This is a genomic window from Streptomyces sp. NPDC015532, assembly GCF_043078065.1.
GTDB lineage: Bacteria > Actinomycetota > Actinomycetes > Streptomycetales > Streptomycetaceae > Streptomyces.
This window is the reverse complement of record NZ_JBIBSY010000001.1, coordinates 1,277,187-1,319,784: the sequence shown is the minus strand read 5'-3', so window position 1 is coordinate 1,319,784 and position 42,598 is coordinate 1,277,187. Positions and strand designations below refer to the sequence as shown.

The following is a 42,598-nucleotide window of genomic DNA, read 5'->3' as shown; positions in this document are numbered from 1 at the left end:
GGGGGGGGGGGGGGGGGGCTGGTGGCGGGGGGGGGGGCCCCCCGCGCCCCCCGCGCGGGGGGGGCCGGCGGGGGGGGGGGGGGGGGGGGGGGCCCCCCCCCCCCCCCCCCCCCCCCCCCGTCCGCGTTCTCTTGGTCCGGCTCCCGGTCTAGCGGAGGAAGGGGTCCACCGCGACGGCCACGAAGAGGATCGACACGTAGGTGATCGACCAGTGGAACAGCCGCATCTCCTTGAGCTTGCCGCCGGTCACCTCGGCCTTGGCCCGGTTCTGGAGACCGTGCGCCTCCCACAGCCAGAACCCGCCCGCGCCGAGCGCGACCACGGTGTAGAACCAGCCGGTGTAGCCGAGCGGGGTGAGCAGCAGCGAGACCGCGACCATCACCCAGCTGTAGATGACGATCTGGCGGGCGACCACCTTGTTGCTCGCCACGACCGGCAGCATCGGCACGCCCACGCGCGCGTAGTCCTCGCGCACCTTCATGGACAGCGGCCAGTAGTGCGGCGGCGTCCAGAAGAACATGACGAGGAAGAGGATGACCGGGGCCCACGACATGGAGTTCGTGACGGACGACCAGCCGATGAGCACCGGCAGACAGCCGGCGATGCCGCCCCACACGATGTTCTGCGAGGTACGCCGCTTGAGAATCATCGTGTAGACGACGACGTAGAAGAGGAGCGCGCCGAGCGACAGCCAGGCGGAGAGCCAGTTGACGGCGAGACCGAACAGCAGGGTCGACACGACCGCCAGCGTGATGCCGAAGGCGAGGCACTCCCGGGGGCTGACCATGCCGGTGACGAGCGGACGCTGCGAGGTGCGTTCCATCAGCGCGTCGATGTCGCGGTCGATGTACATGTTCAGCGCGTTGGCGCCGCCCGCGGACAGATAGCCGCCGAGGCAGGTGAGGAGCACCAGCTTCAGATCCGGCACACCCTGCTGGGCCAGGAACATCACCGGAACGGTGGTGATCAGGAGCAGCTCGATGATCCGCGGCTTGGTCAGCGCCACGAACGCCTTCAGACGGGCCCCGAACGGCCGCTGGCCCCGGCTGCTGCTCGTCCCGACAACACCCGCTGGACGGGATTCGACGGCCGTCACGCACACCCCTGACAGAGACATCCCAGCGAGCCCCCGGATGAATTCCCCGTAAAGGCCCGCGCGTACCACGCCACTGTAGACGTTGCCCAGACCCCGGCATTCGCGGGGGTGCGCCCGTGTTGAGGAGTGCGGCCGGAAGAGCTGATCGAGACTCGATTGAGCACTCGGACGAGCGGCTCCGTATTCACTTGCCGAACACGGAACGACCTAGTCGGGAGGCGGATCCCGATGAGTCCCGGCAGTCTGGAATGACTCGAAAAAACGCGCGTACTCACGGGGGTAGGCTCGACAACGGCCGGGGCGCCCAGTGCACCGGCAATTCGACATGTGTGACATGTGGAGAGGAGCCCTGACCCAGGGTGAGCACCAAGCCGACCACCACAGACCTCGAGTGGACCGAGCTGGACCAGCGGGCCGTGGACACCGCCCGCGTCCTGGCCGCCGATGCCGTACAGAAGGTCGGCAACGGCCATCCCGGTACGGCCATGAGCCTGGCGCCCGCCGCCTACACCCTCTTCCAGAAGGTGATGCGGCACGACCCGGCGGACACCGACTGGGTTGGACGCGACCGCTTCGTGCTGTCCGCCGGCCATTCGTCCCTGACCCTCTACACCCAGCTCTACCTGGCCGGTTTCGGCCTGGAGCTGGCGGACCTGGAGTCCTTCCGGACCTGGGGCAGCAGGACCCCCGGACACCCCGAGTACGGTCACACGCCGGGCGTGGAGACCACGACCGGTCCGCTCGGCCAGGGTGTCGCCAACGCGGTGGGCATGGCGATGGCCGCCCGCTACGAGCGTGGCCTGTTCGACCCCCAGGCGCCCCAGGGCGAGTCCCCGTTCGACCACTTCATCTACGCGATCGCCGGTGACGGCTGCCTCCAGGAGGGCATCTCCGCGGAGGCCTCCTCCATGGCCGGCCACCAGAAGCTCGGCAACCTCGTCCTGCTGTGGGACGACAACCACATCTCGATCGAGGGCGACACCGAGACCGCGGTCTCCGAGGACACCGTCAAGCGCTACGAGGCGTACGGCTGGCACGTGCAGCGCGTCGCCCCGAAGCCGGACGGCGACCTGGACCCGCACGCCATCTACGACGCGATCGAGGCCGCGAAGAAGGTGACGGACAAGCCGTCCTTCATCGCGATGCGCTCGATCATCGCCTGGCCCGCCCCCAACGCGCAGAACACCGAGGCCGCGCACGGCTCGGCGCTCGGCGACGACGAGGTCGCGGCCACCAAGCGCGTCCTCGGCTTCGACCCGGAGAAGTCCTTCGACGTCGCCGCCGAGGTGCTGGCCCACACCCGTCAGGCCCTGGACCGGGGTGCCCAGGCCAAGGCCGAGTGGGAGAAGGGCTACGCCGCCTGGCGTACCGCCAACCCGGAGCGCGCGGCGGAGTACGACCGCATCGCCGCGACCGAGCTGCCGAGCGGCTGGGAGGAGAAACTCCCCGTCTTCGAGGCGGGCACGGGTGTCGCCACCCGCGCCGCGTCCGGCAAGGTGCTCCAGGCCCTCGGCGCGGTCATCCCCGAGCTGTGGGGCGGCTCCGCCGACCTCGCCGGCTCGAACAACACCACGATCGACAAGAGCAGCTCGTTCCTCCCGGCGGACAACCCGCTGCCGGAGGCGGACCCGTACGGCCGCACGATCCACTTCGGCATCCGCGAGCACTCCATGGCCGCGGAGATGAACGGCATCGCGCTGCACGGCAACACGCGCATCTACGGCGGCACCTTCCTGGTGTTCTCCGACTACATGCGCAACGCCGTCCGGCTGTCGGCCCTGATGCACCTGCCGGTGACGTACGTGTGGACGCACGACTCGATCGGCCTCGGCGAGGACGGCCCCACCCACCAGCCGGTCGAGCACCTCGCCTCGCTGCGCGCCATCCCCGGCCTCAACATCGTCCGCCCCGCCGACGCCAACGAGACGGCCATCGCCTGGCGCGAGATCCTCAAGCGCTACACCAAGGTGTTCGGCAAGGGCGCCCCGCACGGTCTCGCGCTGACCCGTCAGGGTGTGCCGACGTACGAGGCCGACGAGAACGCCGCCAAGGGCGGGTACGTGCTGTTCGAGGCCGAGGGCGGCTCGCCCGAGGTCATCCTGATCGGCACCGGCTCCGAGGTGCACGTGGCCGTCGAGGCGCGTGAGCAGCTCCAGGCCGCGGGCATCCCCACGCGGGTGGTCTCCATGCCGTGTGTGGAGTGGTTCGACGAGCAGGACCAGGGGTACCGGGACAGCGTCCTGCCGCCTTCGGTGAAGGCCCGTGTCTCCGTCGAGGCCGGAATCGGTCTCACCTGGCACCGGTTCGTCGGGGACGCCGGACGCATTGTTTCGCTGGAGCACTTCGGTGCTTCGGCCGACGGCAAGGTGCTCTTCCGCGAATTCGGTTTCACTGCCGAGAACGTCGCGGAAGCCGCCCGGGAATCGATCGCCGCAGCCCAGCGCTGACGCCGACATACGACACGTAGGAGATGCAATTTCCATGACAGACGCACTCAAGCGCCTCTCCGAGGAAGGCGTCGCGATCTGGCTGGACGACCTGTCGCGCAAGCGGATCACGTCCGGCAATCTTGCCGAGCTGATCGACCAGCAGCACGTCGTGGGCGTCACCACCAACCCGTCGATCTTCCAGAAGGCGATCAGCAGCGGAGACGGCTACGAGCAGCAGGTTTCCGAGCTCGCGGCCCGCAAGGTCACCGTCGAAGAGGCCCTGCGCATGATCACCACGGCGGACGTGCGTGACGCCGCCGACATCCTGCGCCCCGTCTTCGACGCCACCGAGGGCCAGGACGGCCGCGTGTCGATCGAGGTCGACCCGCGTCTGGCGCACAACACCGCGGCGACCATCGCCGAGGCCAAGCAGCTCGCCTGGCTGGTGGACCGCCCCAACACCCTCATCAAGATCCCGGCCACCAAGGCGGGTCTGCCGGCGATCGCCGAGGTCATCGGCCTCGGCATCAGCGTCAACGTCACGCTGATCTTCTCGCTGGAGCGCTACCGCGAGGTCATGGAGGCGTTCCTCACGGGTCTGGAGAGGGCCAAGGAGCGCGGGCTGGACCTCTCGAAGATCCACTCCGTGGCGTCCTTCTTCGTGTCCCGCGTGGACACCGAGATCGACAAGCGGCTCGACGCCCTGGGCACCCCCGAGGCCAAGGCCGCGCGCGGCAAGGCGGGCGTCGCCAACGCCCGGCTCGCGTACGAGGCGTACGAGGCGGTCTTCTCCACCGACCGCTGGGCCGTTCTCGACCGGGCGCAGGCCAACAAGCAGCGCCCCCTGTGGGCCTCGACCGGCGTCAAGGACCCGGCGTACAAGGACACCCTGTACGTCGACGAGCTGGTCGCGCCGAACACCGTGAACACCATGCCGGAGGCCACCCTGGAGGCCACCGAGGACCACGGCCAGATCACCGGCAACACGATCGCGGGTACGTACGAGCAGTCCCGTGCCGAACTCGACGCCGTCGAGAAGCTCGGGATCTCGTACGACGACGTGGTCCAGCTCCTTGAGGACGAGGGCGTCGAGAAGTTCGAGTCCGCCTGGAACGACCTGCTCAAGTCGACCGAGGCGGAGCTCCAGCGCCTCGCCCCTTCGGAGGGCTGAAATCTTGTCGAGCAGCAACCCGCTGCGTGACCCCGCAGACCGACGGCTCCCGCGTATCGCGGGGCCGTCGGGCCTGGTCATCTTCGGCGTCACGGGCGATTTGTCACGTAAAAAGCTGATGCCCGCGGTGTACGACCTCGCCAACCGGGGTCTGCTGCCGCCGGGCTTCTCGCTCGTCGGGTTCGCCCGCCGCGAGTGGGCCCACGAGGACTTCGCCCAGGAGGTCCACGACGCGGTCAAGGAGCACGCCCGCACGCCCTTCCGCGAGGAGGTCTGGCAGCAGCTCGTCCAGGGCATGCGCTTCGTCCAGGGCACCTTCGACGACGACGACGCGTTCGACCGGCTGCGCTCCACCATCGAGGAGCTGGACAAGGCGCAGGGCACGGGCGGCAACTTCGCCTTCTACCTGTCCGTGCCGCCGTCCGCGTTCCCGGTGGTGATCCAGCAGCTGAAGAAGCACAAGCTGGCGGACCAGTCGGGCGGCTCCTGGCGCCGCGCGGTCATCGAGAAGCCCTTCGGCCACGACCTCAAGTCGGCCGAGGAGCTCAACGCGATCGTGCACGAGGTCTTCGCCCCGGACCAGGTCTTCCGCATCGACCACTACCTGGGCAAGGAGACCGTCCAGAACATCCTGGCGCTGCGCTTCGCCAACACGATGTTCGAGCCGATCTGGAACCGGTCGTTCGTCGACCACGTGCAGATCACCATGGCCGAGGACATCGGCATCGGCGGCCGGGCCGGCTACTACGACGGCATCGGCGCGGCCCGTGACGTCATCCAGAACCACCTGCTCCAGCTCATGGCGCTGACCGCGATGGAGGAGCCCTCCTCCTTCGACGCGGACGCGCTCGCCGCGGAGAAGACCAAGGTGCTCGGCGCGACCAGGCTGCCGAAGGACCTGGGCAAGAGCACGGTCCGCGGCCAGTACGCGGCGGGGTGGCAGGGCGGCGAGAAGGTCGTCGGCTACCTCCAGGAGGACGGTATCGACCCCAAGTCGAAGACCGACACCTTCGCCGCGATCAAGGTCGAGGTGGACAACCGCCGCTGGGCGGGAGTCCCGTTCTACCTGCGCACCGGCAAGCGTCTCGGCCGCCGCGTCACCGAGATCGCGGTCGTCTTCCAGCGCGCCCCGCACTCCCCCTTCGACCACACGGCGACGGAGGAGCTGGGGCAGAACGCGATCGTCTTCCGTGTCCAGCCCGACGAGGGCGTCACTGTCCGCTTCGGTTCCAAGGTGCCCGGCACCTCCATGGAGATCCGGGACGTCTCGATGGACTTCGCGTACGGCGAGTCCTTCACGGAGTCGAGCCCGGAGGCGTACGAGCGTCTGATCCTCGACGTGCTGCTCGGTGACTCGAACCTCTTCCCGCGCACGGAGGAGGTCGAGCTGTCCTGGAAGATCCTCGACCCGATCGAGCAGTACTGGGACGCGCACGGCAAGCCCGCACAGTACCCCTCGGGTACCTGGGGCCCCGTCGAGGCGGACGAAATGCTCGAACGAGACGGACGGAGCTGGCGTCGCCCATGAAGACCGACCTCACGGACACCACGGCCAGCAAGGTCAACAAGGCGCTCGTCCAGGGCCGCCGCGCCATCGGCACGCCCGCCGTCGGCATGGTGCTCACCCTCGTCATCGTCACGGACGAGGAGAACGCCTACGACGCCCTGAAGGCCGCCAACGAGGCCTCGCGCGAGCACCCCTCACGCACCCTCGTGGTCATCAAGCGGGTCTCCCGCTCGCCCCGCGACCGCACGACGTCGCGGCTCGACGCCGAGGTGCGGCTCGGGGCGGAGGCGGGCACCGGCGAGACGGTGGTGCTGCGCCTGTACGGCGAAGTGATCAACCACGCCCAGTCGGTCGTCCTGCCGCTCCTGCTGCCGGACGCCCCCGTCGTCGTCTGGTGGCCGGTCAACGCGCCGCTCGACCCGGCGAAGGACCCGCTCGGCGCCCTCGCGCAGCGCCGGGTGACCGACACCTACGCCGCCGAGGCCCCGGTACGGGAGCTCAACGCCCGCGCCGAGGCCTACACCCCGGGCGACACGGACCTGTCGTGGACCCGCATCACGCCCTGGCGTTCGATGCTGGCCGCGGCCCTGGACCAGGTCACCTGTGACGTGGACGCGGTCGAGGTGGAGGGCGAGGAGTTCAACCCGAGCTGCGAGCTGCTCGCGATGTGGCTCGCGGAGCGGCTGGAGGTCCCCGTCAAGCGGTCGCTTTCCTCGGGCCCCGGCCTGACCGCGGTCCGGCTGGAGACGAGCTGCGGCCCGATCGTCCTGGACCGCGCCGACGGCACCCTGGCGACGCTGTCCATCCAGGGGCAGCCCGACCGCGCGGTGGCGCTCAAGCGCCGCGACACGGCCGAGCTGATGGCGGAGGAACTGCGCCGCCTCGACCCGGACGACACCTACGCCGCGGCGCTGCGCTACGGGGTGGACCGGCTGAACTCGGCGGCGGACACCACCGGGTCCGCGGGCGGCGGGACCGCGACCGCCACGAAGGCGGCCGCGGTCGCCAAGGACTCCCCCGCCGGGGTGGCGGAGACGCTCGCCAAGAAGGCGGCGGACAAGGCGGCCGCCGAGTGAACACCCCGCAGCTCGTCGTCCACCGCGACAAGGAACTGATGGCCCAGGCCGCGGCGGCGCGGCTGATCACGAAGATCGTGGACGCGCAGGCCTCGCGCGGCTCCGCCTCGATCGTGCTCACCGGCGGGCGCAACGGCAACGGGCTCCTCGCGGCGCTCGCGGCGGCGCCCGCCCGGGACGCGGTCGACTGGGCGCGCCTGGACCTGTGGTGGGGCGACGAGCGCTACCTGCCCGAGGGCGACCCCGACCGCAATGACACCCAGGCCCGCGCGGCCCTGCTCGACGCGGTGCCGCTGGACCCGGAGCGGGTGCACACGATGCCCGCGTCCGACGGTCCGTTCGGCGCCGACGTGGAGGCGGCGGCGGAGTCGTACGCGGCGGAGCTCGCGAAGGCCGCCGGCCCGGAGAACCACGGTCCGGTCCCGGCGTTCGACGTCCTGATGCTGGGCGTCGGCCCGGACACCCACGTGGCCTCGCTCTTCCCGGAGCTGCCCGCGGTGCGGGAGACGGAGCGGACGGTGGTCGGCGTGCACGGCGCGCCCAAGCCGCCGCCGACCCGGATCTCGCTGACCCTGCCCGCGATCCGCTCCGCCCGCGAGGTGTGGCTGCTCGCGGCCGGCGAGGACAAGGCACAGGCGGCCGCCATCGCCCTGTCCGGCGCGGGCGAGATCCAGGCCCCGGCCGCCGGGGCGTACGGCCGCTCCCGCACCCTGTGGCTCCTGGACGCCCCGGCGGCGTCCCAGCTGCCACGCTCGCTGTATCCGCCGGCGTCCGCCTGAACGACCGCCGACGGAAACGCCTGAACACCGAGGGGGGCGGCAGGGTCACCGACCTTGCCGCCCCCTCGTGGGTTCACCGGGACCGCGGGCTCCCCATGATCGTCCGGGAGGCCCCGGGAAGCGGGCGGGCTCCTGCCGCCCGCTTCCCCTCATTCATGCTCAACGACCGCGCAGCGTCCGGTACTTGGCGACCAGGGCCTTGGTCGACTCGTCCAGTCCCGGCACGTCGGCGCCTTCGGTGAGGGCGGGCTCGACGCGCTTGGCGAGCACCTTGCCGAGTTCGACGCCCCACTGGTCGAAGGAGTCGATGTTCCAGATCGCGCCCTGGACGAACACCTTGTGCTCGTAGAGGGCGATCAACTGACCCAGGACCGAGGGGGTCAGCTCCTTCGCCAGGATCGTGGTCGTCGGGTGGTTGCCCTCGAACGTCTTGTGCGGCACCAGTTCCTCGGGCACACCCTCGGCGCGGACCTCGTCCGGGGTCTTGCCGAAGGCCAGCGCCTGCGTCTGCGCGAAGAAGTTCGCCATCAGCAGGTCGTGCTGGGCGACCAGGCCCGGCAGCAGGTCGGCCACGGGCTCGGCGAAGCCGATGAAGTCGGCGGGGATCAGCTTGGTGCCCTGGTGGATCAACTGGTAGTAGGCGTGCTGGCCGTTGGTGCCGGGCGTGCCCCACACCACCGGTCCCGTCTGCCACTCGACGCGCTGCCCATCACGGTCCACGGACTTGCCGTTCGACTCCATGTCGAGCTGCTGGAGATAGGCCGCGAACTTCGACAGGTAGTGCGAGTACGGCAGCACGGCGTGCGACTGCGCGTCGTGGAAGTTGCCGTACCAGACGCCCAGCAGGCCCAGCAGCAAAGGCACGTTGGCCTCCGCGGGAGCCGTGCGGAAGTGCTCGTCGACCAGGTGGAACCCGTCGAGCATCTCGCGGAAACGCTCCGGGCCGATCGCGATCATCAGCGACAGACCGATCGCCGAGTCGTAGGAGTAACGCCCGCCGACCCAGTCCCAGAACTCGAACATGTTCGCCGTGTCGATACCGAAGTCCGACACCTTCTCCGCGTTCGTCGACAGCGCCACGAAGTGCTTCGCCACCGCGTCCTGACCGGCCTTCAGGCCCGCCAGAAGCCAGTCACGCGCCGAGGTGGCGTTGGTGATCGTCTCGATCGTGGTGAACGTCTTCGAGGCGATGACGAACAGCGTCTCGGCCGGGTCCAGGTCCCGCACGGCCTCGTGCAGGTCCGCGCCGTCCACGTTCGACACGAACCGCACGTTCAGCGAGCGGTCGGTGAACGAGCGCAGCACCTCGTAGGCCATCGCCGGGCCGAGGTCGGAGCCGCCGATACCGATGTTGACGACGTTCCTGATGCGCCGGCCGGTGTGCCCGGTCCACTCGCCCGAGCGGACCCGCCCGGCGAAGTCCGCCATCTTGTCCAGGACCGCGTGCACGGCCGGCACGACGTTCTCCCCGTCGACCTCGACCACCGCGTCCCGCGGCGCCCGCAGCGCCGTGTGCAGCACCGCCCGGTCCTCGGTCACGTTGATCTTCTCGCCCCGGAACATCGCGTCCCGCAGCCCGAACACGTCCGTGGCCACGGCCAGCTCGCGCAGCAGTCGGAGCGTCTCGTCGGTGACCAGCTGCTTGGAGTAGTCGACGCGCAGATCGCCCACCTGGAGCGAGTAGCCGGAGCCGCGTCCGGGGTCAGCCGCGAACAGGTCGCGCAGATGGGTGCCGGCGAGCTCCTCGCGGTGCTTGGCCAGAGCGGTCCACTCGGGTGTCTGGTTGAGCCTGGTACGGCTGTCTGCGTTCATCTCGGACTTCCGCCTTCTTTCCTGCCTGTGCTGCTGCGTACCTTGCCCCGCTGCCGGTCCCAACCTAATTGATCAGGGCTGGACACGAGCTGTCGTCGTGCGTCCACCGGCTCAACAACAGATACGTCCCGCCGGCCCGCAGGTGTCAGCGGGATGACGGGGATAGGGACGCGGGGGCCGGGAGCGCGTCCCTGAAAAGACACCCGGCTGATTTCCGGCCCGCACTGCTGCATCGGCGTGACCCGACCACCACTCCCCCGGGCACGGCGCGCCCGTGCACGGCACCCAGGGCGCCGCACCGGGACACGGCAGCTCGCCGGGTACGAGGGCGCGGGCGGCGCGGTGCGAGGACGTGGCGCGCGGCGGACGAGTCGGCCTGCCGCGGCGGGCGTCCTGGTGACGCGATCGGGCCGCGGTGCGGGCATCCGGGCGCGGCGGACCCGGCGACGGGCCGGAACGCGGCCGCGGAGTCGCCGTGAAACGGTTCCGGCCAGACATCCATGGGACGTCCGGCCGGCTCTCAACTCCTAGATCTCGCCCCGCAGTTTGGCGAGCGCCTCGGCGAGGATCGCCTCGCCGTCCGCGTCGCTGCGCCGCTCCCGCACGTACGCGAGATGCGTCTTGTAGGGCTCGGTGCGCGGCGGGTCCGGCGGGTTGTCCCGGTCCTGTCCGGCGGGGAAGCCGCAGCGCGGACAGTCCCAGGTGTCGGGAACCTGCGCGTCGCTGGCGAAGCTGGGCTGCGTCTCGTGCCCGTTGGAGCACCAGAAGGAGATGCGCAGCCGCGGCGCGGACTCGCCGCGCTCGGCCTCGCCCATCGGCCCCGCCCCGACCCGGCTTCCTCGGATCGCGTTGCCACTTGCCACGGTGTAACTCCCTGCGTGATGGTGCCGCGAAGCGAGTCGGCGTTTCGCTTCGTTGCGAGCGCCTCAGTCTACGTAAGGCCCAACGCACGTCCAGTGATTGGAGTTACATCCCCACCCCTAGACGCAAGCCCCATGATAGGCGGCGCCTGGAGGCGCGTACCGGACATGGGGCCTTACGTGCGGAATGTGCTTGCGTGATGTGCAGTTGTGCTGTTTGCCGATGCCGGTCGTCGATCAGTTGTTGATCTTCATCAGGACACCGAGCACGACAATGCACGCGAACCAGAGCAGACCGATCATCAACGTGATGCGGTCGAGGTTGCGCTCGGCGACCGAGGAGCCGCCGACGGACGACTGCATGCCGCCACCGAACATGTCGGAGAGGCCGCCGCCCTTTCCCTTGTGCATCAGCACCAGCAGCATCAGCAGCAGGCTGAAGACGATCAGGGCGATCGAGAACCCCAAAACCACGGCTGGACCAACTTCCTCGGAACTGGATGGACGACGGGGGTCCGGCACCAGGGCACCAGACCCCCGCAAGAGTACGACGAATCGCCGCTACCGCATACTTACTGGTCGCGGAACCGGACGATCTTGACGAACTCGTCGGCGTCGAGCGACGCGCCGCCGATGAGAGCGCCGTCGATGTCGGGCTTCGCCATGATCTCGGCGACATTGCCGGACTTCACCGAGCCGCCGTACTGGATGCGGACCCGGTCGGCCAGCTCCTGGGAGTACAGCTCGGCGAGCTTGGCGCGGATCGCGGCGCAGACCTCCTGCGCGTCGTCGGCGCCGCAGACCTTGCCGGTGCCGATGGCCCAGACAGGCTCGTACGCGATCACGACGGACTCGGCCTGCTCGGCCGGGAGGTCCTTCAGACCGCCCTCGACCTGGGCGAGGGTGTGGGCGACGTGGTTGCCCGCCTCGCGGACGTCCAGCTCCTCGCCGACGCACAGGATCGGGGTCAGCCCGTGCTTGTAGGCGGCCTTGACCTTGGCGTTCACGAGCTCGTCGGTCTCGGCGTGGTACTGCCGGCGCTCCGAGTGGCCGATGGCCACGTAGGTGCACTTCAGCTTGGCCAGCATCGAGCCGGAGATCTCGCCGGTGTAGGCGCCGGAGTCCTGCGCGGAGAGGTCCTGGGCGCCGTACTTGATCTTGAGCTTGTCGCCGTCGACCAGCGTCTGCACGGAGCGCAGGTCGGTGAAGGGCGGCAGGACGGCGACCTCGCAGGCCTCGTAGTCCTTGTCCGCCAGGGCGAAGGCGAGCTTCTGGACGTGCGCGATGGCCTCGAGGTGGTTGAGGTTCATCTTCCAGTTGCCGGCCATCAGCGGCGTGCGCGTGCTCATCTAGGTCAGTCCTCCAGTGCGGCGAGGCCGGGGAGCGTCTTGCCCTCGAGGTATTCGAGGGAGGCGCCGCCACCGGTCGAGATGTGGCCGAATGCGGTCTCGTCGAAACCGAGGGTGCGCACCGCGGCGGCGGAGTCGCCACCGCCGACGACGGTGAAGCCCTTGGACTCGACCAGAGCCTGGGCGACCGCCTTGGTGCCCTCGGCGTAGTCGGGGTGCTCGAAGACGCCCATGGGACCGTTCCAGAACACGGTCGCGGCGTCGGCGAGCTTGGTCGCGTACAGGGCGCCGGTCTTCGGGCCGATGTCCAGGCCGAGCTGCCCCTCGGGCATCCGGTCGGCCTCGACGGCGGTGTGCTCGGTGGGCGCCTTGGCCTTCAGGTCCGGGAATCCCGGGGAGACCACGACGTCGACCGGGAGCACCAGCTCGACGCCCAGCTTCTCGGCGCGCTCCATGTACTCGGTGACGGCCGGGATCTGGTCCTCCTGCAACAGGGAGGTGCCGACCTCGTAGCCCTTCGCCTTGAGGAAGGTGAAGGCCATGCCGCCGCCGATCAGGATGCGGTCGGCCTTGCCGAGCAGCTGGTCGATGACCGCGAGCTTGTCGGAGACCTTGGAGCCGCCGAGCGCGACGACGTAGGGCCGCTTGACGTCCTCGGTGAGCTTCTTCAGGACGCCGACCTCGGTGGCGATGAGGTAGCCGGCGTAGTGCGGAAGACGGGCCGGGAGGTCGTACACGGAAGCGTGCTTGCGGTGCACGGCGCCGAAGCCGTCGCCCACGTAGACGTCGGCCAGGGCGGCGAGCCGGTCGGCGAACTCGCCGCGCCCGGTGTCGTCCTTGGACGTCTCGCCCGCGTTGAAGCGGAGGTTCTCGATGACGGCCACCTGGCCGGGCTCCAGGCCGTCCACCGCTTCGTGGGCGGCGGGGCCGACGGTGTCCTGCGCGAACGCGACCGGCGCGCCCAGCAGTTCACCGAGTCGCTCGGCGGGCTGGAGGAGGGAGAACGCCGGGTCCGGGGCGCCCTTGGGGCGGCCCAGGTGCGAGGCGACGATGACCTTGGCGCCCGCGTCGGCCAGCGCCTTGACGGTGGGCAGGACGGCGCGGATACGGCCGTCGTCGGTGATGAGGCCGTTCGCCAGCGGCACGTTGAGGTCGGCGCGGACGAATACCCGCTTGCCGGCCACTCCTTCGGCGAGAAGCTCGTCGATCGTCTTCATAAAGGGACTCCTAGGGAAGGCTCTTCAGATCCGCGAGGGCTGATCGATCTGCGCTGATCGATCACTACGTGGCGCAGGGCCCGGACAGCGCGGCGTCGCGCTGCCCGAGCCCTGGCTCACATCGAGGTGCCTGCTCCGGGAGTTAGAGCTGGCCGCCGACGAAGACCGTGAGGTCGACGAGGCGGTTGGAGTAGCCCCACTCGTTGTCGTACCAGCCGAGGATCTTCACCGTGTTGCCCTCCTGGACCATGGTCAGGGAGGAGTCGAAGGTGCAGGAGGCCGGGTCGCCGACGATGTCCGAGGACACGATCTGGTCCTCGGTGTAGGTCAGGAAGCCCTTGAGGTCGCCGTCGTCGGAGGCCTTCTTGAACGCGGCGTTGACCTCGTCCTTGGTGACCTCGCGCTGGAGCGTCACGACCAGGTCGGTGGCCGAACCGGTCGGGACCGGCACGCGCATGGCGATGCCGTCCAGCTTGCCCTTGAGCTGCGGGAGGACCAGGGCGGTGGCCTTGGCGGCACCGGTCGTGGTCGGGATGATGTTCTCGGCGGCGGCGCGGGCGCGGCGCAGGTCCGAGTGCGGGAAGTCCAGGATGCGCTGGTCGTTCGTGTACGCGTGAACCGTCGTCATCAGGCCCTTGACGATGCCGAAGTTCTCGTCGAGAACCTTGGCCATCGGCGCCACACAGTTGGTGGTGCAGGAGGCGTTGGAGATGATGTTGTGGTTCGCCGGGTCGTACTTGTCCTGGTTGACGCCCATCACGATGGTGATGTCCTCGTCCTTGGCCGGAGCCGAGATGAGGACCTTCTTGGCGCCGCCGGCGATGTGCTTCTCGGCGTCGGCCTTCTTCGTGAAGATGCCCGTCGACTCGATGACGATGTCGACGCCCAGCTCGCCCCACGGGATGTCGGAGGGGTTGCGCTCGGACAGGACCTTGATCGTGTGACCGTCGACGGTGATCGTGTCGGCGGTGTGCGACACCTCGGCCTTGAGGCGGCCCAGGATGGTGTCGTACTTGAGCAGGTGGGCGGTGGTCGCGGTGTCACCCAGGTCGTTGACAGCCACGATCTCGATGTCAGCACCCTGCTCCAGCAGCGCGCGGAAGTAGTTACGACCGATGCGGCCAAAGCCGTTGATGCCTACGCGGATCGTCACGAACCGATCTCCTCGTTAGGTACGCCGACTCAAGTGTCGGCGAGTTGTATGGGATGTCCCCGACCGCCTCCGACCCTACCTCTCTGGAGGCCCCGGAGTGACATCGAGTAGGGCCATACACGGCAGGGCGATCCGTACCCGTCAGTAGGGTACGGATCGCCCGTGTCGATCATGCGATTGTCACGGACAGTCAGCTCTCCAGCGCCGAGAGCGCCTTGCCGATGAGGGCCGCCCGGTCGGCCGCGGCGGCGACGTGCTCCAGGCCGAAGCCCAGCAGCACCGTGTCGTCCGTGGTGACCGCTCCGTACGTCTTGAAGAGTTCACCGGTGCGCGCCCAGTCCCGCAGGACGGCCGGGCTGCCCGCGGGCGGACCCGCGACGCTCCAGGGACCGAGGGAGGCCTCAAAGCCCTCCGTGTCCACGGCGTTGCCGCCGACCACGAGGGACGTGTTGTCGACGAGCAGGCCGTGGCCGCCCGTGCTCGGGTCGGTGATGTAGCTGACCGACACCTCGATGGACCTGCCCGCGTACGCGCTCAGGTCGAAGGCGACCGGCTGCCAGCCGCTGGACGCGCCGGTGAGGCTGTTCCACTGCCCGCTGGACCCGGTGGCGGTACAGCCCGCCGCGCTCACGGTCAGGTAGTGCTTGATCCAGGGATGTTCCCGGGCGAAGAAGCCGGCCTCGCACTCGGCCGGGACGGCGGCCGAGGTGGCACCGCCCGCCTCGGGGAGCGTGGTCCAGTCGTCGGCCCCGGTCGTGTGCACCTCGACGACCGCGTGGTCGTAGCCGGGCTCGGTGTCCCAGAGCATCTGGGAGCGCAGCGTCGGCTTGTCGGCGGCGGCGACCCCGGTGAGGTCGATGGTGCGGGTCAGACGCTTGTAGGCGTCGTCGGTGTGCACCGCGGCGGCCATGTACGAGCCCTCGTACGGCCCGTACGGGTTGACGGTCCCGCTGAACGCGCCCGCTCCCGCGGCGGAGGCGAACTGCGGGTACTGCGCCGCGGAGAGCGAGTCCGAGGTGACGCCGTAGGTGCCCGCCGCGTTCAGCGGGTTGCCGGGCGCGTCGCCGAGCGTTCCCGTGGTGCCGTCGAGCTCGCCGGAGCCGCTGAAGCCCTTGGCGCCGGGCGTGGACGTGCGCGAGTAGGCGCCCAGGTAGTACTGGCTGAAGTCGTTCGAGAGGGTGCCGCCGCCGAGGTCGACGCTGCCGCCGGCCAGCTCGCCCGCCTCGACCAGCTTGCCGCCCTCGTTGAGGAAGGCCCGCAGCTGGAGCTGGGTGGCGTTGCCGGGCCGCAGGGCGCCGGTGTAGTGGACGACGGTCCCGAAGTGATCGAGGACGCCGAGCGCGTCCGGCGCGCCCTGGGTGGCGACGTCCCAGACCAGGGCCCTCTTTCCGGCGGCCTTCAGCGCGTCGACGTAGGTCTGCGCCTGCGTGGCGGCCGCGCCCTCCTCGGCGACCACGAGCACGTCGGCCCGCGGCCGCTCGGCCACGGTGTAGGTGAAGCGGGTGCTGGAGGTGGGCTTCCGGTCGCGGGTCTCGCCGGTGAACCAGACCTCGACCTTGTCGCCGGGTGCGCCGTCCTCGATCCTGGCGCGGTACTCGTCGAAGTAGAGGTTGTCCCTGCCGCCGTAGGTCTCGCCGCCCCGCCAGTGCCTGAGCGCCGCCTCGTGCGTACGCCCGCCGTTGACGCGGTACTTGAGTTCCTTGTCGCGTACGGACTTGCGGACGACGACGGAGACTTCCTGGTCGGCGCCGCGGGAGTACGACGTCGTGAAGGCGGCCGGGGTGAAGTCGGGCGCGTCGAGGCCCACCGAGGAGGACGGCCGGTCGGGGTGGGCCGCGGTCTCGGCGACGGAGAGCGCGAACGGGACGTTCTTCTCGAACTCCTGCTCGATCAGCTTCTCGTCGTCCGGGAAGGTGAAGACCGAGGCGCAGTCCGCGGCGTTCCAGACGTCGTCCGGGTCGAGGTCCGAGGCGGTCTGGCAGGTCGACATCTCGGGGGTGAACATCGCCGTGCCGTTGACGTTGCCCGCGTGGCCGTCGGCCTCGCCGTTGGTGGTGTAGAGCTCCGAGGAGACCTGCGGGTGGTAGCCCGGGATCGCGGAGTTCTCGGGGGTTCCGGCGAGCGCCTTGTAGAGCACGTCGTCCGGCGTCGGCGTCGCCACCTGCCAGCCCACTCCGTAGAGCAGCAGCTCGGCGGCGGAGTGGTAGTTGATCCCGTACGTGAAGCCGACGCGCTTCTCGAAGGTGTCGAGCGCCTTGGTCTCGGGCTCGGACCCGGGACTCGCGCCGCGGTAGGTCTCGCTGGTGGGGTTGGGTGACGAACCCTCGTCGTCGTAGCCCCACTTATAGGCGAAGTTGCGGTTGAGGTCGACCCCGTCACCGGTGGAGACGACGCCGTCGCCGTTCACGTCCCGCAGGTTCTTGCGCCACTGGCGGGTGTCGGCGTCCTTGAAGGTGTAGTCGTAGCCGTCGGGATTGGCCGACAGGACGAACCACAGCTCGGTGGAGTCGACGATCTTCTTGACGCGCTTGTCCGTGGAGTAGTGGTCCAGGTAGTAGTGCATCAGCCGGCGCGTCATCTCTGGCGTGATCCACTCGCGCGCGTGCTGGTTGGACATGTAGAGCACCGACGGCTTGGAGCCGTCCTTGGTCTTCCGCGCGCCCTTGGTCAGTTTGACCGCGAGGATGTCCTGGCCGTTCAGGGTCTTGCCTATGGAGACGACCTTGGTCAGGCCGGGATTGGCCTGGCCCGTCCGGATGATCTCCTCCTGGAGGTTGCCCTTCCCGCTGTACGGGCGGAACACCCCCTGGGCGGCATCCGCGACCCGGTTCTCCGCCTTCGCGGAGAGCGTGTGCTCGGTGAGGTCGACGCCCTGCTTCTCCAGCTTCCTGGCCTGCTGGTCGGTGACGTAGACCTCGACCGTGCTCCTGCCGTTCTTCCAGGTCGTGTCGCCCAGCTCGTGACTGTCCTGACCGGCCGCGAGCAGCAGGGGTACCTGCTGCTTCGTGACCTCCGCGCGGAACACCTTCACGGCGTTCGCGTCGGGCTCGGGCGAACCGCCGTCCTGCGCCCGGGCGACCGGCGCCATGGCCGCACCGCCCAGCAGGAGCGCGCCGGTAGCGAGGATCGCGCTCGCTCTTCGTCTCATGAGTCCCCCTTGCACTGGTCCGCCACAGCAGCGAACGGATGCCAGGCTCATGACACTTCATGGTCAAGTCAAGGGTGCCTCGCAGGCCGACAGAAGCCGGTGCCGATCGCCCAAGTGGGCATCGGCACCGGCATAGTGAGCTTCTGTCAGATAATCCGGCCGGTCTTTCACACAGGCCCCGCTGATCCGGGTCAGCCCGCGAGGTTGTCCGCCATCTCCTCGGACAGACTCGACTCCGTCCCGGGGATCCCGAGGTCCTGCGCCCGCTTGTCGGCCATCGCCAGCAGTCGGCGGATACGGCCCGCGACGGCGTCCTTGGTCAGCGGCGGGTCGGCGAGCGCGCCCAGCTCCTCCAGGGAAGCCTGCTTGTGCTCCATGCGCAGCCGTCCGGCGGCGGCGAGGTGCTCCGGCACCTCGTCCGCGAGGATCTCCAGGGCGCGCTGGACGCGGGCCCCGGCGGCGACGGCGGCACGCGCCGAGCGGCGCAGGTTCGCGTCGTCGAAGTTGGCGAGCCGGTTCGCCGTGGCACGGACCTCGCGGCGCATCCGCCGCTCCTCCCAGGCCAGCACCGACTCGTGCGCGCCGAGTCGGGTCAGCAGCGCACCGATCGCGTCGCCGTCGCGGACGACCACCCGGTCCACACCGCGCACCTCGCGTGCCTTCGCCGCGATCGACAGCCGTCGGGCGGCGCCGACCAGCGCGAGCGCGGCCTCCGGCCCCGGGCAGGTCACCTCCAGGGACGAGGAACGGCCGGGCTCGGTGAGCGAGCCGTGGGCCAGGAAGGCCCCGCGCCAGGCCGCCTCGGCGTCGCAGGTGGCCCCCGAGACCACCTGCGGGGGCAGACCGCGGATCGGGCGTCCGCGCCCGTCCACGAGCCCGGTCTGGCGGGCCAGCTGGTCACCGCCCGCGACGACCCGCACCACATAGCGCGAGCCGCGGCGCAGTCCGCCGGGCGCCATCACGATCAGTTCGGAACTGTGGCCGAAGATCTCCAGAATGTCCCGCTTCAGCCGGCGCGCCGCCATCGCGGTGTCCAGCTCCGCCTCGATCACGATCCGGCCGCTCACCAGGTGAAGGCCGCCGGCGAACCGCAGGACGGCGGAGACCTCCGCCTTCCTGCAGCAGGTCCGGGTGACGGGGAGCCGGGAGATCTCATCCTTCACCGCTGCCGTCATCGCCATGGGCCGATCCTTCCATGCATCCGAAAAATACGGTCGTACGCGGCGGCCAACAGCTCCGGATCGTGCCGCGGAGATCCGTCGGTCCTGGCAACCGGCGCCAGCTCGACCGCGGCACCGAACCGCTGGGCGGCGTCGGCGAGTGATTCGCGGTCGGGCACGGCGGCCTCGTCGGCCAGCACCACGTCCAGGGCGAGTTTAGGGGCGTGTCGCCCCAAAACCTCCAAATGACGCTGCGGGGAGAAGCCTTCGGTTTCTCCCGGCTGCGGTGCGAGGTTCAGGGAGAGTACCCGGCGGGCCCGGGTCTGGCTCAGGGCGTCCAGGAGCTCGGGCACCAGAAGATGCGGAATGACCGACGAGAACCAGGAGCCGGGGCCGAGGACCACCCAGTCCGCGTCGAGGACCGCGGCCACGGCCTCGGGCACGGCCGGCGGATCGTGCGGTACGACGTGCACGGACTGGACCTCGCCCGGGGTGAGCGCCACGTTGGCCTGGCCCCGGATGGTGCGGATCTCGTCGGGCCGGTCGAGGTCGTGTCCCTTGACCAGGGCCTGGAGCTCCAGCGGCACGGCGGACATGGGCAGCACCCGGCCGTGCGCGCCGAGCAGCTTACCGACCAGGTCGAGTGCCTGGACATGGTCGCCGAGTTGCTCCCACAGCGCGACGATCAGCAGATTGCCGACCGCGTGTTCGTGCAGTTCGCCCTTGGACTGGAAGCGGTGCTGGATGACGCGGGCCCAGGTCTGGCCCCAGTCGTCGTCGCCGCACAGCGCCGCCAGCGCCTTGCGCAGATCACCGGGCGGCAGGACGCCCAGCTCGTCGCGCAGCCGCCCGCTGGATCCGCCGTCGTCGGCCACGGTGACGACGGCGGTGAGGTCGCCGGTGATCCGGCGCAGCGCGGCGAGCGAGGCGGACAGCCCCATGCCGCCGCCGAGGGCGACGACCTTGGGCTGCGTACCGCGGCGGCGCGGCTTGGCACCGCGCGCCGCGGCCGGCTGACCGGCCCGGTTGCCGGGAGTCTCCCGGCGCAGCCGGCTCAGCCGCAGGGAAGTACGTCCGGTCACTCGCGCCCCATGTCCCGGTGCACGAGCACGGTCTCCACGCCCTGGGAGGCGAGGCGGGCGGCGAGCTTCTCCGCGGTCGCCACCGAGCGGTGCTTGCCGCCGGTGCAGCCGACCGCGATGGTCACATAACGCTTGCCCTCGCGCCGGTAACCGGCGGCGATGAGCTGGAGCAGCTCGGAGTAGCGGTCGAGGAACTCCTTGGCGCCGGGCTGGTTGAAGACGTACGCCGAGACCTCTTCGTTCAGGCCGGTGAAGGGGCGCAGCTCGGGGACCCAGTGCGGGTTGGGCAGGAAGCGCATGTCCACGACCAGGTCGGCGTCGACCGGCAGGCCGTACTTGAAGCCGAAGGACATGACGGTGGCCCGCAGCTCGGGCTCCTCCTCGCCCGCGAACTGGGCGTCCATCTTGGCGCGCAGTTCGTGCACGTTCAGGCTGGAGGTGTCGATGACCAGGTCGGCGTCACCGCGCAGCTCGCGCAGCAGCTCGCGCTCGGCGTCGATCCCGTCCACGATGCGGCCGTCGCCCTGGAGGGGGTGGGGCCGGCGCACCGACTCGAAGCGGCGCACCAGGGCCTCGTCGGAGGACTCCAGGAAGACGATCCGCCGGGTGACGTTGCGGGACTCCAGGTCCGCGAGGGACTCACGGAGGTTGTCGAAGAACCGCCGGCCGCGCACGTCGACGACGACGGCGATCCGTGCCACGTTGCCCTGGGAGCGGGCGCCGAGCTCCACCATGGTGGGGATCAGGGCGGGCGGCAGGTTGTCGACGACGAACCAGCCGAGGTCCTCCAGACACTTGGCGGCCGTGGACCGGCCCGCTCCGGACATGCCGGAGATGATCACCAGCTCGGGAATGACGGCGTCCGGAGCTCCCGCCCCGGCTGTCTCGATGCCCGTACCCACCTGTGCTCCGTCTTCCTGTGGCGCTTCACGCTCCGCGTGATCCTCGCCTGTCTCGCTGTGTGTTTCCCGGCCCTGCGCCGGACGTTCCTCTTCACGCGCGTCGTTCTCGGTCATGTCTCCTGCCCCCGTCGCTCGTCCGAGGCGCCCGCGGTCACGGGCTCCTCCGCGGGGCCCGCCGTCGTCTCGGGCGCCGCGTCTTCGTCGTCTTCCATGATCTCTCCGGTGGCCGTGTTCACGGCGGGTGCCGCGGGAGCCGCCTGGGCGAGGGCCACGGCGATGGTCTCCGCCGTCTTGCGCCCCACGCCGGGGACCTCGCAGATCTGGTCGATCGTCGCGGACCGGAGCCGCTTCACGGAGCCGAAGTGCTTGATCAGTGCCTGCTTGCGGGACTCGCCCAGGCCCGGCACGTCGTCCAGAGGGCCCGACCTGAAGCGTTTGGCCCGCTTGGCGCGCTGGTAGGTGATCGCGAAGCGGTGGGCCTCGTCCCGGACCCGCTGGAGCAGATACAGGCCCTCACTGCTGCGCGGCAGGACCACGGGGTCGTCCTCGCCGGGCAGCCACACCTCCTCCAGGCGCTTGGCGAGCCCGCAGACGGCGATGTCGTCGATCCCCAGTTCGTCGAGGGCCCGCTGGGCGGCGGCGACCTGCGGCCGGCCGCCGTCGACGACGACGAGCTGCGGCGGGTAGGCGAAGCGCTTGGGCCGGCCGTCGTCCTCCGGGAACGTGCTCCCGGACAGGGGGTTCCCGTCGGCCGGCGGCTCCGAGGCCCCCGACGCGGCGTCCTCGCCGTCCGTCCACTCCCCCGTCTTCTCCTTCTCGACGAGGTAGCGCTTGAAGCGGCGGGTGATCACCTCGTGCATGGAGCGGACGTCGTCCTGGCCGGCGAAGCCCTTGATCTGGAAGCGCCGGTACTCGCCCTTGCGCTGGAGCCCGTCCTCGAAGACGACCATCGAGGCCACCACGTCGTCGCCCTGGAGGTGCGAGATGTCGTAGCACTCGATCCGCAGCGGCGCGCTGTCCAGGCCGAGCGCCTCGGCGATCTCCTCCAGGGCGCGCGAGCGCGTGGTCAGGTCGGAGGCACGCCTGGTCTTGTGCAGGACGAGCGCCTGGAGCGCGTTGCGCTGCACGGTCTCCATGAGCGCCTTCTTGTCGCCGCGCTGCGGTATGCGGAGCGACACGTTCGATCCGCGGCGGGCGGCGAGCCACTCCTGAACGGGTTCCACCGGTTCGGGCAGCGCCGGGACGAGCACCTCCTTGGGAACGGAGTCGCCCGTCTCCTCGCCGTAGAGCTGCTGGAGCGCGTGTTCGACGAGGTCACCCGTGGTGACCGCCTCCACCTTGTCCGTGACCCAGCCGCGCTGTCCGCGCACGCGTCCGCCGCGCACATGGAAGATCTGGACCGCGGCTTCCAGCTCGTCCTCGGCGACGGCCATGAGGTCGGCGTCGGTCGCGTCCGCGAGGACGACCGCGCTCTTCTCCATGGCCTTCCTCAGGGCGTCGATGTCGTCGCGCAGCCGGGCCGCCCGCTCGTACTCCATCTCCTCGGCGGCCTGCATCATCTGCTGTTCCTGCCGGCGGATGTACGTCCCCGTACGGCCCGCCATGAAGTCGCAGAACTCCTCGGCCAGCCCGCGGTGCTCATCGGGCGAGACCCGGCCGACGCACGGGGCGGAGCACTTGCCGATGTAACCGAGGAGGCAGGGCCGACCGGTGCGGGAGGCGTTCTTGAAGACACCGGCGGAGCAGGTGCGGACCGGGAAGACACGCAGCAGCAGGTCGACGGTGTCGCGGATGGCCCACGCGTGCCCGTAGGGACCGAAGTAGCGCACGCCCTTCTTCTTGTGGCCGCGCATCACCTGCACGCGCGGGAACTCCTCGTTCATCGTCACGGCGAGGTAGGGGTAGCTCTTGTCGTCGCGGTACTTGACGTTGAACCGGGGGTCGTACTCCTTGATCCAGGAATACTCCAGCTGAAGGGCCTCGACCTCCGTGGACACGACCGTCCACTCCACCGACGCGGCCGTGGTGACCATCGTGCGGGTGCGCGGGTGCAGATTCGCCAGGTCCTGGAAGTAGCTCGCCAGGCGCTGACGCAGGCTCTTCGCCTTTCCGACGTAGATCACCCGGCGGTGCTCGTCGCGGAATTTGTACACCCCGGGAGAGTCCGGGATCTGTCCCGGCTTGGGACGGTAGCTGGAGGGGTCGGCCATGTCACACACCCTACTGGCGCGCGCCGACAGCGCGGCCGGCTCCCGGCTCGCCTGTGGAAAACCTCGCCGAGCCGGCCCGGCGCCGGCGCCGGGCCCGCGGGACGTCCAGGACGAGCGCCACGCGTGCTCCCGCGACGATCGTCCCCGTGCTCCGCGCGCGGCACCCGGGATGCGTCGTTTCCGGCCACCGGGGTCACGTCGTGCCGGGCTCCCTGGTGAGGGTCGGGAAGGGACGGAGCGCGTCCGGGGGGCTGCGGTGAGCCATGTTGAGCATCAGGTGTTGTCGGGACTTGGTCAACACGCTTCAATGCGGGGGAACTCGGGGCGTGAACGGCGAAACCCGCGCGTGTACAGCCCCCGCGCGCCCATCTGGCGGCGCCGATGAACCGCTCCCACGGTCTGACCAGCCGTGGTGAACATCCACAGAAAGGCCCCTGCATGCGGACCGGCACACAGCACGCGGACGTCGCCACGGCAGAACTGGAAACGGCCCTGCGGGGCGGCCCCTTCCACGTCGCACTGCGCGCGGCGATCACCGCCCGCGGGCTGCCGCTGCAGCGCGTGCAGCACCATCTGTCGCGATACGGCGTCAGAGTCGGGGTGACGAGCCTGAGTTACTGGCAGCAGGGCGCCCGCCGCCCGCAGCGACCCGAGTCGCTGCGGGCGGTCCGGGCTCTGGAGGAGATACTCCAGCTTCCCGACGAGTCCCTGATCAGACTGCTGGCCGAGGCCGAGGAGCGCTCGGATCCCGAACGTCCCACGGGGCGTTCCTACCGTTCCCTCGTGGAGGCCTCCGGCGTCCTGGAACGGCTGCTGGCCGAACTGGAGTCCCCGCTCGACGGCGGTCTGCACACGCTCGGCCATCACGAACGGGTGCGCATAGGCGCCCGTCGCGAACTGCTCGGCCGCGAGTCGCACCACATCGTCCGCGCGCACAAGGACGGTGTGGACCGCTACGTGGCCATCCATCACGGCGACCCCGGCTGCGCACCGGAGCGGACGACGGTCCGGGCCATGGAGAACTGCCGCACGGGCCGGGTGCGCTGGCACCGCGACACCGGTGTCCTCGTCGCCGAACTGCTCTTCGACACCCGGCTGCGCGCGGGCGAGACGTTCCTCTTCCGCTACGCCTTCGAGGACGGCACGGCCGGGGCGTCCAGCGAGTACGTCCGGGGGTTCGGCTTCGCGGGCGGACAGTACGCGCTCCAGGTGCACTTCACCGAGAACGCGCTGCCTGTGCGCTGTCACCGCTTCACCCAGCACTCGGCCGCCGCGCCCCGCAGTGGCCGGCAGGAGCTGCCGCTGAGCGATCACCACCGCTCGGTGCACCTGGTCGAGCCGCGTGTGCGGTCCGGGATCGTCGGGATCGGCTGGGACTGGGAGTGACCGCCCGCCCGGGCACGGTCCCGGGTGCCCGCCCTGCTGCGGGGCCGCGTGCCTGAGCCCCGGTGCGGGGCCGCGTGCCTGAGCCCCGGTGCGGGGCCGGGCGGGCCGGTGACCGCACCCGGGCTCAGGCGCCCGGCCCCGCGACGATGTTCCCGTTCTTCTCCTCCACCGACAGCTCGTGGAGCGGCACGGTGGCCGGTGCCCGCAGCACCTTGCCGGTCTCGGCGTCGAACTCGCTGCCGTGACACGGGCACACGAGCGTCCTGCCCTGCAGCTTGTTGATGGCGCACCCCGCGTGGGTGCAGATCGAGCTGTACGCCGTGAGCGAACCGTCCTCGGCGCGGCTGACCACGACGTTGTGGTCCTCGTAGAGCTGAGCACCCCCCTTGGAGACCTCGCTCCCCGAGCCGAGGACGACGGGGGCGGTCGGCGTGGCGGGGGTCCCGCCACCACTGCCGCCGCCGGAGCACGCGGCGAGGCCGAGCCCGGCGACCGGGGTGAGCGCCGCTCCCCGCAGGACGGTACGACGGCTCGCGGACGGACGGCCGGACATGGCGTCTCCACTGGTCAGGGCGCCGGCGGACACGCCGCCGACAGCGACGGGGCTGCACACGGCAAGGAGGCCGCGCACCGACCATACCGGCACAGATCACTCCGCCCGTCGCGGGGCCGGTCCGCGCGAGCCTGGACGTAAACGCTTGCGCAAACGTATGCGTAAGCGTTTACGCGAGCGGGCGGGATGAGATACGTTCACCCGCGAGCGACCGGCTCCGTTCGGGGAGCGGCATCGAGGTCCGGTTCACGGACCGGCGTCCGGATTCCGTCCGCCTGCCGTCACCGGGTCCTCTTCACGGTCGGCGACCGGACCCCGGGAGGGAGTGCCATGGCGACGATGGCCGATGTGGCCCGGCGGGCGGGTGTGTCCATCGCGACCGTCTCGCACGTCCTCAACAGCACCCGTCCGGTGCTGCCCGTGACACGCCAGGCCGTTCTCGACGCGATCGACGAGCTGGGCTACACGCCCAACACCCTCGCCCGTTCGCTCGTCACCTCCCGTACGCGGTCCATCGGCCTCGCGGTGTCGGCGATCAGCAACCCCTACTTCACGGAGATCCTCCAGGGCGTCGAGGCCGGAGCCCTGGAACACGGCTACGGCCTGCTGATCGCCGATCCGCACGACGACCCCGGCCACGAGAGCAAAGCCGTCCGGCTGCTGCACGAACGGCGCGTGGACGGAATGATCATCGCGCCGTCGGCGACTCCCGACGCGCTCCTGCACTACCTCGGCCAGCACGACGTACCCACCGTCTTCCTCGACCGGCTCCTGCACGCTCCCGCCGGAAGCGGCTTCCTCTACGACCAGGTCTGCTCCGAGAACACCGCGCCCATGGCGAGCCTGGTGACCCACCTCGCCGAGCGAGGGCACCGGCGTATCGGGCTCGTCGCGGGCCTGCCCGGACTCAGCACCACGACGGAACGGATCACCGGCTACCGGCACGGCCTCGCCCGGGCCGGGCTCCCCTACGACGAACGGCTCGTGGCGCACGGTAACTCCCGGGCGGAGGCGGCCGAGGAGGCCACCCACCGGCTGTTGTCGCTCGGGGCTCCGCCGGACGGGCTCGTCACCGCCGACAACGCCATGACCGTCGGCGCGCTCCGGGCCCTGCGCGACCGGGGTGTGTCCGTGCCCGGAGACCTGGCGCTGTGCTGCTTCGATGACTTCTCCTGGGCGGATCTGTTCACTCCCCGGCTCACCGTGATCGCCCAGCCGAGCAAGGAGACCGGCGCCACGGCCGTCCGTCTGCTGCTGGAACGGCTGGCGTCCCCGCACCTGGAGTGCCGCACCGTCCGGCTTCCCTCCGCCTTCGTCCATCGCACCTCGTGCGGCTGCCCCGAAGGCGTCGCGCACACCGAGAGTCCCGAGTCCGGGATACCGAGGAAAGGACCCGAGTCGTGATCGTCGTCGCCGGTGAGGCCCTGATCGATCTGGTGCCGCAGGACTCCGGCGCCCTGGCGGAACTGCTGCCTCGCCGGGGCGGCGGCCCTTACAACACGGCGGTGGCGCTCGGCCGCCTCGGCTCCGCCACGGCCTTCTTCTCCCGCGTCTCCAGGGACGCCTTCGGCGAGGCCCTGCTCGACGGACTCGTGGACGCAGGCGTCGACGTGTCGTCCGTACAGCGCGGGGCCGAACCGACGACGCTGGCCGTCGCCACGATCGGGGCCGACGGCTCGGCCGCTTACACCTTCCACGTCGAGGGCACGGCGGACCGTCTCTTCAGCGCCCCGGGCCGACTCCCCGCCGAGGCGAGGGCGGTGTCCTTCGGGACCTGTTCACTCGTCCTGGAACCGGGCGCGAGCGCGTACGAGGAGCTGATGCGGACCGCCGCCGCGCAGGGCGTCTTCACGGCCCTCGACCCGAACATCCGCGCCGGTCTGATCCCCGACCCGGACGCCTACCGCGCCCGGTTCAAGAGCTGGCTGCCGTCGGTGTCGCTGCTGAAGCTGTCCGAGGACGACGCCCGGTGGCTCGGCGGCACCCCGCGCGAGTGGCTGGCCGCCGGTCCCGCGGCGGTGGTGATCACCCAGGGCGGCGACGGTCTGACCGCGTTCACCCGGGACGGCGCGGTGCATTCCGTGCCCGGCGAACCGGTGGACGTGGTGGACACCATCGGCGCCGGTGACACCGTGAACGCGGCACTGCTGCACGGCCTGTCCGTCCGGGACGCCCTCTCCCCGACCGCGCTGGCGGAACTGGGCCCCCGGGGCTGGACCGGGCTCCTGAGCTTCGCGGCCCGCGCGGCGGCCGTCACCTGCTCCCGCGCCGGAGCCGAACCGCCGTACGCCCGCGAACTCGGTGACCAGTAGGACACCGGACCCGCCGCCCCTCGGTCCTCGAACCGCGTGCGGCCCTGTTCACGACGGACGGCGCCCCGCGGGGAGTTCCCGCGGGGCGCCGTCCTTCCCGACATGGCCGGTCCGACGGTCCGGTCCGGCGCCGCGGACCGGTCGGGTCAGGCCTTTCGCGCCCGCGCGGTCTTCTTCGCGGGCGTCACCTTCTTGGCGGCCGCCTTCGTGGCGGTCTTCTTCGCGGCGGCCGCCTTCTTGGTGGCCGTGCTGTTGACGGTCTTCGTGGCCGTCTTCCTCGCCGCCGTCCCGGCGGCGACCGTCTTCTTGGCGGCCGCCTTGCGCGGGGCCTTCACGGGAGCGGCGTCGCTGATCCTGTCGGCGCCGAGGATCTCGCGCAGGAACTTGCCGGTGTGGCTGGCCGGAACGCCGGCGACCTCCTCGGGTGTGCCCTCGGCGATCACGAGACCGCCGCCGTTGCCGCCCTCGGGTCCCATGTCGATGACCCAGTCCGCGGTCTTGATCACATCGAGGTTGTGCTCGATGACGATGACCGTGTTGCCCTTGTCGACCAGACCGGACAGCACCGTGATGAGCTTGCTGATGTCCTCGAAGTGCAGACCGGTGGTCGGCTCGTCGAGCACGTACACGGTGCGGCCGGTGGAGCGCTTCTGGAGCTCGCTGGCGAGCTTGACGCGCTGCGCCTCACCGCCGGACAGCGTCGGCGCGGACTGGCCGAGCCGGACGTAGCCGAGGCCGACGTCGTTGAGGGTCCTGAGGTGACGGGCGATCGCCGGCACCGCCTCGAAGAAGCCGAGCGCCTCCTCGATCGGCATGTCCAGGACCTCGGAGATGGACTTGCCCTTGTAGTGGACCTCCAGGGTCTCCCGGTTGTAGCGCGCCCCGTGGCAGACCTCGCAGGGGACGTACACGTCCGGCAGGAAGTTCATCTCGATCTTGATCGTGCCGTCGCCGGAGCAGTTCTCGCAGCGGCCGCCCTTGACGTTGAAGGAGAAGCGGCCGGGCAGATAGCCCCGCACCTTCGCCTCGGTGGTCTCGGCGAACAGCTTGCGGACATGGTCGAAGACACCGGTGTACGTCGCCGGGTTGGAGCGGGGCGTGCGGCCGATGGGCGACTGGTCCACGTGCACGACCTTGTCGACGAGGTCGTCGCCGTCCACGCGCGTGTGGCGCCCCGGCACGTTCCTCGCGCCGTTCAGCTCGCGGGCCAGGTGCGTGTACAGGATGTCGTTGACCAGTGTCGACTTGCCGGACCCCGAGACGCCGGTGACGGCGGTGAGGACGCCCAGCGGGAAGGACACGTCGATGTCCCGGAGGTTGTTCTCCCGTGCGCCGTGCACGGTGAGCATGCGGCCCGGGTCGACGGGGCGCCGGATGTCCGGGGTCGGGATCTGCCGCTTGCGCGACAGGTACTGCCCGGTCACCGACTCGGGGTTGGCGAGCAGTTCCTTCAGGGGACCGCTGTGCACGACCTTGCCGCCGTGCTCGCCCGCGCCGGGACCGATGTCGACGACCCAGTCGGCGACCTTGATGGTGTCCTCGTCGTGCTCGACGACGATGAGCGTGTTGCCCATGTCGCGGAGGCGGACGAGGGTCTCGATCAGCCGGTGGTTGTCACGCTGGTGCAGACCGATGGAGGGCTCGTCGAGGACGTACAGGACGCCGACGAGCCCGGAACCGATCTGGGTGGCCAGACGGATGCGCTGGGCCTCGCCGCCGGAGAGGGTGCCCGCCGCGCGGTTCAGCGACAGATAGTCGAGGCCCACGTCGACCAGGAAGCGCAGTCGTTCGTTGACCTCCTTCAGGACGCGCTCGGCGATCTTCTTGTCGCGCGCGTTGAGCTTCAGCTTCCCGAGGAAGTCCGCACAGTCGCTGATGGACATGGCCGCGACCTCGGCGATGGACTTCTCCATGACCGTGACCGCGAGGACCAGCGGCTTCAGACGCGTGCCCTGACAGGTGGGGCAGGGCACCTCGCGCATGTAGCCCTCGAAGCGCTCACGGCTGGCGTCGCTCTCGGACTCGCTGTGGCGCCGCTTGACGAAGGGGACGGCCCCTTCGAAGGGCGTGGTGTACACGCGCTCGCGTCCGTACCGGTTGCGGTAGCGGACCTCGATCTGCGTCTTGTGGCCGTAGAGCAGGGCCTTCCTGGCGCGCTGGGGCAGCCCGGCGAAGGGGATGTCGGTCCGGAAGCCCAGCGCGTCCGCGAGGGCGCCGATCAGCCGGCCGAAATAGTCCTTGGTGTGTCCGTGCGACCAGGCGTGGATGGCGCCCTCGTCGAGGGACTTGTCCTCGTCCGGGACGATCAGCTCGGGGTCGACCTCCATCCGCGTACCGATGCCGGTGCACTCCGGACAGGCGCCGAACGGCGAGTTGAAGGAGAAGGAGCGGGGCTCCAGCTCTTCGAAGGACAGATCGTCGTACGGGCAGTACAGGTGCTCCGAGTACATGCGCTCGCGCTCGGGGTCGTCCTCCGGGAGGTCGACGAAGTCGAGCACGACCATGCCGCCGGCCAGGCCGAGGGCGGTCTCCACGGAGTCGGTGAGGCGGCGCTTGGCGGAGTCCTTCACCGTGAGACGGTCGATGACCACCTCGATGGTGTGCTTCTCCTGCTTCTTCAGCGTCGGCGGCTCGCTGAGCTGGATCGTCTCGCCGTCGACCCGGGCACGGCTGTACCCCTTGGTCTGGAGGTCGGCGAAGAGGTCGACGAACTCTCCCTTGCGCTCGCGCACCAGCGGCGACAGGACCTGGAAGCGGCTCCCCTCCGGGAGCTCCAGCACCTTGTCGACGATGGCCTGCGGCGACTGGCGCGTGATGGGACGGCGGCACTCGGGGCAGTGCGGCTTGCCGATGCGCGCGAAGAGCAGGCGCAGGTAGTCGTAGACCTCGGTGATGGTGCCGACCGTCGAGCGCGGGTTGCGCGAGGTCGACTTCTGGTCGATGGAGACGGCCGGGGAGAGACCCTCGATGAAGTCCACGTCCGGCTTGTCCATCTGGCCGAGGAACTGCCGGGCGTACGAGGACAGTGACTCCACGTAGCGCCGCTGGCCCTCGGCGAAGATCGTGTCGAAGGCGAGGGAGGACTTGCCCGACCCCGACAAGCCCGTGAAGACGATGAGCGAGTCGCGCGGGAGGTCGAGCGAGACATTCTTCAGGTTGTGCTCGCGCGCTCCACGGACGATGAGACGGTCGGCCACGCCGGTCCGTACCTTTCTTGAGAGAAGTGACAGGGGCCGCGGGCCCCCGTCTTCTCAGACTAGGGCGAGCCACTGACAACGCCGGTTGCTTTCGCTGGTTCACAACAATCCCGGGCCATCCAGCATGCCCGACGCCACCGACGAGCTTATAGCACGCGCATTCGATTTACGGGCGTGGCCGACCAGCTTCACCCGATCGTGTGGCGGCACTAGGGTCGACGTCATGATGGATCATGTGCGCGACCTGGCGTCTGTACGTGACGCGACGGAACGACTGCTCACCGCGGTCACCAAACTGGACAACGCCGCCGTGGCCGAGCCGTCACGGCTTCCCGGCTGGAGCCGTGGGCACGTGCTCGCCCACCTGTCCCGCAACGCCGACGCCCTGGTGAACGTCCTGGAGGGGCGTCCCATGTACGCCTCCGCGAGCACCCGGGACGCCGACATCGAACGGGACGCGCCGCGCCCCCTGGAGACACAGCTGGCGGACCTGCGGGAGAGCGGGGCCCGCTTCCTGGAGACGGGAGCCGCTCCCGCGGACTGGTCCCGGACGGTGGCGCTGCGCAACGGGGTCACCGACTCCGCGGCCCGGGTGCCGTTCCGGCGCTGGGTCGAGGTCGACCTGCACCACGTGGATCTCGGCATCGGCTACGAGCTGGAGGACCTGCCGGAGGAGTTCGTGACCCGGGAGATCGGCTTCCTCGCGGAGCGGTTCGCCGGCCACAAGGACGTGCCCTCGACGGCCCTGGACGCCGGAGACGGCCGGGAGTGGACCACGGGCGGCGGCGCCGAGGGCGGACCGGTCGAGGTGCACGGCCCGGCGGCCGATCTGCTCGGCTGGCTCTGCGGCCGCCGCGACGGCTCCGCCCTGACGGTACGCGGCGGCCCGCTTCCGGCGCTGCCTCCGCTATAGGCTGCCGTCATGACGTACAGCGGAGCGGTGACGGTCGGTGGCCCGGCCGACGTGCACGAGCTGCAGGACCTGATGATCTCCAAGGTCGCGGTCGGCCCCATGGACAACAACGCGTATCTGCTGCGCTGCCGGGCCACCGACGAGCAGCTCCTGATCGACGCGGCGAACGACGCCCCGACGCTGCTCACCCTGATCGGCGACGACGGCATCGCGTCCGTCGTGACCACCCATCAGCACGGCGACCACTGGCAGGCGCTGGCCGAGGTCGTGGCCGCCACGGGCGCGCGCACCTACGCGGGCCGGGACGACGCGGACGGCATCCCGGTGCCGACGGACGTCCCCCTCCAGGACGGCGACACGGTCAAGGTGGGCAACGTGGAACTCACCGCGCGCCACCTGGTCGGGCACACGCCGGGCTCGGTCGCCCTCGTCTACGACGACCCGCACGGTCACCCTCACGTGTTCACGGGCGACTGCCTCTTCCCCGGCGGCGTGGGCAACACGCGCAAGGATCCGGAGGCCTTCGCGCGTCTCCTCCACGACGTCGAGACGAGGATCTTCGACGTACTGCCGGACGAGACGTGGGTGTACCCCGGCCACGGCAACGACACGACGCTGGGCGCCGAGCGCCCGCATCTGCCGGAGTGGCACGCGCGCGGCTGGTGAACCTGAGCCCGACCGGCACTCGGGGCGGGGCACTTCGGCCGCGCCCCGGGTGAGCCGTGCAGCTCACACGCGGGGCACCTCACCGCGCCCCGCGTGAATCAAGCACCGCGCACGCCCGCGTGATTCGGCGCGCCCCGCACGCCCGCCTGAAACGGACGACCGCGTCGGCTGCGTCGACGGCTGTGACGCACGTGTTCACGGGACTGCAACACCCGTTCCCACCATGCGGACAATTACCGCTGTGACCTGGACAGACGACCGGGTTCGCTGCCACTCTCCCGCCATGCATCGACCCCAACGCGCCCTGCGCCGTGCCGCGTCCGCCGGAACCGTCGCCCTGCTCGCCCTCGCCGTGGGCTGTGCCCCGCAGCCCGAGGACAAGGCATCCGGCAAGGCTTCCGGGAGCAGCGCCGAGACCTGTGCCAAGGGCTCGTTGAGCACCCGGACCGCGGGCAAGCTCACCATCGCGACCGACGAGCCCGCGTACGAGCCGTGGTTCAAGGACGACAAGCCCGCCAATGGCAAGGGCTTCGAGTCGGCGGTCGCGTACGCCGTGGCGAAGCAGCTCGGCTACGCCGACGGCGATGTCGTCTGGCAGAGCGTTCCCTTCAACAAGGCCTTCGCCCCCGGTGCGAAGACCTTCGACTTCGACATCAACCAGGTGTCGATCAGCGCCGAGCGCAAGAAGGCCGTGGACTTCTCGTCCGGCTACTACGACGTCCGCCAGGCCGTCATCGCTCTGAAGAGCTCCAAGGCGGCCAAGGCGACGAGTCTCGCGGACCTCAAGCACCTGAAGCTGGGCGCCCAGGTCGGCACCACCAGCCTGAACTACATCGACGACGTGGTGAAGCCGGACCAGAAGCCGGCCGCCTACGCGAAGAACGACCAGGCGAAGTCCGCGCTGAAGAACGGCCAGGTCGACGCCATCGTCACCGACCTGCCGACCGCCTTCTACATCACGGCCGCCGAGGTGACCGACGCGAAAATCGTCGGACAGTTCGAGAACCAGGGTGCTACGCCCGAGCAGTTCGGCCTCGTCCTCGACAAGGGCAGTGCCCTGACCTCCTGCGTGACGAAGGCCGTGGACGCCCTGCGCGCGGACGGCACGCTCGCGCGGATCGAGAAGCAGTGGCTGTCCGAGGCCGTCGACGCCCCGGTGCTCAAGTGACCGCGACGAAGGAGGAGTCGGGAGAGGACGCCGCCGACGGAGAGATGCCCGGCGGCGACACCGCCGGCGGGCACGAGGCCTACGTCCCCTCCCCGCGCAGGATCGAGCGCGAGCGCCACCGTCGCCGCCGGGCCCGCCGGTCGGCGGCGGTGGCCGCGCTCTCCACCCTCGTCACGGCCGTGGTGCTGTACCTCGTCGTCGTCGACGCGCCGGGCTGGCCGCGCACGAAGGAGACGTTCTTCGACGCGTCGTTCGCGCGTGAGGCGTTCCCGAAGGTCCTCGAAGGCCTGTGGCTGAACCTCCGGCTCTTCGTGGTGTGCGGCGTCGTCGTCCTGGTGCTCGGCACGCTGATAGCCGTGGCGCGCACGCTGCGGGGACCGATGTACTGGCCGGTGCGCGCCCTCGCCACCGCGTACACCGACTTCTTCCGCGGTCTGCCGCTGATCATCTGTCTGTCGATCGTCGTCTTCGGGGTCCCCGCGCTCCAGTTGCAGGGCGTCACCAACGACCCCGTCCTGCTCGGCGGCGCGGGCCTGGTGCTGACGTACTCGGCGTACGTCGCCGAGGTCGTCCGCGCCGGCATCGAGTCCGTGCACCCCTCGCAACGGGCCGCGGCACGATCACTGGGCCTCACCACGCGGCAGACCCTGCGCCACGTGGTGCTGCCACAGGCCGTCCGCCGCCAGGTCCCGCCGCTCCTCAACGACATGGTGTCCCTGCAGAAGGACACCAGCCTCGTCTCGATCGGCGGCGCGGTGGAGGCGATGCGCTCCGCGGACATCATCGTGGGCCGCAGCCTCAACTACACGGCGTACATCGTCGCGGCGCTGCTCTTCGTGGCCCTGACCATCCCCATGACGCGCTTCACCGACTGGGTCACCGCCCGTATGGACCGGCGCCGCAGCCAGGGAGGCACCGTATGAGCAAGGCCCCCGTCCCCGACGGCCCGATGCTGCGGATGGAGTCCGTCCGCAAGACCTTCGGCGACGCGGTCGTCCTGCGGGACGTCGACCTGGAGGTCGCCCCGCACACCGTGACCACGCTGATCGGCGCCTCCGGCTCCGGCAAGTCCACGCTGCTGCGCTGCGCCAACCTCCTGGAGGAGATCGACGACGGCGCGATCTGGCTGGACGGCGAGGAGATCACCGACCCGCGGGCCGACCAGGACGCGGTCCGCCGGCGGATCGGCGTCGTCTTCCAGGCGTACAACCTCTTCCCGCACATGACCGTCCTGGAGAACATCACCCTCGCCCCGCGCCGGGTGCACGGCGTGAGTCGCGCGGACGCCGAGACACACGCGCGTGAACTGCTCGAACGGCTCGGACTCGGCGCCAAGGCGGCCGAGTATCCGGACAGGCTGAGCGGTGGCCAGCAGCAACGGGCCGCGATCGTCCGCGCCTTGGCCGTGCGCCCCAAGCTGCTCCTTCTGGACGAGATCACCGCCGCCCTGGACCCCGAACTCGTGGGCGAGGTGCTGAACGTCGTCCGTGACATGAAGGCGGACGGCATGACCATGGTCCTGGCCACCCACGAGATGGGCTTCGCCCGTGAGGTCTCGGACCAGGTCTGCTTCCTGGAGGGCGGCGTGATCCTGGAGCGCGGCACGCCCGAGCAGGTCTTCGGGGACCCGCGGCGGGAGCGCACCCGGCGCTTCCTCAGGCGGATCGTGGAGGCGGGACGCCTGTGAGCCCGCCCGGAGAGCCGTGGTCAGGTGTCCGCGCGCCCCGTTCCCGCGAGCGCCGCCACCCGCTCCACCGCGAACGCGTACCCCTGCACACCACAGCCCGCGATGACCCCGTCGGCACGCAGCGAGACGTACGAGTGGTGCCGGAACTCCTCGCGCTGGTGGATGTTGGAGATGTGGACCTCCACCACCGGGAGCCCGTCACAGGTGTTGAGCGCGTCGAGGATGGCGACGGAGGTGTGCGAGTAGGCGGCCGGGTTGATCACGATCCCCGCGTGATTCTGGCGGGCCTCGTGGATCCAGTCCACCAGCTCGCCCTCGTGGTTGGACTGCCGGAAGTCCACCGAGCCACCGTGCGAGGCCGCCGCCTTGGCGCACAGCGCCTCGACGTCCTCCAGCGTGTCGGAACCGTAGATCTCCGGCTGCCGCTGCCCGAGGAGATTCAGGTTGGGGCCGTTGAGAATCATGATCGGGGCGTTGGCGAGGGTGCGGGGCACGTCTCCTCCGGTCCTTCGGGTCTGCCGGCCCGTCAAGGACCGCTGCTCGGACCCGGTTTATCACGATGCACCGAAAGGGTGACGGCTCGTACGCTCTGGCCATGACGACACCCGCATACCCTCCCAAGCCCGTACCCGGCGACCGGATAGCCGTGATCTCGCCGTCCAGCGGTCTGCCCGGCCTCCTGCCGCTCCCGTACGAACTGGGCCTGGAGCGGCTGCGCAAGGAGTTCGGCCTGGTCCCGGTCGAATACCCGTCGACCCGGAGGATGGGGTCGACACCGCGGGAACGGGCCGACGACATCCACGCCGCGTTCGCCGATCCGACGGTCAAGGCGGTCATCGCGTCCATCGGCGGCGACGACCAGATCACCGTGCTGCCGCTGCTGGACCGCGCGCTGATCCGGGCGCATCCGAAGCCGTTCTTCGGATACAGCGACAACACGAACCTCCTCGTCCACCTGTGGAACGCCGGGATCGTCGGCTACCACGGCGCGACGGTCATGTGCGAGCTCGGCCGGCCGGGTGCCATGGACCCGCTGACCGCGGAGTCGCTGCGGGCCGCCCTGTTCACGTCCGGGCCCTACGAGCTGCGTCCCGCCGCCCGTTTCCGCGAGGTGGACGTGCCGTGGGAGGCGCCGGAGAGCTTCCTCGCCGACCCGCGGACCGAGCCGGGCACGGGCTGGACCTGGATACGCCCGGACAGCGTGGTCGAGGGCCGCTCCTGGGGCGGCAACATCGAGATCCTGTCGTGGCTGCTGATGGCCGACCGCGAGATCGCCCGTGATCCTTCCGTGTACGACGGTCACGTGCTCTTCCTGGAGACCTCGGAGGACATGCCCGGGGCCGACGACGTCTTCTGGATCCTGCGCGCCATGGGCGAGCGCGGCCTGCTACGGCGCTTTCCGGCCCTCCTGATGGGCCGCCCGAAGGCGTGGTCGTTCCAGCGGCCCCTCGAACCTGAGGCCAGGGCCCGTTACGCCCGCGACCAGCGCGAAGCGGTTCTCCGGGCCGTCGACCTATACGCCCCGGACATGATGGTCGTCCTCGATGTGGATCTCGGGCACACCGATCCGCAGGTCGTCATCCCCTATGGAGGAACCGTCCGGGTCGACGGCCCGGCCCGGCGCATCACCGTCACCTACTGACGCACCCCGCGCTCCCGCACGCCCCCGTAACCACTGGTCACTGTGAATAGTTGAATCGGCATGCACGACGTACGCACCGTAAGGGCGCCTTCCATGCTCCGGCTCGCCGCCGCGTCGCTGACCGGGACGGCCATCGAGTTCTACGACTTCTTCGTCTACGGGACGGCGGCGGCGCTGGTTCTCGGGCCGCTGTTCTTCCCGACGTTCTCGCCGCTCGCGGGCACGCTGGCGGCCTTCGGGACGTTCGGTGTCGGGTTCGTCGCCCGTCCGCTGGGCTCGGTGCTGTTCGGGCACATCGGGGACCGGCGTGGGCGGCGGCCGGTATTGCTGGCCTCGCTGCTGCTGACCGGCGCGGCGACCGTCGCCATCGGCTGTGTCCCGACGTACGACAGCATCGGTGCCGCGGCTCCCGTACTGCTGCTGGTGCTGCGTTTCCTCCAGGGGCTCGGACTCGGCGGTGAGTGGGGCGGTGCGGTGCTGCTGACGGCCGAGCACGCTCCCGCCGGGCGGCGCGGGCTGTGGTCGAGTTTCCCGCAGATCGGTCCGTCCCTCGGGTTCCTTCTGGCCAATGGCGTGATGCTGGCGCTGTCGTCGACGCTGTCCGACGCGCAGTTCGCGCAGTGGGGCTGGCGGGTGCCGTTCTGGGCGGCGGGGGTCCTCGCGGCCGCGGGGCTGTGGCTGCGCGGTTCGCTCCAGGAGACCCCGCGGTTCCTCGAAGTGGATGACCACGCGCGCGTGCCGCTCGCCGAGGTGGCGCGCGACCACTGGCGGCTCGTGCTGCTGACGGCCGGTGGACTCGCGGTCGGATACGCCGTCTTCTACGCGGTGACGACCTGGGCGCTCGCCTACGGCGTCGAACGGCTCGGCGTGAGCCGCACGGTCATGCTGACCTGCATCATGGCCGCGGTGGTGGTGAAGGGGGCGCTGACGCCCCTGGTGGCGCTGCTGGGAGACCGTTACGGACGGCGGCCGCTGTGCATGGCGGGCTGTGCGGGCGCCGCGCTGTGGATGTTCCCGATGATCGGACTGCTGTCGACCGGCGAACCCCTGCTGATGTTCCTCGGCTTCCTGGTGGCGCTGATCGCCTTCGTCACCATGTTCGCGGTGATCGCCGCGTATCTGCCGGAGTTGTACGAGCCGCGGGTGCGCTGCACGGGCGCGGCCCTCGGATACAACCTGGGCGGGGTCCTCGGGGGCGCGCTCACCCCGGTCGTGGCGACGGCGATGGCGAGCGGGGAGCGCGTGCCGTGGGGCGTGGCCGCCTATCTCACGGGTATCGCGCTGCTGAGCCTCGGATGCTTCGCGCTGCTGCCGGAGACCCGGCCGGTGCCCAGGCTGACGGTCGTAGCGGTCACGGAGTGACTGCGGGTCAGGGGTTGATGGCCAGTTCCAGATAGGCGGCGAACACGACCAGATGCACGCCTCCCTGAAGCGGGGTGGCCCGCCCGGGAACGACCGTCAGGGAGCTCACGACCACGGTCAGCGCGAGCAGCACCATCTCGGTGGCGCCGAGGCCGAGAACGAGTGGTCCGGAGAGCCAGAGCGAGGCCAGGGCGACGGCGGGGATGGTCAGTCCGATGCTGGCCATCGCCGAGCCGAGGGCGAGGTTCAGGCTGGTCTGCACCCGGTCCCTGCGGGCGGAGCGCAGCGCGGCGATGGTCTCGGGGAGCAGCACGAGCAGCGCGATGATCACACCGACCACGGCGTGCGGCATGCCGGCCGCCTCGACCCCGGACTCGATGGTGGGCGACACACCCTTGGCGAGGCCGACCACGCCGACCAGGGCCAGGCCGAGGAACCCCAGGCTGAACCGCGCCTGGCGGGCGAACGGTGCGTCGGCGTGCTCGTCCACGTCGATGACCTTGCCCTGCTGGGTGATCGGCAGGAAGTAGTCACGGTGCCGGACCGTCTGGGTCGCCACGAACAGGCCGTACAGCACCAGGGAGGCGACCGCGGCGAAGGTGAGCTGCGCGGCGGAGAACTCCGGGCCCGGCTTGCTGGTGGTGAAGGTCGGGAAGACGAGGCTGAGGGTGGCGAGCGTCGCGACGGTCGCCAGGGCCGCTCCGGTTCCTTCGGCGTTGAACACGGCGAGCCCGTGGCGCAGTGACGCGACGAGCAGACACACGCCGACGATTCCGTTGCAGGTGATCATCACGGCCGCGAACACCGTGTCGCGGGCGAGTGTCGAACTCTTGGCGCCGCCGTCCGCCATCAGGGTGACGATGAGGGCGACTTCGATGATCGTGACCGCGACGGCGAGGACGAGGGATCCGAAGGGTTCCCCCACGCGGTGGGCGACCACCTCGGCGTGGTGCACCGCGGCGAGCACGGAACCCGCGAGGACCAGGGTCACCAGTGCGACGACCGCGCCCGGCAGGTCCCGCCCGAAGGTGAGAGCCAGCAGCACCACCGCGATCACGGGGACCACGGCGGTCCACCGCGTCACGAGTGACCTGAGCCGAACGATCATGCCGCGATCGTCGCAGTCCGGACCGCGCCCCGCACTCCGGCGGTGCGGGGCGCGGTCCGGAATCGCGGCGGTCGAGCCCGGAGGGGTCCGGGAGCGGCGGCGGGCGATGCCCCACGCGCCGCTCCCGGGGTGGCCGTCGCCGGGTTCGACGCGGTCATGCGTCGATGCTCTCCTTCGAAGCGCTCTCGGACCGCTCGCGTGCCGCCTGCTTCCTGGTGGCGGCCAGGCTGGTGATCGTGGTGACCACGAGGACCGCGCAGATCACGCCGAGCGAGACCGGGATGGATATCTCGGGAACATGGACGCCGGACTCGTGCAGTGCGTGCAGGACGAGCTTGACACCGATGAATCCGAGGATGACCGACAGGCCGTAGCTGAGGTGGACCAGCTTCTTGAGCAGGCCGCCGATGAGGAAGTACAGCTGTCGCAGACCCATCAGCGCGAAGGCGTTGGCCGTGAAGACGATGTACGGGTCCTGGGTCAGGCCGAAGATCGCGGGGATCGAGTCGAGGGCGAAGAGCACGTCGGTGGTGCCGATCGCCAGCATCACGACCAGCATCGGCGTCATGACGCGCTTGCCGTTCCGGCGGATCCACAGCTTGGTGCCGTGATAGCGGTCGGCCACGCCGAACCGCCGCTCGGCGGCCTTGAGCAGCCTGTTCTCCTCGAACTCCTCCTCGTCCTCGTCGGCCCTGGCCTCCTGGATCAGCTTCCAGGCGGTGTAGATGAGGAACGCGCCGAAGATGTAGAAGACCCAGGCGAAGTTCGCGATGATCGCGGCGCCGGCGGCGATGAATATCGCGCGCAGGACGAGGGCTATCAGGACGCCCACGAGGAGTACGCGCTGCTGGTACTTCGAAGGCACCGCGAACTTCGCCATGATCAGGACGAAGACGAAGAGGTTGTCGACGCTCAGCGACTTCTCGGTGATGAAGCCGGCGAAGAACTCCCCGGCCGGCTGTCCGCCGGCGAAGAGGAGCAGTCCGAGTCCGAACAGCCCGGCGAGGGCGATCCAGACGACGGTCCAGATTCCGGCTTCCTTGATCGATACGTCGTGCGGCTTGCGGCCGATGAAGAAGTCGACCGCGATCAGTACGGCCAGCCCCACGATGGTCAGGACCCACAGGGTCAGGGAAACGTCCACTGCGCCTCCGGCAGTTCGTAACGGCAGATTTCAGCGTCGTCGCGCTACCGGAGGTCTCTTCCACCCGCGGCTGCCGGGGCGCTGGGTGCGCCCGGGAGCCTGCGGGCCGACGCCCCGGGATCTGACTCGATCCGTATTGACGGGTGCGTCGCAGCAAGTAGGGAGTACTCCCCTCCGTATGGAAAAGAGTACCCGAATCACCAAGGAAAGGTAAAGGGATAAGTAAAAGAAGAACCAAGTTCCCAGGTCAGGGCACTTTACGGTTGCTTGGTGAGGCTGTTTGACCTTGAGGTCCGAAGGTTCACCAGGGTCCGGAAGCGCCCCGGTCAGGTCAGCGGTTCCAGGACCGGCGGGCCGCCGCCACCGCCGCCAGGACCCGCTCGAGCACCTGGCTGTTCGCGGGGATGAGCGAGGGCTCGTACGTCCACGCGTGCCCGACCCACGGATCGGCGAGATGGTCGTCGGGCACCGGCGTGATCCGCAGCAGCGACCGCCACAGCGGGTCGAGCAGTGGTCCGTACGCCGTCGCGTCCTCCCGGTCGGCCACCATCATCAGATGGACGCCGACGGCCGGCCCCTCGTCCGCGAGGTAGCGGAGCTGGGTGACGGCGCGGTCGTCGAACCCGTGCGGAAAGTCGTTGACGATCAGCAGTTGCTCGGCGGTGTCGAGATCCGGCGGCAGCGAGTCTGCCGCTCCCCCGCGCAGCGCCATCTGCACCAGGTCGACGCGCTGGGTGAGACGTCGCAGTACATCAGCCACGCCCGTGGCACCCGCGGCCGGAGGGCTGTCGAGCACTCCGGACTGCGTCAGGGGCGCCAGGGACGCGGCACCGGTGCCGGCCGGGTCGATGACATGCACGGTGAACTCGCCCGCGGGATACACGGCGAGCAGCCGGGCCGCCTGCGCCACGGCGGTGTCCATGGCGAGGCGGCGCACCTGGTCGGAGTCGGCGAGCGTGCCCTCCAGGGAGGTGCGACCGCTGTCGATCCACAGGCCCCGCTCCAGCGGCAGGCGCACCAGCATGGGGATGCTCAGGTTCTCGCTCTCGGGCAGACGGAGGTCTCCGAGCCGTAGCGCCATGGGTACTTCCATGGGGGCGCGATAGGCGTGCCAGACCGGATTGTCCCAGCTCGCGTAGGCCCTCGGCAGCGCGGGCTCCACGACCTCGGCCTCGGCCGTGAGCTGGGCGAGGTCCCGGTCGAGAGCGGCCCGGGCCTGGTCGACGAGCAGCGCGTGTTTGGCGCGGGCGGCTTCGCGAGCGGCGTCGCCCTGCCCTCCGATCCGGCTGCGCGGGTCGGAGAGGACCTGGTCGAGCTCCTTCTCCATGCGGGAGTCGGCGAAGTCGACGGCGCTGCGGTACGCGGCGACGGTCCGCGCCAGGTCCTCGAACATCCCCCACACCTGGTTGTACAGCCGCTCCTCCATGGACCAGCCGGTCGCGTCTCCCGCGACGGGCTGCGCGGGCTGTCCGGGCTGGGCCGGTGGAGCGGCCGGCGGGGGCGTCGGCGGAGCGGCGGTCTGCCGTCCGGGGTGGCTGTAGTTGACCGGGCCACCGGCGCCGGGCGACGGTGGCTGCGCGCCCGAGGAAGGGTCGGACTGTGCGGGGCTCCCCGGGCGACCGGTCTGCGGAGTCGTGGCTCCCTGCGGACCGGGCGTGTACGGGGTCTGCTGCGGTGGCACGGTTCCTGAGGTGCCCTGGGTTCCGGATCCGGCGTAGGGCTGGTCCGGTCCCGGGGCCGAGGCGGCGGCCTGCCGTGACCGGTCCGCGTCCGGGGTACGGGGCGGGGGCGCCGCCACCGACCGCGCCAGGCCCTGGGCCACGGCTTCGTTGATACCGGCAGCGAGCTGCCGGGCCTCCGGAAGCCCCTGGTCGGTGAGGAGTTCGGCGAGACCACCCGCGTATCCCTGGCCGACCGCGCGCACCTTCCAGGCGCCCTGCCGGCGGTAGAGCTCCAGGGCCACGACGGCGGACTCGGCGTCCAGTCCGGTGACGGTGTAGCTGGCGACCTCAAGACCGTCGAGGCCGGTGACCGCGACGAAGGGGGCGGCGACGGCGCCGAAGCGGACAGGCCCGCCGACACCGGTGGGCAGCGCGAGCAGCACGCTGACCCGGTGCACGGCCTGCGGCAGGGCGTCCAGGTCGAAGGCCAGCCGGTGGTCGGCCGCCGCCTGCTTGGAGACCTCGAGCCCTGGAAGCGTGGGCGCGCCCGGGTGGGCCACCCACTCGACGCCCCGGACCCTGCCCTGCTCGTCGCTGAGCGTCGCCCCGGCCACGATCGGCTTCCCGGCCGAGATGCGGACCTCGAGACGGACCTGGGAGAGCGGGTGGTTCTGCCCCCTGACCAGCTCGGCCGTCATCGTCTTGTCCCCCTACGTCGCTGTGTACGTGTTGCGTCGGCCGCTCAGAGGTGCGGCAGGATGGCGGGCATGAGGTCCTGGAACGTGCGGCCGTTGGCCGGCGTGCCGAGGGCCGTCATCTGCCAGCCGGTTCCGGCCCGGTGCACCTTG

34 protein-coding genes (1 of these 34 running past the window's edge) are annotated in these 42,598 nt (G+C 70.3%); 15 read left to right on the top strand and 19 right to left on the bottom strand.

What is annotated here, in order from left to right; translation table 11 throughout:
• Positions 1 to 148: 148 nt before the first annotated feature.
• Entirely contained in the window at positions 149 to 1,102 is a 954-nt protein-coding gene (locus ACF07B_RS05590; protein WP_369481417.1) for a heme o synthase, read from the bottom strand.
• Positions 1,103 to 1,455: 353 nt separating this feature from the next.
• Between ACF07B_RS05590 and tkt the strand changes: the two genes are divergently transcribed.
• The 5 genes from tkt to pgl are packed head-to-tail and all read left to right on the top strand — an operon-like array spanning position 1,456 to position 8,058.
• A complete protein-coding gene (gene tkt / locus ACF07B_RS05585) occupies positions 1,456 to 3,543 on the top strand; it encodes a transketolase (RefSeq protein WP_392177818.1) in 2,088 nt (695 codons plus the stop codon).
• A gap of 34 nt (positions 3,544 to 3,577) precedes the next feature.
• Positions 3,578 to 4,696, top strand: a complete 1,119-nt coding sequence (tal, locus tag ACF07B_RS05580; RefSeq protein ID WP_384241534.1) for a transaldolase — start codon at positions 3,578 to 3,580, stop codon at positions 4,694 to 4,696.
• Position 4,697: 1 nt separating this feature from the next.
• Positions 4,698 to 6,224, top strand: coding sequence for a glucose-6-phosphate dehydrogenase (gene zwf / locus ACF07B_RS05575; RefSeq protein ID WP_392177974.1), 1,527 nt, complete (start codon positions 4,698 to 4,700; stop codon positions 6,222 to 6,224).
• The gene (opcA, locus tag ACF07B_RS05570; RefSeq protein ID WP_392177817.1) at positions 6,221 to 7,279 is read left to right on the top strand and encodes a glucose-6-phosphate dehydrogenase assembly protein OpcA; all 1,059 of its coding nucleotides are present in this window, start codon (positions 6,221 to 6,223) and stop codon (positions 7,277 to 7,279) included. Before zwf ends, opcA begins: the two co-directional genes overlap by 4 nt.
• Positions 7,276 to 8,058 (top strand): 6-phosphogluconolactonase, encoded by a 783-nt coding sequence (gene pgl / locus ACF07B_RS05565; protein WP_392177816.1) that lies wholly within the window; start codon positions 7,276 to 7,278, stop codon positions 8,056 to 8,058. Before opcA ends, pgl begins: the two co-directional genes overlap by 4 nt.
• A gap of 159 nt (positions 8,059 to 8,217) precedes the next feature.
• Here pgl and pgi read toward each other — a convergent pair whose 3' ends face one another.
• From pgi to uvrC, 11 genes are all read right to left on the bottom strand, one after another.
• Positions 8,218 to 9,870: a glucose-6-phosphate isomerase gene (gene pgi / locus ACF07B_RS05560; protein WP_392177815.1), complete on the bottom strand. Its 1,653-nt coding sequence runs from the start codon at positions 9,868 to 9,870 to the stop codon at positions 8,218 to 8,220.
• A gap of 527 nt (positions 9,871 to 10,397) precedes the next feature.
• Positions 10,398 to 10,685: an RNA polymerase-binding protein RbpA gene (locus tag ACF07B_RS05555; RefSeq protein WP_004002138.1), complete on the bottom strand. Its 288-nt coding sequence runs from the start codon at positions 10,683 to 10,685 to the stop codon at positions 10,398 to 10,400.
• 282 nt (positions 10,686 to 10,967) lie between these two features.
• Positions 10,968 to 11,204: a preprotein translocase subunit SecG gene (gene secG / locus ACF07B_RS05550; protein ID WP_261703385.1), complete on the bottom strand. Its 237-nt coding sequence runs from the start codon at positions 11,202 to 11,204 to the stop codon at positions 10,968 to 10,970.
• Positions 11,205 to 11,302: 98 nt separating this feature from the next.
• Entirely contained in the window at positions 11,303 to 12,079 is a 777-nt protein-coding gene (gene tpiA / locus ACF07B_RS05545; RefSeq protein WP_392177814.1) for a triose-phosphate isomerase, read from the bottom strand.
• A gap of 5 nt (positions 12,080 to 12,084) precedes the next feature.
• On the bottom strand, positions 12,085 to 13,296 hold the full coding sequence (locus ACF07B_RS05540) for a phosphoglycerate kinase (RefSeq protein ID WP_392177813.1): 1,212 nt from the start codon (positions 13,294 to 13,296) through the stop codon (positions 12,085 to 12,087).
• Positions 13,297 to 13,438: 142 nt separating this feature from the next.
• Positions 13,439 to 14,449, bottom strand: coding sequence for a type I glyceraldehyde-3-phosphate dehydrogenase (gene gap, locus ACF07B_RS05535; RefSeq protein WP_328453722.1), 1,011 nt, complete (start codon positions 14,447 to 14,449; stop codon positions 13,439 to 13,441).
• Between the two features lie 190 nt (positions 14,450 to 14,639).
• Positions 14,640 to 17,597 (bottom strand): M14 family zinc carboxypeptidase, encoded by a 2,958-nt coding sequence (locus tag ACF07B_RS05530; RefSeq protein WP_392177812.1) that lies wholly within the window; start codon positions 17,595 to 17,597, stop codon positions 14,640 to 14,642.
• A gap of 191 nt (positions 17,598 to 17,788) precedes the next feature.
• Positions 17,789 to 18,778: a DNA-binding protein WhiA gene (whiA, locus tag ACF07B_RS05525; protein ID WP_328453718.1), complete on the bottom strand. Its 990-nt coding sequence runs from the start codon at positions 18,776 to 18,778 to the stop codon at positions 17,789 to 17,791.
• Positions 18,769 to 19,839 carry a uridine diphosphate-N-acetylglucosamine-binding protein YvcK gene (yvcK, locus tag ACF07B_RS05520; RefSeq protein WP_369483511.1) on the bottom strand — a complete coding sequence of 357 codons (1,071 nt, stop codon included), beginning with the start codon at positions 19,837 to 19,839 and terminating at the stop codon, positions 18,769 to 18,771. The genes whiA and yvcK overlap by 10 nt, the downstream gene beginning before the upstream one ends.
• On the bottom strand, positions 19,836 to 20,855 hold the full coding sequence (rapZ, locus tag ACF07B_RS05515) for an RNase adapter RapZ (RefSeq protein WP_326788451.1): 1,020 nt from the start codon (positions 20,853 to 20,855) through the stop codon (positions 19,836 to 19,838). Before rapZ ends, yvcK begins: the two co-directional genes overlap by 4 nt.
• Positions 20,852 to 22,951: an excinuclease ABC subunit UvrC gene (gene uvrC / locus ACF07B_RS05510; RefSeq protein WP_369483513.1), complete on the bottom strand. Its 2,100-nt coding sequence runs from the start codon at positions 22,949 to 22,951 to the stop codon at positions 20,852 to 20,854. Before uvrC ends, rapZ begins: the two co-directional genes overlap by 4 nt.
• A 438-nt stretch (positions 22,952 to 23,389) precedes the next feature.
• Here uvrC and ACF07B_RS05505 point away from each other — a divergent pair, with 438 nt between their 5' ends.
• Complete coding sequence (locus tag ACF07B_RS05505) at positions 23,390 to 24,337, top strand: hypothetical protein (RefSeq protein ID WP_362407669.1); 948 nt, start codon at positions 23,390 to 23,392, stop codon at positions 24,335 to 24,337.
• A gap of 124 nt (positions 24,338 to 24,461) precedes the next feature.
• On the opposite strand, the gene ACF07B_RS05500 is transcribed toward ACF07B_RS05505, so the two are convergent.
• Entirely contained in the window at positions 24,462 to 24,890 is a 429-nt protein-coding gene (locus tag ACF07B_RS05500; protein ID WP_392177811.1) for a Rieske (2Fe-2S) protein, read from the bottom strand.
• 330 nt (positions 24,891 to 25,220) lie between these two features.
• Between ACF07B_RS05500 and ACF07B_RS05495 the strand changes: the two genes are divergently transcribed.
• The gene (locus ACF07B_RS05495; RefSeq protein ID WP_392177810.1) at positions 25,221 to 26,294 is read left to right on the top strand and encodes a LacI family DNA-binding transcriptional regulator; all 1,074 of its coding nucleotides are present in this window, start codon (positions 25,221 to 25,223) and stop codon (positions 26,292 to 26,294) included.
• Entirely contained in the window at positions 26,291 to 27,202 is a 912-nt protein-coding gene (locus tag ACF07B_RS05490; protein ID WP_392177809.1) for a carbohydrate kinase, read from the top strand. Before ACF07B_RS05495 ends, ACF07B_RS05490 begins: the two co-directional genes overlap by 4 nt.
• A gap of 146 nt (positions 27,203 to 27,348) precedes the next feature.
• Here ACF07B_RS05490 and uvrA read toward each other — a convergent pair whose 3' ends face one another.
• The gene (uvrA, locus tag ACF07B_RS05485) at positions 27,349 to 30,399 is read right to left on the bottom strand and encodes an excinuclease ABC subunit UvrA (RefSeq protein WP_392177808.1); all 3,051 of its coding nucleotides are present in this window, start codon (positions 30,397 to 30,399) and stop codon (positions 27,349 to 27,351) included.
• A gap of 223 nt (positions 30,400 to 30,622) precedes the next feature.
• Between uvrA and ACF07B_RS05480 the strand changes: the two genes are divergently transcribed.
• The 5 genes from ACF07B_RS05480 (at position 30,623) to ACF07B_RS05460 (ending at position 34,833) form a co-directional block, all read left to right on the top strand.
• Positions 30,623 to 31,312, top strand: coding sequence for a maleylpyruvate isomerase family mycothiol-dependent enzyme (locus ACF07B_RS05480; protein WP_392177807.1), 690 nt, complete (start codon positions 30,623 to 30,625; stop codon positions 31,310 to 31,312).
• A gap of 9 nt (positions 31,313 to 31,321) precedes the next feature.
• On the top strand, positions 31,322 to 31,978 hold the full coding sequence (locus ACF07B_RS05475) for an MBL fold metallo-hydrolase (protein WP_392177806.1): 657 nt from the start codon (positions 31,322 to 31,324) through the stop codon (positions 31,976 to 31,978).
• Positions 31,979 to 32,261: 283 nt separating this feature from the next.
• Entirely contained in the window at positions 32,262 to 33,146 is an 885-nt protein-coding gene (locus ACF07B_RS05470) for an ABC transporter substrate-binding protein (protein ID WP_384240368.1), read from the top strand.
• Complete coding sequence (locus tag ACF07B_RS05465; protein WP_369483521.1) at positions 33,143 to 34,069, top strand: amino acid ABC transporter permease; 927 nt, start codon at positions 33,143 to 33,145, stop codon at positions 34,067 to 34,069. Before ACF07B_RS05470 ends, ACF07B_RS05465 begins: the two co-directional genes overlap by 4 nt.
• Positions 34,066 to 34,833, top strand: coding sequence for an amino acid ABC transporter ATP-binding protein (locus ACF07B_RS05460; protein ID WP_369483522.1), 768 nt, complete (start codon positions 34,066 to 34,068; stop codon positions 34,831 to 34,833). The genes ACF07B_RS05465 and ACF07B_RS05460 overlap by 4 nt, the downstream gene beginning before the upstream one ends.
• A 20-nt stretch (positions 34,834 to 34,853) precedes the next feature.
• On the opposite strand, the gene aroQ is transcribed toward ACF07B_RS05460, so the two are convergent.
• Complete coding sequence (gene aroQ / locus ACF07B_RS05455; protein WP_392177805.1) at positions 34,854 to 35,327, bottom strand: type II 3-dehydroquinate dehydratase; 474 nt, start codon at positions 35,325 to 35,327, stop codon at positions 34,854 to 34,856.
• Positions 35,328 to 35,428: 101 nt separating this feature from the next.
• Here aroQ and ACF07B_RS05450 point away from each other — a divergent pair, with 101 nt between their 5' ends.
• Complete coding sequence (locus tag ACF07B_RS05450; protein ID WP_392177804.1) at positions 35,429 to 36,475, top strand: S66 peptidase family protein; 1,047 nt, start codon at positions 35,429 to 35,431, stop codon at positions 36,473 to 36,475.
• A 60-nt stretch (positions 36,476 to 36,535) separates the two neighbouring features.
• The gene (locus ACF07B_RS05445; RefSeq protein WP_392177803.1) at positions 36,536 to 37,837 is read left to right on the top strand and encodes an MFS transporter; all 1,302 of its coding nucleotides are present in this window, start codon (positions 36,536 to 36,538) and stop codon (positions 37,835 to 37,837) included.
• A gap of 7 nt (positions 37,838 to 37,844) precedes the next feature.
• Here the strand turns inward: ACF07B_RS05445 and ACF07B_RS05440 are convergent, their stop codons facing one another.
• From ACF07B_RS05440 to ACF07B_RS05425, 4 genes are all read right to left on the bottom strand, one after another.
• Entirely contained in the window at positions 37,845 to 38,945 is a 1,101-nt protein-coding gene (locus tag ACF07B_RS05440; RefSeq protein WP_392177802.1) for a calcium:proton antiporter, read from the bottom strand.
• A 154-nt stretch (positions 38,946 to 39,099) separates the two neighbouring features.
• Positions 39,100 to 40,089 carry a TerC/Alx family metal homeostasis membrane protein gene (locus ACF07B_RS05435; protein WP_392177801.1) on the bottom strand — a complete coding sequence of 330 codons (990 nt, stop codon included), beginning with the start codon at positions 40,087 to 40,089 and terminating at the stop codon, positions 39,100 to 39,102.
• 331 nt (positions 40,090 to 40,420) lie between these two features.
• The gene (locus tag ACF07B_RS05430) at positions 40,421 to 42,448 is read right to left on the bottom strand and encodes a TerD family protein (RefSeq protein ID WP_392177800.1); all 2,028 of its coding nucleotides are present in this window, start codon (positions 42,446 to 42,448) and stop codon (positions 40,421 to 40,423) included.
• 44 nt (positions 42,449 to 42,492) lie between these two features.
• Positions 42,493 to 42,598 carry the 3' end of a TerD family protein gene (locus ACF07B_RS05425; RefSeq protein ID WP_351548001.1) on the bottom strand. 473 nt of this gene lie beyond the right edge of the window, so 106 of the gene's 579 nt are visible here — the last part of the coding sequence; the start codon falls outside the window, past its right edge — the gene reads right to left on this strand; its stop codon occupies positions 42,493 to 42,495.

Coding starts and splice junctions, on each gene's coding strand:
- tal (WP_384241534.1), top strand. CDS start 3,578: ATGACAGACGCACTCAAGCGCCTCTCCGAGGAAGGCGTCGCGATCTGG.
- opcA (WP_392177817.1), top strand. CDS start 6,221: ATGAAGACCGACCTCACGGACACCACGGCCAGCAAGGTCAACAAGGCG.
- pgi (WP_392177815.1), bottom strand. CDS start 9,870: ATGAACGCAGACAGCCGTACCAGGCTCAACCAGACACCCGAGTGGACC.
- ACF07B_RS05555 (WP_004002138.1), bottom strand. CDS start 10,685: ATGGGCGAGGCCGAGCGCGGCGAGTCCGCGCCGCGGCTGCGCATCTCC.
- tpiA (WP_392177814.1), bottom strand. CDS start 12,079: ATGAGCACGCGCACGCCGCTGATGGCCGGCAACTGGAAGATGAACCTC.
- ACF07B_RS05540 (WP_392177813.1), bottom strand. CDS start 13,296: ATGAAGACGATCGACGAGCTTCTCGCCGAAGGAGTGGCCGGCAAGCGG.
- ACF07B_RS05530 (WP_392177812.1), bottom strand. CDS start 17,597: ATGAGACGAAGAGCGAGCGCGATCCTCGCTACCGGCGCGCTCCTGCTG.
- whiA (WP_328453718.1), bottom strand. CDS start 18,778: ATGGCGATGACGGCAGCGGTGAAGGATGAGATCTCCCGGCTCCCCGTC.
- rapZ (WP_326788451.1), bottom strand. CDS start 20,855: ATGACCGAGAACGACGCGCGTGAAGAGGAACGTCCGGCGCAGGGCCGG.
- uvrC (WP_369483513.1), bottom strand. CDS start 22,951: ATGGCCGACCCCTCCAGCTACCGTCCCAAGCCGGGACAGATCCCGGAC.
- ACF07B_RS05505 (WP_362407669.1), top strand. CDS start 23,390: ATGCGGACCGGCACACAGCACGCGGACGTCGCCACGGCAGAACTGGAA.
- ACF07B_RS05500 (WP_392177811.1), bottom strand. CDS start 24,890: ATGTCCGGCCGTCCGTCCGCGAGCCGTCGTACCGTCCTGCGGGGAGCG.
- ACF07B_RS05495 (WP_392177810.1), top strand. CDS start 25,221: ATGGCGACGATGGCCGATGTGGCCCGGCGGGCGGGTGTGTCCATCGCG.
- ACF07B_RS05480 (WP_392177807.1), top strand. CDS start 30,623: ATGATGGATCATGTGCGCGACCTGGCGTCTGTACGTGACGCGACGGAA.
- ACF07B_RS05475 (WP_392177806.1), top strand. CDS start 31,322: ATGACGTACAGCGGAGCGGTGACGGTCGGTGGCCCGGCCGACGTGCAC.
- ACF07B_RS05470 (WP_384240368.1), top strand. CDS start 32,262: ATGCATCGACCCCAACGCGCCCTGCGCCGTGCCGCGTCCGCCGGAACC.
- ACF07B_RS05460 (WP_369483522.1), top strand. CDS start 34,066: ATGAGCAAGGCCCCCGTCCCCGACGGCCCGATGCTGCGGATGGAGTCC.
- ACF07B_RS05450 (WP_392177804.1), top strand. CDS start 35,429: ATGACGACACCCGCATACCCTCCCAAGCCCGTACCCGGCGACCGGATA.
- ACF07B_RS05445 (WP_392177803.1), top strand. CDS start 36,536: ATGCACGACGTACGCACCGTAAGGGCGCCTTCCATGCTCCGGCTCGCC.
- ACF07B_RS05440 (WP_392177802.1), bottom strand. CDS start 38,945: ATGATCGTTCGGCTCAGGTCACTCGTGACGCGGTGGACCGCCGTGGTC.
- ACF07B_RS05430 (WP_392177800.1), bottom strand. CDS start 42,448: ATGACGGCCGAGCTGGTCAGGGGGCAGAACCACCCGCTCTCCCAGGTC.